The 57,671-nt window shown below is 46.4% G+C and carries 41 protein-coding genes and 2 pseudogenes (2 of these 43 running past the window's edge); 15 read left to right on the top strand and 28 right to left on the bottom strand.

Annotated features, from left to right (window positions below; genetic code table 11):
• On the bottom strand, positions 1–1,153 hold the 5' portion of the coding sequence (locus tag MUB35_RS08725; RefSeq protein ID WP_148393407.1) for a cache domain-containing sensor histidine kinase. 674 nt of this gene lie to the left of the window's left edge; 1,153 of the gene's 1,827 nt are visible here — the first part of the coding sequence; it begins with the start codon at positions 1,151–1,153; the stop codon falls past the left edge of the window.
• Positions 1,154–1,162: 9 nt separating this feature from the next.
• Positions 1,163–3,991, bottom strand: coding sequence for a tetratricopeptide repeat protein (locus MUB35_RS08720; protein ID WP_033140271.1), 2,829 nt, complete (start codon positions 3,989–3,991; stop codon positions 1,163–1,165).
• 278 nt (positions 3,992–4,269) lie between these two features.
• Here MUB35_RS08720 and hutH point away from each other — a divergent pair, with 278 nt between their 5' ends.
• Genes hutH through MUB35_RS08700 form a run of 4 tightly spaced genes read left to right on the top strand, consistent with a single transcriptional unit; the run spans position 4,270 to position 11,237 of the window.
• Positions 4,270–5,820 carry a histidine ammonia-lyase gene (gene hutH, locus MUB35_RS08715; protein WP_033140238.1) on the top strand — a complete coding sequence of 517 codons (1,551 nt, stop codon included), beginning with the start codon at positions 4,270–4,272 and terminating at the stop codon, positions 5,818–5,820.
• Positions 5,821–5,838: 18 nt separating this feature from the next.
• Positions 5,839–7,185: a YjiH family protein gene (locus tag MUB35_RS08710; protein WP_244806069.1), complete on the top strand. Its 1,347-nt coding sequence runs from the start codon at positions 5,839–5,841 to the stop codon at positions 7,183–7,185.
• A gap of 35 nt (positions 7,186–7,220) precedes the next feature.
• Positions 7,221–9,221 (top strand): oxidoreductase, encoded by a 2,001-nt coding sequence (locus MUB35_RS08705; protein ID WP_033140240.1) that lies wholly within the window; start codon positions 7,221–7,223, stop codon positions 9,219–9,221.
• A gap of 21 nt (positions 9,222–9,242) precedes the next feature.
• On the top strand, positions 9,243–11,237 hold the full coding sequence (locus tag MUB35_RS08700) for a urocanate hydratase (protein ID WP_033140241.1): 1,995 nt from the start codon (positions 9,243–9,245) through the stop codon (positions 11,235–11,237).
• 136 nt (positions 11,238–11,373) lie between these two features.
• Here the strand turns inward: MUB35_RS08700 and MUB35_RS08695 are convergent, their stop codons facing one another.
• The 15 genes and pseudogenes from MUB35_RS08695 to MUB35_RS08625 form a co-directional block, all read right to left on the bottom strand.
• Positions 11,374–11,628, bottom strand: a complete 255-nt coding sequence (locus MUB35_RS08695; protein WP_033140272.1) for a TfoX/Sxy family protein — start codon at positions 11,626–11,628, stop codon at positions 11,374–11,376.
• A 37-nt stretch (positions 11,629–11,665) separates the two neighbouring features.
• Entirely contained in the window at positions 11,666–12,025 is a 360-nt protein-coding gene (locus MUB35_RS08690) for an inorganic pyrophosphatase (RefSeq protein WP_197064089.1), read from the bottom strand.
• On the bottom strand, positions 12,022–12,555 hold the full coding sequence (locus MUB35_RS08685) for a histidine phosphatase family protein (RefSeq protein WP_033140242.1): 534 nt from the start codon (positions 12,553–12,555) through the stop codon (positions 12,022–12,024). Before MUB35_RS08685 ends, MUB35_RS08690 begins: the two co-directional genes overlap by 4 nt.
• A gap of 70 nt (positions 12,556–12,625) precedes the next feature.
• Positions 12,626–13,372, bottom strand: a complete 747-nt coding sequence (locus tag MUB35_RS08680; RefSeq protein ID WP_033140243.1) for a DUF5714 domain-containing protein — start codon at positions 13,370–13,372, stop codon at positions 12,626–12,628.
• A 369-nt stretch (positions 13,373–13,741) separates the two neighbouring features.
• Complete coding sequence (locus MUB35_RS08675) at positions 13,742–16,180, bottom strand: beta-mannosidase (RefSeq protein WP_244806068.1); 2,439 nt, start codon at positions 16,178–16,180, stop codon at positions 13,742–13,744.
• On the bottom strand, positions 16,089–18,668 hold the full coding sequence (locus MUB35_RS08670) for a beta-mannosidase (RefSeq protein ID WP_244806067.1): 2,580 nt from the start codon (positions 18,666–18,668) through the stop codon (positions 16,089–16,091). Before MUB35_RS08670 ends, MUB35_RS08675 begins: the two co-directional genes overlap by 92 nt.
• An 18-nt stretch (positions 18,669–18,686) precedes the next feature.
• Positions 18,687–19,628, bottom strand: a complete 942-nt coding sequence (locus MUB35_RS08665) for an aldo/keto reductase (protein ID WP_244806066.1) — start codon at positions 19,626–19,628, stop codon at positions 18,687–18,689.
• Between the two features lie 91 nt (positions 19,629–19,719).
• Positions 19,720–22,164 (bottom strand): glycoside hydrolase family 2 protein, encoded by a 2,445-nt coding sequence (locus MUB35_RS08660; RefSeq protein ID WP_244806065.1) that lies wholly within the window; start codon positions 22,162–22,164, stop codon positions 19,720–19,722.
• 8 nt (positions 22,165–22,172) lie between these two features.
• The gene (locus tag MUB35_RS08655; protein ID WP_103732817.1) at positions 22,173–22,997 is read right to left on the bottom strand and encodes a carbohydrate ABC transporter permease; all 825 of its coding nucleotides are present in this window, start codon (positions 22,995–22,997) and stop codon (positions 22,173–22,175) included.
• A gap of 4 nt (positions 22,998–23,001) precedes the next feature.
• Positions 23,002–23,889, bottom strand: coding sequence for a carbohydrate ABC transporter permease (locus MUB35_RS08650; protein WP_054351021.1), 888 nt, complete (start codon positions 23,887–23,889; stop codon positions 23,002–23,004).
• Between the two features lie 72 nt (positions 23,890–23,961).
• Positions 23,962–25,284, bottom strand: coding sequence for an ABC transporter substrate-binding protein (locus MUB35_RS08645; RefSeq protein ID WP_244806064.1), 1,323 nt, complete (start codon positions 25,282–25,284; stop codon positions 23,962–23,964).
• Positions 25,285–25,545: 261 nt separating this feature from the next.
• A complete protein-coding gene (locus MUB35_RS08640; RefSeq protein WP_244806063.1) occupies positions 25,546–27,240 on the bottom strand; it encodes a sensor histidine kinase in 1,695 nt (564 codons plus the stop codon).
• Between the two features lie 31 nt (positions 27,241–27,271).
• Complete coding sequence (locus MUB35_RS08635; protein WP_244806062.1) at positions 27,272–28,765, bottom strand: response regulator transcription factor; 1,494 nt, start codon at positions 28,763–28,765, stop codon at positions 27,272–27,274.
• 239 nt (positions 28,766–29,004) lie between these two features.
• On the bottom strand, positions 29,005–29,568 hold the full coding sequence (locus tag MUB35_RS08630; protein ID WP_225305268.1) for a biotin transporter BioY: 564 nt from the start codon (positions 29,566–29,568) through the stop codon (positions 29,005–29,007).
• 735 nt (positions 29,569–30,303) lie between these two features.
• A pseudogene (locus MUB35_RS08625) lies at positions 30,304–30,694 on the bottom strand (flavodoxin family protein); the annotation flags it as partial.
• Between the two features lie 213 nt (positions 30,695–30,907).
• On the opposite strand from MUB35_RS08625, the gene MUB35_RS08620 reads away from it, so the two are divergent.
• From MUB35_RS08620 to MUB35_RS08590, 7 genes are all read left to right on the top strand, one after another.
• Positions 30,908–31,333, top strand: coding sequence for a MerR family transcriptional regulator (locus MUB35_RS08620; protein ID WP_244806061.1), 426 nt, complete (start codon positions 30,908–30,910; stop codon positions 31,331–31,333).
• Positions 31,330–33,195, top strand: coding sequence for a sensor histidine kinase (locus MUB35_RS08615; protein WP_033140245.1), 1,866 nt, complete (start codon positions 31,330–31,332; stop codon positions 33,193–33,195). The genes MUB35_RS08620 and MUB35_RS08615 overlap by 4 nt, the downstream gene beginning before the upstream one ends.
• Complete coding sequence (locus MUB35_RS08610; protein WP_148393412.1) at positions 33,188–34,768, top strand: response regulator transcription factor; 1,581 nt, start codon at positions 33,188–33,190, stop codon at positions 34,766–34,768. Before MUB35_RS08615 ends, MUB35_RS08610 begins: the two co-directional genes overlap by 8 nt.
• Before the next feature lie 102 nt (positions 34,769–34,870).
• On the top strand, positions 34,871–36,232 hold the full coding sequence (locus MUB35_RS08605) for an ABC transporter substrate-binding protein (protein WP_103732990.1): 1,362 nt from the start codon (positions 34,871–34,873) through the stop codon (positions 36,230–36,232).
• A gap of 68 nt (positions 36,233–36,300) precedes the next feature.
• Positions 36,301–37,203, top strand: coding sequence for a carbohydrate ABC transporter permease (locus MUB35_RS08600; RefSeq protein ID WP_054351007.1), 903 nt, complete (start codon positions 36,301–36,303; stop codon positions 37,201–37,203).
• Entirely contained in the window at positions 37,200–38,048 is an 849-nt protein-coding gene (locus MUB35_RS08595) for a carbohydrate ABC transporter permease (RefSeq protein ID WP_033140248.1), read from the top strand. The genes MUB35_RS08600 and MUB35_RS08595 overlap by 4 nt, the downstream gene beginning before the upstream one ends.
• Before the next feature lie 28 nt (positions 38,049–38,076).
• Entirely contained in the window at positions 38,077–38,862 is a 786-nt protein-coding gene (locus MUB35_RS08590) for a creatininase family protein (protein ID WP_148393414.1), read from the top strand.
• Positions 38,863–39,110: 248 nt separating this feature from the next.
• Here the strand turns inward: MUB35_RS08590 and bglX are convergent, their stop codons facing one another.
• The 5 genes from bglX to MUB35_RS08565 all read right to left on the bottom strand — a co-directional run bounded on the left by bglX (position 39,111) and on the right by MUB35_RS08565 (position 46,712).
• Positions 39,111–41,336, bottom strand: a complete 2,226-nt coding sequence (gene bglX / locus MUB35_RS08585; protein ID WP_244806060.1) for a beta-glucosidase BglX — start codon at positions 41,334–41,336, stop codon at positions 39,111–39,113.
• Positions 41,337–41,343: 7 nt separating this feature from the next.
• A complete protein-coding gene (locus tag MUB35_RS08580; protein WP_244806059.1) occupies positions 41,344–43,224 on the bottom strand; it encodes a beta-N-acetylhexosaminidase in 1,881 nt (626 codons plus the stop codon).
• Positions 43,225–43,269: 45 nt separating this feature from the next.
• Positions 43,270–44,163, bottom strand: a complete 894-nt coding sequence (locus MUB35_RS08575; RefSeq protein ID WP_118593820.1) for a carbohydrate ABC transporter permease — start codon at positions 44,161–44,163, stop codon at positions 43,270–43,272.
• Between the two features lie 15 nt (positions 44,164–44,178).
• A complete protein-coding gene (locus tag MUB35_RS08570; protein WP_033140252.1) occupies positions 44,179–45,135 on the bottom strand; it encodes an ABC transporter permease in 957 nt (318 codons plus the stop codon).
• Positions 45,136–45,209: 74 nt separating this feature from the next.
• Complete coding sequence (locus MUB35_RS08565) at positions 45,210–46,712, bottom strand: ABC transporter substrate-binding protein (RefSeq protein ID WP_244806058.1); 1,503 nt, start codon at positions 46,710–46,712, stop codon at positions 45,210–45,212.
• Between the two features lie 258 nt (positions 46,713–46,970).
• Between MUB35_RS08565 and MUB35_RS08560 the strand changes: the two genes are divergently transcribed.
• The 4 genes and pseudogenes from MUB35_RS08560 to MUB35_RS08545 all read left to right on the top strand — a co-directional run.
• Positions 46,971–48,737, top strand: a complete 1,767-nt coding sequence (locus tag MUB35_RS08560) for a sensor histidine kinase (RefSeq protein ID WP_244806057.1) — start codon at positions 46,971–46,973, stop codon at positions 48,735–48,737.
• Complete coding sequence (locus MUB35_RS08555; RefSeq protein ID WP_244806056.1) at positions 48,718–50,319, top strand: response regulator transcription factor; 1,602 nt, start codon at positions 48,718–48,720, stop codon at positions 50,317–50,319. Before MUB35_RS08560 ends, MUB35_RS08555 begins: the two co-directional genes overlap by 20 nt.
• Positions 50,320–50,394: 75 nt before the next feature.
• Positions 50,395–50,664 carry a FeoA family protein gene (locus tag MUB35_RS08550; RefSeq protein ID WP_187370670.1) on the top strand — a complete coding sequence of 90 codons (270 nt, stop codon included), beginning with the start codon at positions 50,395–50,397 and terminating at the stop codon, positions 50,662–50,664.
• A gap of 75 nt (positions 50,665–50,739) precedes the next feature.
• A pseudogene (locus MUB35_RS08545) lies at positions 50,740–51,756 on the top strand (FeoB small GTPase domain-containing protein); the annotation flags it as partial.
• A gap of 7 nt (positions 51,757–51,763) precedes the next feature.
• Here the strand turns inward: MUB35_RS08545 and MUB35_RS08540 are convergent.
• The 6 genes from MUB35_RS08540 to MUB35_RS08515 form a co-directional block, all read right to left on the bottom strand.
• Positions 51,764–53,365: a recombinase family protein gene (locus tag MUB35_RS08540; protein WP_442863161.1), complete on the bottom strand. Its 1,602-nt coding sequence runs from the start codon at positions 53,363–53,365 to the stop codon at positions 51,764–51,766.
• 433 nt (positions 53,366–53,798) lie between these two features.
• On the bottom strand, positions 53,799–54,212 hold the full coding sequence (gene cdd, locus MUB35_RS08535; RefSeq protein ID WP_033140257.1) for a cytidine deaminase: 414 nt from the start codon (positions 54,210–54,212) through the stop codon (positions 53,799–53,801).
• Positions 54,213–54,244: 32 nt separating this feature from the next.
• Positions 54,245–54,898 carry a deoxyribose-phosphate aldolase gene (gene deoC, locus MUB35_RS08530; RefSeq protein WP_148393422.1) on the bottom strand — a complete coding sequence of 218 codons (654 nt, stop codon included), beginning with the start codon at positions 54,896–54,898 and terminating at the stop codon, positions 54,245–54,247.
• Positions 54,899–54,945: 47 nt separating this feature from the next.
• Positions 54,946–56,157, bottom strand: a complete 1,212-nt coding sequence (locus MUB35_RS08525) for a phosphopentomutase (protein WP_244806053.1) — start codon at positions 56,155–56,157, stop codon at positions 54,946–54,948.
• Between the two features lie 23 nt (positions 56,158–56,180).
• Entirely contained in the window at positions 56,181–57,278 is a 1,098-nt protein-coding gene (locus tag MUB35_RS08520; protein WP_244806052.1) for a BMP family ABC transporter substrate-binding protein, read from the bottom strand.
• A gap of 14 nt (positions 57,279–57,292) precedes the next feature.
• A protein-coding gene (locus tag MUB35_RS08515) for an ABC transporter permease (RefSeq protein WP_054350992.1) crosses the window boundary here: on the bottom strand, positions 57,293–57,671 show its end. 575 nt of this gene lie beyond the right edge of the window; 379 of the gene's 954 nt are visible here — the last part of the coding sequence; the start codon falls outside the window, past its right edge — the gene reads right to left on this strand; its stop codon occupies positions 57,293–57,295.

Raw genomic sequence — 57,671 nt, 5'->3', positions numbered from 1 at the left:
GATTTATCTGTGCCTGCAAGGCTTTGAATTCCATTTCTTTATTTAAAACACGGCTGTGTGCAATCTCTTCCAGCAGTTTTTCCACCTTTTGGATCGTAGAATTGAACACCTGATTCATCTCTCCGAATTCGTCTTTCCTCTCCTCCTCCAGGCGGACTTTGAAATCGCCCTTTGAGAACTTTTTCAGTGCCCCCACTGTACTGGTGATCGGACGGACAAGAAAGTAAGACATAATGACTGACAGGGCCAGACTCAGAAGAATACCCAGTACTGCCGCCACCGCGGTTCCTGTCTGCAGAGGCATAAGGGATTTACTAATTTCTTTGTCAGGAAGGATTCCTATGGTTTTCCATCCTGTATACTCTGAGACCTGGTATATCACCTGATAGGGCGCACCCTCAATTTCATAACGGAAGGAATCATCCCATTTTACAAATAAGTCATCCGCTTTGTCTGTAAGCTCTGATTTTTCCCCCAGGATGATCTTGTTGTTGTCATCCAAAAGAATGATTTTACCCGAAGACGCGAAATCCACATTGTGCTGGATACGCTCCAGAGCGGAAAGACGGATGGATGTGCGCAGGATTCCCAGAGACTGCATGGAGAGAATATCTTTGATCTCCTTCACCACCTGCAGATTCCCGCTGGTACCGATATCATTAACACATACAATAGCACCCATGCGTTCCCGGGCCGTCTGCTTTAATTCCTCTGTGTTCGGCAGATCCGGTGCCTGATAAAGAATCGAACAGAAATATTCTTTTCCGTTTTCTCCGTATATTTCCATATCTTCCATATGGATACTGTTGAACATCTGGACCATCAGACGTTTTAATTTTCTGGTTCCGCTGTAATATCCTTCCTCGTCCTCCCCCGGTTTTCCGTATATCAGCTCTTCCTGTACCGTTGGGTTAAATGCCAGATAGTCCAGCTTATTGTAAACCAATTTCATGAAGGAATCGTAATTCTCTGAAATCTGCTTAATGGTCTCCTCTGTCTGCATCACAGTCTTATTCAGGATAATATCTGATGCGATATAATATGTAATCCCTCCAGAGATCAGAGAGATCAGCAGTGTGACCAACAGACAGGAAAGAAACATTTTGTTGAAGATCTTCATGTTTTTCATTCTTTTTTTGATATGCGGTATCATGTTACTGTCTCACCTCAATACTCTTGCCGCCTTCAGCCTTGCCCTGGTATCCTCCAGCATTTTCAGTTCCTCCGCTGTCATATCTTTCTGTGAAAAGATTTCAGCCATACGGAAATGTTCCAGCGCCTTGTCCTCCTCTTTTCTGGACAGGGCGATGACGGACATGCAGCATTCCCCCACCGAACGAAGCCAATAGGTACCGAACTCATCGTAGATTCTGGCGCTCTTCTGAAAATACCGCTCTGCCTCCCCATAGTTCCCCTGCAGATATAAAATATATCCGTAATCCTCATAAAACAGATCCAGGCTCTTTGTCACGCGTTTTTCCTGGCAGAGACAGATGGCTTTCTCCATGATTTTACCGGCCTTCTCATACTCCCCACGCCGCCTGTAGATCAGCGCCAGATAGTCATAGGCGCCTGCCACATTAAAATAATTGGCCCGTTTCATCTTCGGGCTTTCAAATAACTGGATGGAGGAGAGCAGCAGATTTTCTGCCTTGTCATACTCTTCTTTCAGGATATTGCAGTATCCCTCCAGCCTCAGCAGTACCCCTCTCTCCCTGGCATAAGCCTTCAGGTTCTCTGTGGATTTTGCCTCCTTCAGATACTTTTCCATCCACTTGACACTGCCCTCCTTCAGGCCAAAGCAGATCAATTCCACGTATCCCTTGAGAAGCATATCCGTCCGTTCCAGCTCCCTGGCGCGCCTTATCATCTCCTGGATATACACGATCCCCTGCTTACGCTTGCCGTCACGTGTGAGCGAACGCCCTGCCAGGAAATCAAGGACCATATGCAGCTCCTCATAATCCCTGAAATCCACCTCATCCTCCATGGCTTCCAGGCGCTGGGTATACTCGTCCATATCCTGATAAATGCGTTCCCTGTCCAGCCTTAAACTCTTTCTCGTATCTTCATCATTGACCACCGTAGGGAAAAATTCATCGTAATAGTCCAGCACATACTGCAGATTCATAATATCATAATACAGCTTCTCATACTCGCAGTCTGTAAAACTGTAATGATACCGCAGTTCGGACAGATAAAAATATACCCCTCTGTTCTTCTGGTATATCTTTTCATAATACCGGATCGCCAGCTTGTGAAGTTCCAGCCGCTTAAACTGGGAGGTGCGTTCATATATCATGTCCCGCACCATTTTTTCCCGTATTTTCAGCATCCTGTGCTTTCCCGCGCCGGTCTCGGAAAGGAGCCTTCTTCGCATGAGAAAATCCAGGATCTTCATCACCTTCACGGAGTTTTCTTCCAGCATACTGCTAAGCTGCTGTACATCGGTTCCGTGCTCCATCACAGACAAATACTCCAGATACTCGTATTCCTCCTGCCTGAATCCGGAAAACAGCCTCTCCAGTGTCCTCTCCGTCTCCGGCAGAAACTGAAAATTCTCTTCTGCCCCTACACGGATATTTTCTGCCACATCCTTCAGAAACCTCAGGTTTCCGCCTGTATATTCATAGATGCTGTGGGAGGAGAGTTTTTCCGGAAACTTTTCTCCCAGGGCATCCACCAGATATGCTCTGCTTTCCTCCTCCGTCAGATGGCGGAGTCTCACCACCCTCACCCGTGACACAGATTCCAGGCGTGCCAGAAGCTGCGGCTGTGCCTGAAAATTTGGGCAGTATTCCATTAATATAAAGAAGTCTCTTCTGTAACGCTCAAAAAAACAGGAGATAAGCAGATTGAGACTCTGTTCATCTACGGATTCCATGTTCCTCAGCAGCAGAATATAATTGCCGTCCTTTCTCCTGACCGCCTTCATCATGATCTCCATCCGGTTCCTGTAACAGATATCACTGTTTCCCCCGAAGAATTCCATATTCTCCTGGGGAAGAGCAATACGGCATCTGTCACAGATCTGCTCCATCACTTTCTCCAAAGCCAGATATCTGACCTGCTGGTCTGAAACCTGGAACTCCACGGAGATCACCCTTGCGTTCTCCATACTCTCAATAAACGTTTTTAAGACCATGGATTTCCCCATGCCTACACTTCCGCAGAGAATGCAGATATCCGCCTCCTCCCTGCGGCTGTATCTGAGATACTCCTTGGAGAGCTCTGCCACAGCCTGCAGATGGCCGCCGTAGAGAGAGCCGTCCCCTTCCTCCCTGCGCCGTTTGCGCATGAGCAGGATTTTTTCATACTGGTCCTTTGTACGTGGCTCCGGCTCCACTCCCACATCCTTCTTCAGATTCTCCGCAAACCCGGTATAGACCAGTACCGCCTTGTTATAATCCCTGCGCGCCGCATAAATCTGCATCAGCGCACAGCAGGCCCTCTCCTGATAAGGGTCCAGGAGCAGTATTTTCCTTGCATATCCCTCCGCCGCAGTGTAATCCTCTCTCTCCATGCATTTTTTCATGGCAGGAAGAAAACGGTCCACAAACAGCTTCTCATACACATTCTGAATACTGCTCACCCACTTTTCAAACCCGACACAATTTTTCAGATGAAACTTATCTAAAAAGCAGCAGTTCTCCATCTGCAGCAGATATTTTTCACCATTGTCCATGAGAAATACATCGGTATCCCTGACAATCTCTATCTCCGGGTCCAGCTTGATATACTCTTTCCCCATGGTCACAAGAACACCGTCCCCCAACAGTGTCCGCAGCTTATACAGGCTGTTCCGCAGATTTCGCCTGGCTCCCTCCTCACTTTGCTCCTCCCAGAACAGGGCTGCCAGCTCATCCCTGGAACAGCTCTCATTAAAAAGAAGATATAATAGCAATGCCTGAATCTTTTTCTGCGGGATCACCACCCGGACCCCGTCCCTGATGATCTCCGGTTTTCCCAGAAAATGAACCGTAATTTTCATTTTTCCTGTTTTCCCCTTTGCTGATATATAGTTTATGTCACTGGAACATATCTGAAATATCTGCCTTACATTATATCTGAATTTTCGCATTCCGTAAAGAATTCATTGAATCGTCATCCTGAACATCTCCTCCTTTTTCACTTTTTCCTGTTAAAACTTTAATTTGCATGACATGTCAAGTCAGAAAGTGACGATAAACTGACATCTGTTATCTATAATAAAAGAAAAGCGTGTGAAGTTTATAGAAAAACCACATATAAAAAAGAGGAGGATTTTTTATGCAAACAGTAGTAATAACAGGGGAAACACTGACGCTGGACGAATTGGTGGCAGTCTGCCGTTTTGACGCTTTCGTGGAACTGGACAAGGAGGCAGTGGAACGCATCCGTGCATCCAGAAAAATCATTGATGACTTTGTAGAACGCGAAGAAGTCGTTTATGGCGTTACCACAGGATTCGGCAAATTCAGCGATGTTGTCATTTCCAAAGAGGACTGTGTACAGCTTCAGAAAAACGTGATCATGACCCATGCAGTGGGAGCCGGAGAGGCATTCCCGGCAGAAGTAGTCCGCGGCATCATTCTGCTCCGTCTGAACAATCTGGCAAAAGGCTTCTCCGGTGCCCGTCTCGAGACAGTGGAAACCCTGGTTGCCATGCTGAACAAACATCTGCACCCCGTCATTCCGCAGAAAGGCTCTCTGGGTGCCAGCGGCGATCTGGCTCCGCTCTCCCACATGGTGCTTCCCATGATGGGCATGGGGCTTGCTGAATATGAGGGACACATTTATCCGGGCAGAGAGGCCATGGAAAAAGCAGGAATCCCGGTCATCAACCTTCATGAAAAAGAAGGCATTGCGCTGATCAACGGAACACAGGTCATGACCGCTGTGGGAGCCCTCACAGTATATGATGCCATCCGCCTGATCAAATACGGAGATATCGCGGCAGCCCTCTCCTTTGAAGCACTGAACGGTATCACAACAGCACTGAAACCACAGGTCCATCTCACCCGCCCGCACAAAGGCCAGATCGACACCGCCCGCATTTTAAATGAACTGCTGGAAGGCAGTCAGATGACGACAGAGCAGGGCGAGCTTCGCGTACAGGACCCATACACCCTGCGCTGTCTGCCCCAGATTCACGGTGCATCTAAAAATGCCCTGAATTACATTATTGACCAGATAGAAGTGGAAATGAACTCGGTAACAGACAACCCGATCATCTTCCCGGAGACCCAGGAGGTCATTTCCGGCGGAAACTTCCACGGACAGCCCATGGCTCTCACCTTTGATTTCCTCGGTATCGCTGTCGCTGAACTTGCAGATGTGGCAGAACGCCGTATTGAGCGTCTTGTAAATCCGGCCCTCAACTACGGACTTCCCGCATTCCTGGTAGAGGGCGGCGGACTGAATTCCGGTTATATGATCGTGCAGTATTGTGCTGCTGCCCTGGTATCTGAGAATAAAATACTGGCTCATCCGGCCTGCGTGGACAGCATTCCTTCTTCCGCCAACCAGGAAGACCATGTATCCATGGGCACCATCTCCGCAAGAACAGCCCGGGATATTGCCGAAAATGTACGTCGTGTACTGGCTATGGAAATTCTCTGTGCCTGCCAGGCAATTGATTTAAGAAGCCAGTCAGATGCCGGTAAAAAGGGTGCGCTTGGAAAAGGAACAAAAGCAGCCTATGACATGGTCCGCAGCAGAATCCCATTCTATGACAAAGACCGTGAGCTCTACCCTGAAATCAATACCTGTGAAGAACTGCTTGCTGATGACAGCCTGCTCCAGGCAGTGGAAAACGCCTGCGGCCCCATCGTCTTTTAAAGAATATAGGAGTTAAATATGGAAAATAAAAAAGAATACAGCTCAAGCATTAAAGTACGTTTCTTTATCTGCAGTATTATTGGTGTTTTTCTTTTCTTTGTTACCATTCCTTACAATGGCAACAAAAAAGTGCCCATGGTACATATCATGGACATCATTCAGACTGCACTTGGTCCAAAAGTCCAGTATATTTTTGTTATGATTTCCTGCCTTGTTGTACTGGCAGCCAGCATCTATGTAAAATACGGAAAAAATGTACCCGGCATCCTGAAAAGTACTTATCAGAAAGATAATCTTTTCTCCTACTTTACTTATGTCACTGCAGCTATTTTCAGTGTCATGGCTATCTTCCAGATTGGGCCTGCTCCTATTATAGACCCGGAGATCGGGGAGACCTCTCTGAGCATTGCCGCTGATTCGTTCTTTGCCATCATGGTAGCCGGAACCCTGGTTGCTTTTATCACAGAATTCGGTTTTCTGGAATTTCTGGGAAAACTGCTCGAGCCGATCATGCGCCGTGTCTATAAGGTACCCGGCAAATCGGCTGTGGATGCTATTTCTTCCTTTGTGGCAGCTCCCGCGGCAGGCGTTATGATCACCAATGACCTGTATCAGAAGAAAGTATATACAGCCAGAGAAGCCAGCTCCATCACCACCAACTTCAGTATTGCCAGTCTGGGCGGTTTTGCCTTCCTGTCATCCATTGCAGGAATAGAAAATCTCTACAGCGAGGTTGTACTGGCGGCTTTTATCTGTGTATTTGTACTGGCAGCAATTATGATCCGTATTCCTCCGCTGTCCAGAAAACCGGATACCTATATTGACGGAACCGTACAGACAGAGACCCAGAGAAAACCGGAACACTACAGTGGCCAGACATTTCCCACCGCATACCAGGATGCTCTGGAAAAAGCATCGGGAACAAAATTCACTGTATTTTTAGAACAGCTGAAATCTTCTTTTATGTTTGGTATCAAGGTAAATGCTTTTATTGTATCCCTTTCCGTTATCTGCCTTCTGATTTTTAACTATACACCTATTGCCAAATGGATCGCCATTCCCATGGCACCGATTTTAAGTCTCTTAGGACTTCCGGATGCACAGCAGATTGCTGCTTCCTCCATTGTGGGAATCTTTGCGTTGTCCATACCGGCAACCCTGATCAAAGGCAAAGCTGTGGCTGCGGCCAGTGCGTTTTTCGTTGTTGTGCTGTCCACATCACAGATCATATTCTTTACGGAGAGTGCCAACGCCATGCTGGAATCTGATATTCCCGTAGGCTTCGGAGACCTTGTTAAAATTTTCTTCATCCGCACCATCATTCTGATTCCAATGGTAGCGCTGATGGCAAAAATACTGGTGTGACAAACTGGTAAATCTATATTCGGAGTGTGAAAATCATGAAAGAAAACCATAAAATTTTATTTGAGCCTTACCAATTGGCAGGCTGTACCCTGAAAAACAGATATGTGATGGCAGCCATGGGCACCGGCGGTATGGTAACCGCTGAGAATACATTTAACGAACGCGGAATTGAATACTATGTGGCAAGGGCCAAAGGCGGTGTGGGCCTCATCATCACAGGTACCATTTACGCGGAAAACGATATTGAAAAAGCAGTGGACGGAACCATGCCGTGCCCCACGGACAACCCTTCCACATTTATCATGAACACAGCGGAAATGTGTGAGCGTGTCCACGCTTACGGCTCCAAAATTTTCACTCAGCTCACTGCCGGCTTCGGCCGTGTGCTGAAACCTCACCTGCTCTGCGGACAGCCCCCCATCGCCCCCTCCCCGATCAGCAGTTACTGGGATGAGAACCTTATGTGCAGGGAACTGACCGTGGATGAGATCCATACCATCGTAGAACGATGCGGCGATACGGCAAAAATCTGCCAGCAGGCAGGCTTTGACGGTATTGAAATCCATGCCGTCCATGAGGGATATCTTCTGGATCAGTTTGCCATTCCGTTCTTTAACAAACGGACGGATGAATACGGCGGATGCCTGGAGAACCGTCTCCGGTTTGCCTGTGAAGTAGTACAGAATATCAAGAAAAAATGTGGTGAGAAATTCCCGGTCATCCTTCGCTACTGTTTAAAATCCTACATAAAAGGCGTGCGCCAGGGGGGCCTTCCCGGCGAAGAATTTGAAGAACTCGGCCGTGATATCCCGGAAGGTATCGAAGCTGCCAAGATTCTGGTCAAAGCAGGCTACGATGCACTGGATGTGGATGCCGGAGCCTATGATTCCTGGTACTGGTCGCATCCGCCTATGTATTTTGAAAAGGGAATGAACCTTCCCTTCGGCGAAATTCTGAAAAAAGAAATGGATGTCCCCATCCTCATTGCCGGACGCATGGAAAATCCGGACCTGGCTTCCGAAGCCCTGCGGGATGGCAAAACCGACCTGATCGCCCTGGGCAGAAGTCTTCTGGCTGACCCTGACACGGTAAATAAAATCCGAAGCGGCAGATTCGAGTTTGTCCGCCCCTGTCTCGGATGCCATGAGGGCTGTATGAATCGGCTTATCACCGCCAAACCTGTTTCCTGCGCAGTGAACCCTTCCTGCGGAAGAGAGACATACTATGATCTGAAGCCCGCATGTGTACAGAAAAAGATTCTCATCATCGGCGCCGGCGTGGCAGGTATGGAGGCAGCAAGAGTCCTGAAACTCAGAGGACATTCCCCTGTCATCCTGGAAAAAAGCAGCCGGCCGGGCGGCTCCCTTCATCTGGCAGGTGCACCTTCATTCAAGCACGATGACTTAAAGCTGATTGACTGGTATCAGAGAACCCTGGAGGAAATGGGTGTGGAGATTCATTACAATACTGCTGTTACGGCAGAAACCCTGAAATCCTATCCCCATGACGCCGTGATCGTTGCCACCGGTTCCACGCCGCGGACCCTCCGTCTGCCGGGAAATCACGATATGTACCCTGCAGAGCGCATCTTCTCCGGCGAGATCAAACCGGGCAGCCATACCGTCATCATCGGCGGCGGTCTTGTAGGATGCGAACTGGCCCTTGACCTGGCTGAAAACGGAAAACAGGTGACGATACTGGAAGCCCTGCCTGAGATTTTATCTGCAGGGGCACCGGTTCCCCATATGAATAAGATCATGCTGAAGGATCTGCTGCACTTCCACCATGTACAGCAGATTGCAGGCGCAGGCGTCAAATGCATCGAAGGAAACACGGTGACCTACACAAAAGACGGTGAAGAGCACAAATTAGACGCTGACACATTTGTCTGTGCCATCGGATATACCTCCAACAATTCACTTTACGAGCAGTTAAGCCTGGAAGAAAATGAGATTTATCTGCTGGGTGACGCACGGAGAGTACGCAATATTATGTATGCAGTCTGGGATGCCTACGAGCTGGCACGCAGTCTGTAAAGGCAGGGAAGGATATACAATATGGACACTATTTTATATGCATGGGAGGGGCCTCTCCCCTCCCCCGGTACCTTCGACCCGGCAGTACGCCGGGCACCGAAGCGGGAGGTTGCACTGAGTGAGGCAGACGTAAAGCTTGCCCTCAAAAACGCTCTGCGTTATATTCCCCCCGAATACCACCGGGAGATCATTCCTGAATTTTACCAGGAACTTATGGAACACGGCCGGATCTACGGCTACCGTTTCCGTCCCCACGGAGCTATCTATGGAAAACCCGTGGACGAATACAAAGGGAAATGCCTGGCCGGAAAGGCCATTCAGGTCATGATCGACAATAACCTGAATTTTGATGTGGCACTTTATCCCTACGAACTGGTCACATACGGAGAAACCGGACAGGTATGCCAGAACTGGATGCAGTACAGGCTCATAAAAAAATACCTGGAACAAATCACAGAAGAACAGACTCTTGTAGTCAGCTCCGGTCATCCCGTAGGACTTTTCAAATCAGCCCGCTCCTGCCCCAGGGTCATTCTTGCCAATGGTCTCATGGTAGGTAAATATAATAATCTGGAACAGTGGAATCGCTGCGCTGCCCTTGGAGTCACCAATTATGGTCAGTTTACCGCCGGAGGCTGGTTTTATATCGGCTCCCAGGGAATTGTGCACGGTACGTATTCTACCTTCCTGGCAGCAGCCAGGCAGATCCTTCACAAAAGCAATGAGGAAGTCCTCCGCGGAAACCTGCTGGTTTCAGCAGGCCTTGGAGGCATGAGCGGGGCGCAGGGTAAAGCCATTGAGCTTTGCCAGGGCGTGGGCATCATCGCAGAGGTGGACGTCTCTAAAATAGAGCTGCGTATGCGCCTGGGATGGATAAAATCCATGGCACGTACCCCCGAAGAAGCCTTTGCACTTGCAAAAGAATATCAGGAAAAAAAGGAACCGGTCTCCATTGCCTTCCATGGAAATATTGTAGATCTGCTGGAATACGCAGTGGAAACAGACCAGAAAATCGACCTGCTCACAGACCAGACATCCTGCCATGTGGCATTTGACGGCGGGTACTGTCCACAGGGTCTTACCTTTGAAGAGCGGACAAAAATGCTTGCCGAAAACAAACCTTTATTTGAAGAAAAAGTAAAGAAAACACTGTTCCGGCATCACGAACTGATCGAAATCCTGCGTTCCAGAGGTACCTATTTCTTCGACTACGGAAACAGTCTGACTACTACAATGTATGACATTGGAATCAGGGAAGTGTGCCGGAACGGAGTAAATGATCTGGATGGATTCATCTACAAATCCTTTGTGGAAGAATTCATGGGGCCGACCCTCTTCGATTATGGTTACGGACCCTTCCGCTGGGTTGTATTAAGCGGAAAACCGGAAGATCTTGCACTTACAGACCAGACCGCAATGGACTGTATTGACAAAGACCGCCGGTTCCAGGACTATGACAACTATCTGTGGATCAAACACGCAGGTGAAAACAATCTGGTCATCGGTACTCAGGCCCGAATCCTTTATCAGGACGGCGAGACAAGGAAAAAGATCGCGCTTGCCTTCAACCGTCTGGTACGGGAAGGCAAAACCGGGCCTATCATGATGGGCCGGGATCACATGGATACCGGAGGTGTGGATGCACCCTCAAGAGAAACCTCCAACATCCATGACGGCAGCAACATAACCGCAGACATGTCCGCACTTGTCTACGGCGGTGACGCTGCCATGGGAATGACCATGATGACCATGCACAACGGCGGCGGAACCGGCATCGGCAATTCTCAGAGCTGCGGCTACGGCCTGCTCCTGGACGGTTCTCCTGAGGTGGATGAGATCATCTGCCGTGCAGTGAACTATGATGTCATGTGTGGTGTCGCAAGGCGTGCCTGGGCAGGTAATCCCCACGCACTGGAAACTGTCTCTCTCTATCAGGAACCGGGAAATACACTCACCCTTCCTTTTAGCTGCGATGATCAGGAACTTTCAGAAATGATTAACGGCTTAAGTAAGTAAACAATTGTCTCATGCACCCTCTAAAGCATAAGGACATAAAACAGCCGCACAGTATGATTCTTCCGTATACTGTGCGGCTGTATTTCTTTCCTGAACCGGCATGTGGATTTTACGGGCGGCAGGATTGGTTTATCGGTTATTTACAGTGATGATAGAATTCTTTCAATTCGGCTTTTACTTCCGGTGAAAGCTGGCTCTTTTTCACTCCCTGTACTGCCCCTTCCAGGCCATACAGACGGTGGATGCAGGCAGAATCATCGATGGCTTTGATCTTTAACCATGCCTGCCTGCTTCCTATTTCTTTTAACTGGTCATAAGTAGTGATTCCGACCTGATTGAGTTGTTCTTCTACCACCGGGCCGATATTCAGAAGCTTTGATAGTTCTCCCATCTTATCCCTTCTTTCGTTGTTTGTGTTTGATACTCTTTTATTCATGCGTATCCTGCATCAGAATCTCATGATCAAAGTATTGTTCCTGAAAATGCACTGCCTTTTCTATCTCATCAATGCTGAATTTCATATTCTCAGGAGCTGCCACCCACTTATCCTCCACATCGTTTTTCCGGTGGATCACAGCGATGATAACACCCTCCGCGCATTCGACAGGTTCATGGATGCCCATAAAATAGACGTCCTGTTCCTCCTGGTCAGCAGCCAGGATTCCTTCGATATATCCATAATTAATGGGATAATACAGGTCTTTGTGTTCCGGATGATAGCTGCCCAGAGGCCTGTCTATGATCACTTTGACATGCATGCCCAATACCCTGTTCAAACTGTCTTTCATCTGTATTCGTATACCTCCAGAGCTCCGTTTTTCTGCGTATAATTGAAATACTCCTCGTTTGTCATATCCACAAAATAAGATCTGATGACCCGGCAGACTCCGCCATGGCTGACCAGTAAAACATTTTTACCTGCCTCTTTTTCTCTGATCTCATCCAACAGCCCATACACACGAACGGCAGTCTGCATCATGGATTCCCCGCTGGGATAACGGAACGCAAAATTTTTCTTATTCCTCAGAAAATCCTCATTTTTTCTATCCACGCCCTCGTAAATGCCATAGTCCTGTTCCATCAGTCTGTTGTCTGTGAAATAGGGGATTCCCATTCGCTCTGAAATTATTCTGCTGGTTTCCACCGCGCGGCGCAGGGGTGAGGAATAGATCATATGGATGCGGCACCCGGATACATTTTCGGCCAATGCTTCAGCCTGCTTATATCCTTCCGGGGTTAAATCCACATCTGTTCTGCCGCAGACTTTATGGAGGGCATTCCATTCTGTCTGTCCGTGTCTTGCTGTGTATATAATCATATGTTTCACCTCATTTTGGAATCTATCCACTGTACCCGATGAAAGCCCCTTTATCTGGCTGCAGCCGTAATCATTCTGTTTTCTTTTTATGGTTTACCGCATTAAACGGGCATCTTTTCCCGATACACTGATGGTTTTTACTTGTAAACGTGCATATGATCTCATCCGGCAGTTCCATCTGAATCTTTTTGCCTTCTGCGTTTGGTAAATGCTCCTCTGCAAACCGCACGGCCTCTTTCATGGCAAGGAAAGCATTCCTCTTGCAGCATCTGGGGCCGTCAATGGCTCCGATTTGTGCCAGCGCCCTGGATGTCATCTGATTGGAAAGACCCCAGCTTTTTCCGCTTAAAGGTGTGGCACCTGTGACGAGACTGACAAAGATCCCGGTGCTGACTGCTGCACCGCAGCATCCCCAAAAGCCGCATGTACCTCCCGGCACCTGACTGCCGCGTTTTTTCATCTCTTCTATTACCGTATCCAATTCGATGTCACCGCCTGCATTTTTATAAGCTGCCAGCAGAGCAGCTCCCACCAGCACATGATTTTCCGGACCATGCATATGGATAAATGGGGTTTCCATCATCTGAACCGCAATTTCATACGGATTCTTTGATTTACTATGCAGACAGATCTCTTTTACGGCTTCAATCCCTTTTTTAGAATGGCAGGTGTCACATACATAGTGGCCGTCCGCACAGGCCGCATTACTCATAAATTTTTTATGGCAGTATATGCACTCCATTTCCACGCTTTCTTCATGATAAATTAACTCTTTGCCGCATACAAGACAGGCATTTTGACTCTTTGAATGTGCCATACTCTTCCTCCGCTTTTTTGTTTTGAGGTAAATTTTTCCGGTGTCCGGACACAGATATCACACTGAAACATTTACGCGCCCCGGATACTGACATTTGAATCAGCACAGTCTGTTACAGAGGGGCCTTCAAAATTTACCAATACCTCTTGTTATCTGTTTTTTATTATATCAGAGATAAGATATTATTTATATATCAAAATATATTTATAATCCTGGTTTTCCACATAAATCCTTATTTTCAACCACGTTCTAAGCCGGACTTACGCGCCGGAGCACAGTCGCCTGCGGGCATCCTCCTGCCAAAAGTGCACATCAAAAAGCTGATGCCCATCTCCTCCGGAAACGAACATCAGCTTTATGCCTCTCATGTCACTTCTTTAAATACTGTACGGTAATCCCTTTCTTCCAATAATATGGCTTGATCTGTACTGCCCCTCTCTCATGTTTTCCATAGACCGCAATCCTCTTCTCCACTCCGGGAAGCAGGTCAAAGTAATTATCCTCAAAAATCCAGCCGAATTCTTCTCCGTCCTCTCCTCCCCGCAGTTCCACGCATCTTGCAAAGGTATCCGTTTTCAGTACAAGTATCCCCGCCTCTGAGATACAGGATAATTTTCCGCTTCCCGGGAAGGTGATCCGTCTTTCCATCTCCACAAGATCCATGGATTCCGCCATGACATTGCCCCTATCATCTTCCGCAAATGCCGCAAGAACACAATCCTTTTTAAACTGTCCGAAAGCATCCAGATCACCGATTAAAACGGATTCATCCGGACAGCAGGAAAACGGTATTTCCAGTTCATCCTCCACCTGATTCTTTCCGGGACTGAAAAGCTGTACTCTCACGATTCCTTCCTTTTTCTCAGGCGTATCGTTGACGGCCCACAAAGTAATATGATTTCCTATGGAAAAAGAAATCTGAAACGGCTCATACGCTCTTTTCAGCGCATAGTAGGCCCGCATAGGCTCATTGAAATAGTCCACGACCCCATACGAAATGATATTGCTGTTGTTATTAAATTTCCACAGAAGATGTCCTTTTGTCTTGCGTGTCTTATCTGCATCCGCTTCCGATCTACCTCTTCGGAACCGCTCCACTTCTCTTCTGATATACTCACTGTGAGCCATGCCGATCCGGTAAATAAGCTCCTCTGCATTTTCCGCGTCATAGTAATGTTCCACAGGCCCTAATTTGACTGCTCCGTCATTTGTATTATGAAGGTTCCAGGTGTCCGGCCAGGCCAGCGGTTTTCTTTTAGTACTTACATTCTGATATCCTGCTGGCCACAGCTCCTCAGGCTTCATCATCTTTTTCATGGTCTTCAGTTCAGGCGCCGATACTCTGCAGTTTTCACTTAAGAATACAGGATAGTCTCTTCCCGGAACAAACCACAGATGGGTGTATCCATGCGTATCTCCGCCCTTCGGGTCATTGGAGAAATCACCTCCAAAGGGAGAGGTTCTGTGATAATATCTTCCGAGGTCCAATTTCCGGCAGACATTCGGAAACACTTCACAAAATATTTTTTCACCGAAACAGTATTCTCCCTTATACTGCATATCCCGGGACCAGTACATCTCATTTCCTCCGCACCAGAGCAAAATAGAGGGATGATGCTTCAGTCTTTTCACCAGAGTCTCTGCCTCCTGTCTGCACATGGAAAGCATCTCCTCTTCCTCACTGTACATATGAAATCCCAGATAAAAATCCTGCCACAGCAATATCCCTCTCCTGTCGCACGCATTATAAAAATCATCATCCAGGATCTCACTCTCTCCCCAGATGCGAAGACAGTTAAAATTCCCCATTTCAGCCAGATCCAGCAGTCCATACAGCTTTTCCTTCACTCTGCCGTAACAGCCGGTAAGGGTATCCGCATGCGCAAGATTTGCTCCCCAGAGTTTCAGGGGCCTGCCGTTTACGGAAAAATCCATATCCCCTTTCCTTTCCATTCTTCGGAAGCCGAACTGCCTTTTATAGACATCCAGGACTGTATTTCCTCTTTTCTCTGACACCTCCACATCATAGAGCTCCGCCGCTCCATGGGACCGGGGCTGCCATAATCTGGGATTCGATACGGGGATTTCCAGATATTCTGTATGCTCTGTCTCTGTTCCCTCACAAATCATATTTCCCTGCATATCTGTTATCCTGTACTCCAGCACCCTTTCAGCCTCCGGGTGGAAATAAGTAAAGTCAATCCTAACCTTTCCCTCATCCAGACCTGCGTTTACGCTGACATCCATAACCGCTTCCTGTATGCCGTCATAGCCCACTCTCTCCAAATAAATATTTCCGTAGACTCCCATCCGGATCAGATCCGGTTTCGGTCCCGAAAATTCATGGTATCCGGAGCGGAATACCCTGGCTTTACAAAACTCCGGTACCCTGTCTTTATATTTTTTCGGAAGGGTTATCTTTTGAAGCTCCTGCCGCGGCGGCTTCACTTTCAATTCAAGCAGATTTCTTTTCTGCATGCCGGCAATGCCATGCAGCACCAGAGGCATATATGCACTTTTATTTTCCCCTGCCAGTTCGCCGTTCAGATAGATCTCCACAAATGTATCAAGTCCCTGAAAACAGAGATTCCATTCTCCTGAATCATCCTCTACCTCAAACTCGGTTCTGTAACACCATTCCGCCTCTCCAATCCACCGGTTCTCGTTGATCCCGGTAATATTGGGATTTGGAATCTGCTGATGGTCCAACAAAATATCATGGACCTGGCACGGCATTTTTTCTATGTCCAGTTCCCTGTTGTCCGGTCCCAGCAGTTTCCAGCCTTTCTGCAGTAAAATTCGTTCCATCCGTTTTATCCTCTCTGTTATATCTTATCTTTTCACAGCCCCCATACTGCGCCTTCACACAAATGGTTCCATATTCTTTATTTCCCAGTATCTTTACCGTCTTCCTCTGCCCCGGCAGCATATCGAAATAATTGTCTGAAAACAGCCAGCCGAATGGATCGCCGTCCTGCTCCCCGGTTATCTGCACACAGCGCGCAAATCTGTCCGCAGTGATCACCAGTTCATCTCCGCGCATTTCCAGTTTCAAACCGGCATTTGGAAATTTCAGATGTCTTTCTATATCCACATAATCAATACATACCGAAACCTCGTTTCCCTTTTCATCACAGAGAACCGCGAACAGAGCACAGTCCTTCGAGAAAAACCGAAAGTCAGCCAAATCATCAAGAAGCACTGCATCCCCCTGCGGCACAGAGATTTTCTTCTCCTTTACCTTCTGTATCTGCCCGCTCACAATATGAAAAAGCCCATATCGTACAGATCCTGCAGCCTCTTCCCCGGAGTCATTGACGCACCACAGACGGATGCTTTCCTCCTTCTGAAAGCACAAAAGAACTGGTGAAAACACACGCTTTAGGGAGTAATAAGGAATATATCCCTCCTGAAAAAAGTCTATGGCCGCACAGTAGACCTTCGGCCACGTGTCCACCAGTTTGCAGGCAAAATATCCCTTGGAACGGCCGGAATACACCTCAGGTTCTCTGCTGCCGATTCTCACCTGCTCGCCGTACCGCCTGATTTCCTTTCCGTAAGCCGCACCAAAACGGTATATAAGATCATCCGCATTTTCCGCATCGTAAAATTCCCAATAGTCACCCGTTTTTCGCTGCCCCTGGGCTGAAATATGGCTCCGCTCCAACCAGGTATCCGGCATACTATTGCTGCTGCCGTCCAAAACCAGTCCTGTAAATCCCTTCGGCCAGATGTCCCCATGGATCATTTTTTCCAGACTGTGTTTCACCGGAGGCGCGGTTCTGATATGCTCGCTGATAAAATTCGGATAGGATTTATAAGGATATTCCCACACACAATCATAGGTATGCAGATCGCCTGCCCTGGGGTCATTGGCCCACTCTCCGCCATAGGGTGAATTGGGATGATAATATCTGTCTTTGTCAAGGCGTTGTGCAATCTCCGGGAAATCTTCCAGAAAAATCTCTTTCCCATAGGGACAGCACCCCTGAAATTCAGCTCCCATTAAGGTTTCATTTCCCCCGCACCACAGAAGCAGGGAAGGATGATGTCTGAGCCTCCTTACAAGGAACTCTGCTTCCTTTTTGCAGAGTTCTCTTATCTTCTGACTGTCAGGATAGGCTCCATGTCCGAGAAAAAACTCCTGCCAGACAAGGATGCCGCGTCTGTCACATTCATCATAAAATGCATCCGGCAGTGGAATGCCTTCGCCCCATATACGAAGCGTGTTCATATTGGCATTCTCCACCATCTCAAAGAGACGCTGTTCCCGCTCCGGCTGATAACAATGCGTGTAGCCCTGCAGAGGGTCCAGGCTTCCGCCAAACAGTCTCACCTTTTTCCCATTGATTCGGTATGCAAAAGGCACGTCCATCTCCACGCTGCGAAACCCAGCCCTTTTCAAAAGGCGGTCGCAGACCTTCCCGTTCTTCCACAGTTCTATACATATATCCGCCAGGTTTTGTCTCCCGAATCCCCTCGGCCACCACAGAGGCGGGTCCTCCACCTCTATCTCTTCCCGGATGCTCCAGCCGTACCCGTTGACCTCAGGCCCGAAACTCTGCATTTTGCACCTGCCCGGTGTTCCGTTTCCGTCCTCCGAAGGGAAGTTCCAGTGTACTGTCAGATGATCCGGTCTGCCGGTGCCCCTCATTTCTATGGAGAGCACACCACGCCCGTCCGCCTCCACTCTGGCCTGTATGAAATCCTCCTTGATCTCTTCTTCCTCATAATATACAAGAGATACCGGTGCATATACGCCTACGGGTGTGAAATAGGGCACTGCCCCCTGGTAGCTGCTTCCCTTTTCCATTTTTTCCGGCGGAAAATCATGTATCGGTTTTCTGACTGTTTTGCAGCGCAGAACAGATCCGTTCCACTTTTCCTTCCATTCCTGTTCTCTCATATAAGAGATGGGACTTATAAAATGCAGATAAAGGGTATTGTTCTCTTCCAGAAAATCCGAGACTTCAAACTCTGCGGGGAGATAAAAATCCTCACTTCTGCCCAATTTTCTGCCATTCAGCCAGATGTCCGCCACGGTGTCCAGTCCCCCGAAAAACAGCCTGCATTTTCTGCCTTTCTCACCGGCAAAACAGCATCGGTATATCCAGTCTGATTCCCCGATAAAAAGTGCTTTTTCACACCATCCCAGCCTGAATTCTTCCGACAAAAGACCATGGTCATATAAAATATCCTGTACCTGGGCAGGCATATTTCTCACGGGTAACCACTCCCTATCTTCCCCAGCTTTTTTCAGACTCCATCCGTCTTTCAGCTCTACATTTGTTTTCATAGAACACTCCGTATCCGGTCAGAATACAAATCCTTCTGTTCCTTTTAGTTTTTCCATAACACTGCCGTCAAGAACGATTCCGCTGGCAGACACATTTTTTCTGACCTGGGACGCGTTTTTGGCGCCGGGTATGACACAAGTGATCCCGGGATAATTCAGGTTGTAGGCAAGGGCAAGCTGTGCCATGTTTTGTACCGGTTCTTTAACACAGGAGCGGATGATCTCCATATCTTTTTCCACTGCGGCAAAGCGTTTTTCTGTCCAGAAACCCGCTCTGTTATCTCCCTGTGAGAATTTTGTATCTGCCGGGTATTTTCCTGTGAGAATGCCGCTTGCCAGAGGCTGACTGGTGAGGACGGGAATATCCCTTTCTTCGGCGATTCTTACTACTTCCAGATTGGATTTATTGAGAATATTAAAGGGACATTCGAGGGCCTCAATGACGCCATCTTTATCTGCCTCAAAGGCATGGAGCGTATCCGCTGCTCCCCACATGGCAAGTCCGCAGAACCTGGCCTTTCCGGAACGTTTCAGCTCTTTCATGGTATCCAGCACCTGCTCCCTGTCCTGCCATCCCGCATCCGGGACATGGAGAAGATAGACATCCACATAGTCCGTCTGCAGTCTTTTCAGGCTCTCGTCAAGGCTCATTTTCAGGTATTCTCTGGTGAAATTTTTACTTCTTTCCGGTACGCGGAAGTTAGTCCCCCCTTTTGTCACGATCACCGCTTTGTCACGTTTTCCGATCAAAAATCTGCCTATCAGTTCCTCACTGTGCCCATTCCCATAGGAATCACAGGTGTCGTATAAATTCACACCTTCCTCCCATGCACAGGCAAGGGCCTCCATGGAAAGAGCATCATCGCATCCCTCTCCCCAGCCGGAGCCTCCGATCGCCCATGCTCCGAATCCGATTTCTGATACCTTAAGTTCTGTTTTTCCGAATCTTCTGTATTTCATACTATTTTCCTCCTCACTGTTCCCGGCTCCTATCTGCCGGTACCCATACCTATTGCAGTATCCGGCCTAAATTTCAGCATCCGGCCTAAATTCAGATGTTCAGTTTTGCATATGTTTTATCATATACCGCTCTGGCTTTGATCGTTCCGCTTCTGTGACTGTTTCCATATCCCACTCTCTTGATCTCACCGGGGAAAAGGTCAAAATAATTGTCCCTGAAATCCCACCAATAAGCGTCTCCGTCTTCCTCTCCGCTAAGTTCCACACAGCGGGCAAACTGCCTGGCCCTAAGGCAGATTTCATCTTTTTCTTTCCACATTTCTATCCCGGACTGCGGAAAAACAAGATGTCTTTCTATATCCGCAAATGCGTGATTTTCTGCTGCAGTCTGTCCCTTATGGTCACAAAAAACGACTCTGATGATCTTGTCGCGTGTGAACTGTCCAAAGGAATCCAGTTTTCCCGCCAGGACACTTTCCCCTGCATCACATTTCACCGGAAAATCTTCTCTCTTCGCAAAACAGTTTCCCTGCAGATCAAAAAGTTCCGCCCGAATACGCCCCTCCACCGGCATTCCCGTATCATTGACAAGCCATACATACAGATGATCCGATACCTCCACCTGTACACAGAGCGGTTCATATGCCCGTTTCAAATAATAATACGGCATTTTCTGTTCCAGATAAAAATCCAGCATGGAGCTGTAAATGTGTGGAAACGTGGTATTCCATTTCCATATAAAATGCCCTCTGCAGTTTCTTTCCCCTGCCGCATTGTCCGCCTTTTTTCCTCTTCTGTACCGCTCTGCCGTATCTTTGATGTACTGTCCTGCTGCTGCCCCATACTGATAAACCATTTCCTCCGCGCATTCCGGGTCATAGAATTCCTCAATGGCGGGAATCTTCTTCCAGGACTCCGCTGACGTGATCTTCTCATAGGCTTCCGGCCACGGCAGGCTGCCGTGTCTCTGCCTTTCCGGCTTTGGAAGCGTATCCGTCTTCAGATACCGTTTCAGTGTCTTCACACCAGGAAAGGAAACCCTCAGATTTTCACTGGCAAAGAGAGGATAGTCACTTCCCGGCACATACCAGGAATTGGTATAACTGTGCGTATCTCCCTTCCCCGGTTCATTAGAATAGCTTCCAAAAAACGGTGAATTTACATGATAATACCGGTCCGGGTCCAGTCTGAGGCACAGCCTTTTCAAATCATATTCAAAGAAATCTGCCGCCAGGTAAGGCCTTGACGGTGCGGCGAAATCCCGGCTCAGATAGCACTCATTCCCTCCGCACCAGAGCAGAATGGAGGGATGATGCTTTCTGCTCCTTATCATATATTCTGCTTCCTGCAGTATCTTTTCCTTCACCTCATCCACATCCGGGTACTGGGTGTGTCCGCAGAAAAATTCCTGCCACAAAAGAATGCCGTTCTCATCTGCAAAGTCGTAGAGAAATTCCCCAAAAGGCACCCCTTCCCCCCAGATGCGGAGTGTATTTACATGGGCATCCTTTGCAAGCGTTAAAAGCCGTCTGATCCTGTCTGTATCCTCACAGAGCGTGTATCCCTGATCCGGTGTCAGATTAGCGCCCCATAACTTCACCGTTCTGTCGTTGATCCGGAAATCCAGCATTCCCTGTACCGTGACCTTCCTGAAGCCAATGGATTTTTGACACGTATCCAGGACCTGCCCGTCTCTTATGAGTTCCGCCCGAACCTGATACAGATTCTGCCTGCCGTAACCTGCGGGCCACCACAGATGCACATTTTCCAGCACAGCTTCAAAACAGCATCCGGCACTCTTTTCCTGCTCCCATATCATCTCCCTGCCATACAGGATCTTCACCTGCATACGTTCATCCGAGCCGGCCTTCTTTTCCCCGGACAGCATGGGATGGGTCTGTACTTTTGCAGTATCAAGGGTTTCATTCAGAGAATATTCCACATCCATCCCATCTATCTGCAGTCTGTCCGGTATTTCAAACAGAATGACCTTTCCAAACACCCCCACCTTATAAAAATCCGGATCATTTCCCAAATAGGTTGTAAAGTCATGAAAGGTTTTTCTAAGAAACCGGCAGGAATCCACCATTTTCTCTGCCAAGACACTGCTGTATTTTTCCTCCGCCTTTTTCAGGGCTTCCTTCACTGGACTGAAGATAATTTCCAGTGTATTTTTTCCCGGCTGTACAAGAGAAGAGATATCCAGTCTGCACGGCAGATAGCAGTCATTATGTCTTCCCGCCGATTCCCCGTTTACCCTGATCTCGGCAAAAGTATCCAGCCCTTCCAGAAATAAAAGGTATTCTCCGCGGTCAGCCCCCCAGGATAAAAGTTCAAATTCCGTCCGGTATATCCATGTCTTATCGTTGACCCATCTGCAGTCTGTTGTCTTTCCCCACCGGTAGGAATCCCCTATCCTTCCATGATGGTATAAAATATCATGAACCTGTATGGGCATGGCGGGAATCTCCATTTGTTCCGCGCTTCCCTGTTCCTCCAGATACCAGTTTTCTGCCAGTATTCTTTCTCTTTTCATAAATTTCATCACCCCTTTACGCTGCCTGCCACCAGTCCGCGTATCAGATATTTTGACCCGAAGGAAAACAGGATCAGAATAGGAATGGTGCCCATGGACAGTGCCAGGATCCTGGCTGCATAATCGGTTCTGTACTCACTGCTGATAAGGGCAATGGACAGAGGAATGGTATAATATTTCTGATCACTGATCATAACAAGAGGTGTCATGTAGTTGTTCCAGGACCATAAGAAGAACAGAAGGAAGATCGTGATAAGGGCCGGCCGGATAATAGGCATGATCAGCCGGAAAAAGATGCCGAATTCCCTGCATCCGTCCACCCTGCCGCTCTCGATGATCTCATCCGGCACTGAACTTTCTATAAACTGGCGCATCCAGAATACACCGAAGGCATTGGCCATACCGGATACGATCAGCGGAAACAGGGTGTTGTTCATCCCAATCCATCTCATCTCCATAACAAAGCCCACAAGGCCGAGCTGCTGGGGAATCGCCAGGGTTGCCACGATCATGGCAAAAAGCGGCTTCTTGCCCCTGAAATCATATTTTGCAAATGCATAGCCGGCCAGAGCGCTGACCAGCAGACCGCCGATGGTATTGCAGCATGCCACGATCAGGCTGTTTGCATAATAGAGCAGAAAGTTCTGACGCATGACTGCATGAAAATTCTCCACGAAATATTTTCCGAAGAATAATTTGACACCTGTATATAAATCCTCGCTGTAGTGTGTGCCCATGACGATCATCATATAGAAAGGAAGCAGGGCACAGACTGACAGGACCAGCATAAACAGATATAATGGTATTTTCCCTATCCAGACTGTTTTTTTCATACTCTCAATCCTCCTTTTTCTTTCCATTGACAACACGGAAAAGCACAAGTGACGCAGCCGCGATCACCAAAAACAGACAATATGCCAGAGCAGAACCGTATCCGAATTCAAAGTTCTTAAAGGAGCTGTCATAGAATTTCATCACAACTGTCATCACGGAACGATCCGGCCCTCCTGTGGGCTGTCCTGCGGAGTTAAACAGAAGCTGCGGCTCGTCAAACAGCTTGAATCCGTTGATCACACTGGTGATGATCACGAACACAAATATAGGTTTCAAAAGCGGTATGGTGATCTTCGTAAATCTGGCCCACCAGGACGCACCGTCAATCTTAGCTGCCTCATATAATTCATCCGGAATGGTGGAGAGTCCTGACAGAAACATGATCATCTTATATCCGTAATTCTTCCAGATCAGCATAAAGATCACCACTGCCCGGGCTGTCCATGCATGTCCCAGCCAGTAAACAGACTCTGCGCCGAACAGGTTTAAAAATGCGTTGACCACTCCGCTTTTCCAGTCAAACATCAACTGAAAGATAATACCCACTGCAACAGGCGTGGTTATGTATGGCAGAAAATTAATAAGCTGCAGCCCGTTTTGTGTCTTCTTGAAAAAATCTTTTAGAAAGGTTGCCGTCAGAAGTCCCAGCGTGATCTGGATTGGCGTGCTGATTCCCAGCAGGATCAGCGTATTCCAAAGTGATTTGTAAAAATATTTATCCTGTGTAAACACCCGCACATAATTCTTCAGACCCACAAAGGTCATTTCTCCGATTCCGTCCCAGCTTGTAAAACTGACACCAAGTGAAAACAAAATAGGGAAAAGGCCAAAGGCAATATAAAGCAGAAAATACGGCAGGATCATGGCATACGGTGCACTTTTTTTCGTCATGTATTTTTCCCCCTTTATGAGAAAAGGACCTGCTTTTCAGGCCCTTTCCCTCGTCTGTCCTAATCTGTCGTATTACTTTTCCAAATCCGGCTGCTTTGTGAGCAGTTCGTCTGTCATGGACGCGATCAGTTCGTCTGCTGTTATACTTCCGTCCACGGAGGCATTGATAGTTTTCAGGGCAAGGTTATAGGCGTCATTAATATCCTGGTCGTACTTGCTGGGTTCCCTTACTCCCTTGATGTTTGGCATTACTTCCTGTGCAATTGCCTGGAGCACATCCTGACCGGCAAAGTATTCATCCTCTCTGCTGTAGAAATCATCCTGTTCGTATACCGGTTTGAAAGGAGAGAAATTACCCTTGCAGTCTCTCTGAAGAGTCGCGCCCTTCTCGGAGCCAAACATGAATTTCACATACTCTGCCGCTGCCTCCTTATTCTTTGCAGCTTTTGGCACACCCATAACGGTTCCGCCCCACGGGAACGGACCTCCCGGAGGAAGCATGAAGCCCCAGCGCCCCTTACCGTCTTTGTCATTGGGTTTGATGGTAAATTCAACGGACCAGTTGGCGCAGGGATAGAAAATGTCACTGTCGCCCGCATAGGAAGCCCCTTCCTCCGCGGAACTGAAATCCAGTACATCCACGATTCCGGCCTGCTTCATCTCGATGAGTTTTTCAAAGATCGGTTTCATGGATGTTTCCAGATTGATCTTATCCCCGTCTACAAAAGGATCTGTGGACTGTCCCATAAGCATCTGTCCCGCTGCACCGATGCTGGAAAGCATGAATACTTTGCCTCCTGATTTTTCCTTCACTTCTTTTCCTTTTTCGATAAAGGAATCCCAGTCGGAGAGCATGGCTTCCAGTTCTGCAGGGTCATCGGTTCCCAGATATTCCTTTGCCAGTTCCCGTTTGTATGCCATGCCGGCCACAGACGGACACTCCGGACCAACATACTGTCCGCTCTCAGCAGTTTCCAGGGGAAGCAGATAATCCAGGACCTGGCTGGTGTCAAAATTATAAGGGTCTTTTGTTATGTCTTCCCAGATATCCAGGGACAACAGTTTGCCTCTGTAAGTGGCTTCCAGCCACGCCACATCCGGCATTTCCCCGCCGCTGGCCAGTGTGGTCTGCAGCTTCTGTGTCATGTCCTTACTCTCCACAGCAACCATATTGACCTTGATTCCGGTGGCCTCTGTAAATCCGGCGTTCATATTTTTCCCATTGTCGCTTGTGTCCCAGCACCAGATGGTAATCTCCCGGTCCCCTTCTTCACTTTTGCCTTCCTCTTTTGCTTTGTCCTCCCCGCCTTTTTCACTTTCTGAAGATGCACAGCCTGCAAGTGATGTGACTGCCAGCATGGACGCCATGAAAATCGTGATAATCTTTTTCTTCATTTCCTTTTCCTCCTTTATTTTTCACGCATCTTTTTTACATCTTCAGTATAGCTGTATATTTGTCACATAAAAATATGGGGATTCTTGGATTTTTTATACTTTTTTCACCTGTTTTTTTGTCGTCTTCGGCATTTCCCCCGCTTATCATCTATTTTTTGTCATTTTTTATATGTTTTTTATAAATTTTATATAACTGCCTTTCAAACAGGCTCTGGAGTGTGTTTGAAAATTGGAATGTCAGAATGAATTTCCAAACACGCTTTAGTCTCCCGATTTTTTGAAAGCAAAGGAGATAACGGTTCCTCCGCCGGGTCGCCTCTCCATTTTCAGAGGATGAACCTCCTTATAGATCAGCTTCAGCCTGCCGTTCACATTAAACATGCCGATATGTCCCCCGGTACGCTCCTCTTCCAGGCGCTGTCTGATGCGTTCCCTCTCCTCTGCCGTACATCCTACCCCGTCATCCTCCACGGTCACTTTTATCCAGTTATCTTTACCGGTTATCACAATTTTAAGCAGTGACGCCGTATTGCTCGGGATGATGCCGTGGAACACGCTGTTTTCCACCAGAGGATAGAGAATCATCCGCGGAATCTGTTCCTGCAGCAGTGATTCGTCAATCTCCCATTGAATATCCGGAATATTTTTATAGCAGATCTGCAGAACCTCAACATAGCGGCAGATATACTCCTTCTCCTCCGAAACCGCTGCCATTGCCTGCAGATCCGTGCGCAGAAGGGAGCGAAGAAGCAGAATAAAAGCTCTGGTCAGGCGGATGATCTCCTGGTAATCCTGTTTTCTGGCAAGGCAGATAACCGCATTTAAGGTGTTATAGATAAAATGTGGATTTAACTGATAAGACAGCATTTTAAGCTGAGAATCATATTGCTTTTTTTCACTCAGAAGGAGTTTTTCCGTGTGGTCGTTAATGCTTTTGACCATAGAATTGAAGACATTGGCCGCCTGCTCACATTCGTCCCCTGTGTGGATCTCAATGCGCTCTTCACGGCTTCCGCCGGCCACACTCTGCATTCCCCGCACAAGAGTATCAAGAGGCGTAATGATCCTCTGTACCAGACCTGCCACCAGGCTAAGCATCACAAGAAGACAGATCACTATGATAATGATCACAATATTATTCATCTGCCGCATAGTACCGGAGATATCCCCTTTTGCCACCTGATAACAGATATACCACCCATGGCTGCCTATGCTGTCTTTATAGTAATCCTTCTCCGAAAGGACTCCCTCCATGCCGGAATCCACATTGCTGTAGATAACTCTGCCGCTTTGGTTGTGAAGCTCCATCCCTATCTCATTTTCATCAAAAACAAGGGGAGAAATGATCCTTTCCGTATCTGCCAGAATAAACAGCTTTCCTCTTTTCACCCCGATCTTTGTCTTATCAAAAATGTCGTTTACATAGGCAATGGTATTCTTTTCGCCGTAAGATCTGTAATAATTCACCATATGCGGCACCAGAAATTCCCCGCTTATATCATCCCGCTGCATCTGTTCATAGGGAGCCTCAGACATAAGCTGTTCGTACTGGTTTATGGTCTCCATCACAACGCCGTCACTGTCTACGGCAAAAATATCCAGAATGATATTGTCCCTGAGAAGCTGGTATTCCTTCAGCTTTTTCTCCAGTGTCTGAATGACCGAATAGTATCCGTAACTGCCCTCCCGGCGCTGTGACTTTTGGTAAAAAGACTCCTGCACAGTCTCGTCAAAGGTAATATTTCTTGCATACATGCTGATCTCTTCCAGTGAGTTTGAGACCTGTTCTACCATCTTTAAGATCATGGTCCTGTTCTTCTCAACCAGGGAGTTTTCTATCAGCGGCTTCAGATACAGATATACGGCACCGCTGCAGAGAACAACGCATATCATGATAGCGCTCAATACCATGAGCAGCAGTCTTTTATATATTTTTGATTTCTTTTGATAAAGCATATGATCTTCCCCTTTGTACAATAGATTCCCCCTAATAATCCTTGGGATTTTTACCGGTTTCCTTTTTAAATACCTTGCTGAAATACTGGACGGTCTGGTAGCCCACCATTTCACTGACCTCATATATCTTATATTCTCCTGTTCTCAGCAGCCGTATTGCCTGATTCATTCTCACCTTTGTCAGATAGGCGGAAAATGTGGAACCCGTCTCTTTCTTAAAAAGCTGGGACAGATATATGGCATTCATGCCCAGATCCCCTGCCACGTCATTCAGGCTGATGTCACGGCTGTAATTCTGTTCCATGAACGCTTTGATATAGCGGACTTTTCCGGAATATCTGCTGTCTGAACTGCTTTCCAGCATTTCCATGATACCCTCATACTCCTTCATAAAGCTGTAGATATCCATCTTCTGAAAGTCCCTTTTAAATCTATCCAGACGCTCTTCTATTTCCGGCTGTTCCAGAGCTGCGCACCGGTGCATCAGAAAATAGAGCAGCTTCTCGGATACTTTGCGCCATATGTATAGATTTTCTGTCTTTACCACACTGCGGCACAGGACATTTTCCAAAAAGCCTGGCATATTTTCGTAGGAATCTTTTTCTATATTTTCTTCGACACACCTCAGCGCATCCTTTATCTCAGCCGAAAATTCCTCCTTTTCATCCTTTGCTGCCCTGTCCAGAATGCAGACGCCCCTGTGAAAAACGCGGCCTTTCATAATCCTTTCCGCTTCCTCCTTCGCCGGCAGGATATCCTTATTTTTTCTTATCATGCCGCCTATGGATGCTGTCATGGAAAGCCCCATCTGTGAAGAAAAAAGACTCTGTACCTTTGTGATAAACTCCCTGATTTCACTGTCCAGATGCATTTTGGAAATGCAGGAACGGACCCGGTAAAAGATCAGGATGCCTCCTCCTGAATTCTTCATCACCCTGATCTTGGAGCCGGGAATCTCTGTTTCGATCAGCTCCCGTATGCCCTCTTCATCCGGATGCATCAGGGGTTTTCCAATCTGCTCCAGCAAGATCAGAACACTTTTTCCTATCCATTCCAGTATGGTCTCATCACTTTTACATATCTCATTTTCACCTGCCAGAATCGCCTCCAGATATTGTTTCATTCTGACCTTATGTACATTTTCTTTTGTTTTCAGTGCCTCAATACAGCCGTTCAGTTCACGCAGCAGTACCTCTTCATCAATTTCGTATTTCAGTATGAAGGTTCTGACGCCCATCTGGAGCGCCCGCTTCGCAAGCTCAAATTCTTCATAGGCTGTAAGCAGTATAACCTCCGCCTCTATATTTTCCTTCTTCATCTGCGCCACCAGGTCAAGGCCTGTCATGATCGGCATTTTGATATCTGTGATAACAATATCCGGGCGATACCGTTTTGCGTATTCCAATCCTATCTTTCCGTTCCTTGCGTCGGGAAGCAGTTCAAAACCGTATCGTTCCCAATCAATCAGACTGATCAAATCTTCTCTTGTCAGATCCATGTCCTCGACTATCAATACCTTATACATTTTCTCCCTCCGCCCATAATATTATTGTTTATTATAACTCATTTTCAGAATATTCCCCTTATATATTTTAAGTGTTTTTTACAGTTATTTAAGATTATCCTGCGCATCATGCACCTTTCCCCGGGAAGGGACGGCAGCGCCCGGATCTTTTTGTTGTATAGGGAGCCACGGATTCCTTTCCGAACTGCAAAAAAAAGACAGTGTCCACATCACACTGTCTTTTCTCTGTATCTGTTATTTTACGCTGCTCTTCTCACAGCCTTCCGAAGAACCGGTCCCACAGCCAGCGCAGCCGCAATCTTGATCAGATCACCGGGCACATAGGGAATCACCCCGGCTGCCAGGCCCGCGCCAAAGGACAGATTGGCCTGAACGCAGAGCCATGCAGTCCCGAACAGGTAAGCCACCACGGTTCCCAGAACCATTCCTGCTGCCTGCAGCACTCTTTTTCCCTGAAATCTGTCCACAAAAAATCCGGCAATCAGCGCCATGAAAATAAATCCCACCAGGTATCCGCCCGTCGGGCCTGCCATTTTGCCAAATCCTCCGGCAAATCCGGAAAACACCGGAAGTCCTACCATTCCAATGAGCAGGTACACCAGATAGCTGACGGTTGCTGAATAAGTGCCAAGCACAAAAATGCTGAAATAGATGGCCAGATTGGTAAAGCTGATCGGCACCGGGCTGAACGGCAGCGGTATGGCCAGGGGGCCTAAAATGCAGGTTACCGCTGTCATCAGTGCAATGATCGTCATCTGTCTGGTACTCATTTTCTTGTTTTTACTGGGCATTGCTGTTTCCATATACTTTTCCTCCGAGGTTGCAAAACTTATTTCGACTTTTCCGCCTGTTGTTCGACGGCATAAATCTTTCCTGATTTTATAGAAAAGCTTTTCTCAAACATTTTTTACGGTTTTACCGCTTGTTTTGTGGCTGTGCTTTTCTTTACATAAAGAAGTATAATCAATCAGCCTCAAATTGTCAACTTATATTTTAATTTAAGTTAACATTATAAAATCTACATTATTTCATTCACCAAAAATTCTGCTATATAAAAAACCGTCTTGCAAAGGGTAAAATGGTGCCCGAGCGAACAATCAGAGTTATGAGCAACAGCATGAAGTAATGAAACGAAATGAGCTATTAATTTGAATAGTGTTTGGCATCCCTTTTGTTATTATTGGGATCAGGAATATTAAAGGTAAAAAAATTGACAAATCCCGGGGTGTCGGCTGATTTCATGTAGGTTTGCGGGGTGTTCCTATGAAACAACCTGCCGCCTTTTGACGACGGAAATCGCTATCCTGGCAATAAATAATATCAGCGGTAAAATACTCCATCGGCGCAGAAAAAGAGCTGCGCAGATATTACTATCATATAAGCACAACTCCCTTAATTATAGTACACCTGTCACATTGTATGGATTGCCCTCAGCCAAATTCCCGCCTATATCACACTGCTAAAGCCGATTGTCACTCGGGTTCCGTCATATCATAAACCGTATTTCTATAAACATCCGATTCAGATAATAATCCTTTTTAACGGATAAAGTTTGTATGCTGCATAGCTTCCTTTTCCGGCATCCCCAGCCGCTCTTTCCCAAGTGCAATGGATTTTATAAGAAATGACATATTATTTGCCAGTGTCCGCATTCCCTGCAACCCTTCTGGCCGCCACAACACTTACTCTCACTTTCATTGTCTTATCAAAGGGCGTGCTGAAGAATAACCGGTCCAGAGATGACACCAGCGTGCCATTGGCGGACGCATAATATACCGGACTGCCAATAATAAGTCCATCACAGGCCTCAAACTTAGGCGCAATCTCGTTGACATAATCATCAAACACACATTTGGCCTTCTCGGCACATGCCCGGCAGGCTGTACATCCCCGAATCCCTTTGTTTCCTACATGGATGATTTCACATTCACTATTATGTCCTCCTTTTTTCTTATGCAATCTCCACTTTTGATTTTAATTCTTTTGACTTTGCAGGCAGACCACACACTTTCATAAAATTGCACCATTGTTTTTTGTTACCCATTGCTGTACACTATGATTGTATCAACCGATTATAACTATCGGTCAAGAGATTTTTGTAAATTTCTATTTTTATTTATGTATGAAACGGGGGATTGGAAAATGTATACTATGATGCAGGTCTGTAAAGAAGCCAATATGACTTATCAGACCTTAAAATATTACTGTAATAAAGGATTAGTTCCTAATGTAAAACGAGATAAAAACAACCGCAGGATTTTTGATGAACGAGATTTGAAATGGAGCAAAAACCTGATTTGTCTGAAAAAATGTGATATGAACATTCAGGAAATGAAAGAATATCTGGATTTATGTATGCAGGGCGAGTCTACGATTCATCAAAGGAAAGAAATGCTTACTAAAAAACGGAACGCTCTTTTAGCTTCCATTGAAGAATTGAAAGACCATGTTGAATATATTGACTGGAAGCAGGCGTTTTATGATGACGTTCTTTCTGGCAAACGTCCTTATGTCAGCAACTTAATACCTGTAGAGAAAGCACTGAGGGGAGAGCTAATAGACCAATGAAACACTGGAAAAATTTTTTCAAGTTTTACATCTTAAAATTACGAACTGTTAATATTTTTAAAAGGCTATTTGTTATGTTTATTTTTGTAACTTTGCTCCCCATAACACTATATGGGATTCTGCTCTATAATAAAAGCAGTGAGATTATTCAGGATAAAGTCAATCTTTCAATCAGTGAAGCATTAACACAAATAAGTACAAGTATAAATGAAAAAATAGAAAAAGTAAGAAATGACAGCATAGAAATAAGTTATCTTGAAGAAATCCAAGATGTACTTATCAATTACAATGATTATAATGAGCGAATGAAAAACAAAGTAAAAATAGCTGTTACCGATAAAATGAGCAAAAAATATGTCTTTGACAATATTGTATCCGAAATAACACTTTACACATTAACAGGAGCAAAACTCAATGTCTATGGAAATAACACGTTTACTGTAAATTTAAAATCTGATTATTTTAATGAATTTTTAGACATATGCCACTCGTACAACGGTGCATGTGTCTGGAAAGCCATTAATCATAATTACGAAAAAAGAATTGCTTCCGGTGTAAATAATGATAGAAATTATATACTTTTAGGTAAAGCCATCAAAAAGAAATCTGACGGTAAGATTATCGGATATATGATAATGGCTATAGAAGAAGATAAAATCCGAAATATATACGAAAAAATTTCCAGTACCATGAACATGCAGGTATTCATCATAGACAATAATGACATTGTTATTTCATCTGCCGATCTTAATACTCCCGTCGGAGAAATATATCCAAATAATAATGTACTGAAAGAAATTCAGGATTCCCACAACATTACTGGTAATAATTACCACTTCGCCGAATTAAATACAATGATATATAATTTTCCTATAGAGCAAGCGGAATGGAAAATGGCAGCACTTATTCCACTCACCTATCTTCAATCTGATCTAAAGATTATATTGAAAAATTTTCTTTTGGTAGGGTTTATAGGAATCATATTTGGTATCATTTTTACCTTAGCATTCTCTATTACCATAATCTCGCCAATCAACAAAATGATAACAGGAATTAAATCATTTGAAAAAGGAGACTTTTCATTAAAATTAGTGGAGGATGGAAATGATGAACTTACGATCCTAACAAGGCAATTTAACAAAATGGCCGAAGAAATAACTCAATTGTTGGATAATATAAAAATGAATGAGCGTCAAAAGAGGAAGCTGGAAATCCAGGCTTTACAAGCTCAGATCAACCCTCATTTTTTAGCAAATACTTTGAACACTGTCTCTTTTATAGCCAAGTTAAAAAAGGAAACATCCATAGAAACTATTATAAACGCAATTATTGAATTGCTCAGAGACAGCATGAAAAATGACGACAGCCTCCACACAGTACAAGAAGAAATCTCTTTGATCAAAAACTATATAATTATCCAGGACTATCGTTTAATGGGAAAATTTGATGTGGAATTCCAAATATCCCCACAGATTTTGGATTTTCAAATGCCGCGCTTTATCCTCCAGCCAATCGTAGAAAATGCCATTATCCACGGTATTGAACCTTCTTGCAGAAGAGGGCTCATCACCATAGCAGGCAAATGCAAAAATGACCAACTGATATTCTCTATAACAGACAACGGTGTTGGCATGAAAATAGAAGAATTAGCGCTGGACTCCAAAAATAATACTGTGGAAAAGAATTCAAGATTCAGCGGATTAGGTGTCAGCAATGTAAACAATAGGATAAAACTTATGATGGGTGACCAATATGGTTTAAAAGTTTTAAGTGAAAAAGGAAGTTATACAACTATCTTAATTAATCTGCCTGTTATCACAAAAAATCCTATATCCGAATCCAGGGAGGAACACCATGTATAAAATTATGTTAGTAGATGATGACCCCATAGTATTAGTACAATTAAAGAAAATGATACAATGGGAAACATTAAATTGTGAAATGGTTGCCGAAGCATCTGATGGCAAACAGGCAATAGATGCTTTCAATATGTATAAACCTGATATTATACTCACTGATATCAGTATGCCAAGATCTAACGGCATAGACTTGATCAATTATATAAGCAATGGATTTAAAGAGACAAAAATCATAGTATTAAGCGCATACGATGATTTTGAATACGTACGCAGCAGTCTGAAAAACGGTGCAGTTGATTATCTATTAAAATACCAGATAACCGAAAATAGTATCAATGATATTATCAAAAAAACCATATGGCAAATAAATACAGAAAATAAGGACAAAGATGGATTTTCCATCTCGAAAGAACGTGAGCACTTAATCTACGAACTTGTCAGTAAAGAAATGCCAGATACAGATTACTTAGAAAAACTGATTCAAAAAACTGCCCTTGGCTGGGTGAAAGGCGAATTAATTCTTGCTATATGTGGTATTGACCTTTATTTTGAAGATTCCTCAAAAGTATCAATAGACGACACGACTATACGAATGTTAATAGATGAAACCATAAAATATTATCACAACTTCTTTCTGGTATCCTTAGATAAAGGTATTATTCTTTTGGTATTTCAGGCAAAGGGCAATTCTACAGATGAAGTTGTTGACCTTGCAAAACAAATACGCACTGTACTTAAAAGGTTTTGCAATCTGGACTTATCCTTTGTAATATCAGATTTTCTTTCCGGTCACAAAATGATCAAACCAAAAAGTGACTATATAAAGAACTTATTGCTTCAGGAATATTTTAAAGGAAATAAAAATTTTCTTTCTCAAAATACATCAATCACTGAGAAGAATATATTACGTTTCAGCCCAAAACAAAAACAGCAATTGACAGAATTAATTTTTCTGGGTCAGAACGATATCAATGACTATATTTCCAGACTATTTACCGACATCAAAAGCTCAGGAATAATGAAGCATCAATTGCAGGTATTTTATGTTGAGTTCATTAGTTATATCATTAAAAAAGTGAACGAATATCAACTTGACAATGCATTAGTTTTCGCAGAAACGAATCCTTATGATGTATTTGATAAATTTAACACACTTGAGGATATGGAAAATTCCCTTATAGAAACCCTGTTTTCCCTCCAACGTCTGGCAAAGGAAAAACGCCAGGTATTAAAACAGAGCTCCTTATGTAAAAAAATATCTGATTATATAATAGAAAACTATCAGCATAAAATCAGCCTGCAAAGTATTGCAGAAAAATTTGCGGTCAGCCCCTCTTATCTGAGCCGCATATTTAAAAAAACCCAGGGTGTAAATATTATAAACTTTATAAACCAGATACGGATGGAACATGCCAAGGAAAAAATCCTGCAAGGTAATACATCACTTCAGGAAATCGCCCTGGACGTCGGCATACATAACTACAACTATTTTTATTTACTATTCAAAGAAACCTATGGGTATACACCTTCTGAATATATTAAAATAGTTGAACAAAATAATGAGAATAGAGGATAAATTTGTTAATGGTAAATCAATAGCTGCTTGTGTATGATATATCTATCAAAAAGATTAATGACGTCATTAAATTCAAGAAAACACACAAGAAGGAGAAGATTTATGAAAAAGCAGGTTATTTCTTTGTTGCTTTGCGGCACATTAGCCTTTTCTGCACTATCTGGCTGCGGTTCAGAATCCAAAGATGCCTCATCAACAGAAAGCGAACAAAATAAAGATGATAAGCAGACTAAGGATACCAAGGATTCCACCGATAATGTAACTACACTTACATTTTGGACTTATGTGGAACAGCATACGGAATTTATGCAGGATGCGGTAAAAACATGGAACCAAAATCATCCGGATGAATTAGTTGAATTACAGACTGAAACTTATCCAACTGAAGATATGCACAGTAAACTGCTGATCACTTTGCAGTCCGGAGATGGAGCTCCCGATCTGGTTGATGTTAATGTTGCAAGATTCAGTGATTTTGTTCAGGGTGATTCCGAAGTTTTTGTACCACTGAACGATATTATTGAACCTGAAAAGGAAAATTTTCTTGAACCGGTATTGGATATTTATAATTATGACGGAAATTATTACGGTATTGAGTATCATGTAGGTGCCCCTATCATGTTCTATAATACGGAGATTTTGGATCAGGCAGGAGTAAAAGCTGAAGATATTATTACATGGGATGACCTGCACGAGGCAGGAAAAAAAGTCCTTGCTGCTACTGGAAAACCAATTATAACCTTTGAAGTAAATGACTCCTGGAGTTACTATATCATGACTGGCGAAAAAGGTGGAGATTATTTTGACAAAGACGGTACCTGTATTATAAATAGTAAAGAGAATGCAGAGGTACTTGATTTTATGCTGAGTATGCTTGAAGATGGTACCGCTGTAACTACTCCTGGCGGTGGTTTCCATACTGAAGAATATTATGGTTTCATGGCCCAGGAAGGAGCCGCATCTATGCTGGAATGCCTGTGGTATATGGGACGCTTCACAGACTATATGCCGGAATTAAAAGGAAAAATCCAAGTGGCAGCACCGCCTGTATGGGATGAAAACAGCCAATATCCGGTTTTTGGCGGAACCGCGACAAGTATCACAACACAGTGCAAAGTACCAGATTTGGCAAAACGCTTTTTGGCTGAAGCTAAAATAAGTAAAGAAGGTGCCGCGAAAATATGGAATGTTCTTGGATTTGATCCTCTCAGATGGGATATTTGGGATACTGATGTAATGAAAGAGACCAATAAATATACTGACTATTTTGGCAAAGATATCTTTGACGTTGTCATCAGCATGAAAGATAAATTCCATACATCCAATATCACTGCATCTCCTAAATATTCTCTGGCCAACTCACTTATTTCCAGTGACATCCTGTTTAGAGTTTTAGGTGAGAAAAGTGCAACTCCTGAGGAAGCATTAAACAGTGCTGCGGATGAGATAAAAAATGCTCAGTAACTAATAATCATGGGCTGCCGAAATTGTCCTGCGGCAGCCCAATCTTTTTGACCGGGAGGGTTATTTATATGAAACGAAAAAAAATAATAACTCAGAAAACCGCACCTTATATTTTTTGTGCACCATTCATTTGCTCTTTTTTAGTTTTTATGCTGTATCCCATGATCAATATGATATATACAAGTTTTTTCAAACTGGAGGGTATTAATACATATAATTTTTCCGGGTTGGATAACTACAAAAGGCTTGCCTCTGATACTCATATTAGTGCTGCTATTTTTAATAGCCTGGGGTTTACGGTTGGTATCATTATCGTAAATATTGTACTGGCTTTATTATTGGCCGTACTTTTAAATCATAAATTTACTCCTCTTAAAAATATCTTCCGTTCCGCAATCTATATCCCGGCATTGACATCCATTATAGTGGCGGGCATTTTTTTTCGTCTGTTTTTTGCAAGCAATTCTGACACCCCGTTGAATACACTTATGCAGTTTATCGGAATGAGCCCCAAAGAATGGCTATATGATACTAAAATAACCGGTATTGTTGCTCTTGTATTTACTTCCACCTGGCGATATCTGGGAACCAATGTTTTATATTTTTTATCCGCTTTGCAAACGATATCACCTGAATTATATGATGCCGCCCACGTGGATGGTGCCTCTGCCTGGCAGCGTTTTCGCCACGTCACCCTGCCCGGTGTAAAACCCATTCTCATTTTTGTAATAACCATACTTACATATGGTGGATTAAGAATGTTTGGAGAGAGTTATGTTTTATGGCCAAACAGCAAAACTCCCGGAGACATCGGATTGACCATTGTACTTTATATATACAGGACTGCCTTTGGACATTTTGATATGGGTTATGCTTCCGCAATGTCTGTAGTTTTGTTTATCTGCCTGATGGTATTAAACTTTATTTATATTAAAACCTTGGGTATAGGCAGGAAGGAGGAAAAGAGATGATAGATAAAAAGAAAAAACAATTATATCAGATATTTGTAACTTTTATGCTCTGTATCATAGCTGCCATATCTCTGATTCCTTTTATATATTTGATCATTACTTCTTGTGTGAATGATATGAGCCTTGTTTTTAAAAACGGTATTGCTCTAAAAATAACATCAGATATGCTGGACATAGGCAACTACAAATTACTCTTTACTGATAACAATGGCATGTTTTTCAGTTGGTTTAAAAATAGTGGTATCATAACTATTTTATTCACAGTGCTCTCTATCGGTTTTTCCTCCATGGTGGGATATGGTGTTTCCATGTACAAATTTAAGGGAAAACAATTATTAGTAGTTCTTATCCTCAGTACGATGATGATTCCCGTAGAGACACTTATGATCCCGTTATACAACGAAATAAAAAGCTTTAACCTGTTAAATACACATTTAGGAGTTGTCCTTCCTTTTGCAGTCTCAGCATTTACAATTTATTTTTTTATGCAATATGCCCAATCACTGTCTCCGGAATTTATGGATGCAGCACGGATTGACGGGTGCGGAGAAATAAGAATATTTTTAACAGTAATGGTCCCATTAATGAAACCTGCCTTTGCCTCCATGACTATTTTGCAGGCCACAAATGCATGGAACGACTTTCTCTGGCCCCTTATTGTAATGTCCAAAAACGAAAATTTCACTTTGACAGTAGGACTTCAAACCTATCTGTCACCATATGGAAATAATTATAACCTGTTGTTTGCCGGAGCAGTTTTATCTGTCATACCTGTTATGATCATCTTTTTTGCCTGCCAAAAATTGTTTATGGAGGGTATGATCGCGGGTGGCATCAAAGGATGATCTGTATAAATAATAAAGGAGATAATTTATGGAAAAAAGATTTCATATGCTCAGGCCTGAGCAAATCATAGAGCAAAGAGATAAATGTCCGGTGGCATATATTCCGCTTGGTACCTTAGAATGGCATGGCTTACATAATCCAATAGGCGCTGACGGACTGCAGGCCGAAGAATTAGCTTTGAGGTGTGCTGATCAAGGTGGTGTTGTTTTCCCAACTGTTTATTATGGAGAGAGCAGGGTAAATTCTTTACTTGAAACAGACCCCAAATATCAGGCTGGTATTTGTGAAAGACTGTCATTAAACAAAAACCAATTTGATGCAGACCGCTTTCCCTACAGTGGAATCGCACAGATTGAACATTATCAACATCATTTGATTCATATTATATCAGAAGCTGCATCTTATGGTTTTGATCTGGTAGTCTTTGTTATTGGTCATTATCCATTAATAGAGTCTGCACGCAGTGCAATTATCTTATACAATCAATGGGCTTACGATAAAGAATGGAAGCGTATAACAGGGTTGGCTGCCGCAGATTATCTTTTACTTAAAGACGAATATACTTCTCCAGGTGACCATGCAGGGGGATGGGAAACTTCTCATCTCTTAGCCTCTCATCCTGAGACAGTAAATCTAAAAGCTGCAGCAAATGAATTACAGTATGGAATCATGAGCACACGAAATCCTTTGCATGCTACAGCTCAATTTGGCAATGAAATTTACGATGCTGCGGTAAAAAAAATAACAGAGCATGTTTTTTTATGCCTCAATAACCCTAAACCATATATGGGACATGGCATACCCTTAATTTAACCTGGATTATTCATTTAGCAGCTTTTAGCGGCACGTAATGCTGCATTGTTACAGCATTTTCATTATTTAAAATCCGCTGAACAGACGCATCCCATTCCCGGATGACAGACTACCCCCTGCTCCCTGAGCCGCAGAAGGTACTTCAAAATTCCTCCCTCCTTATGCTGCTTCCAGTCAGCCGGTAACAAGTTAATAGAAAAAAGCTGCGCAGATATCTAAGCGCAGCTCTTTTCATACATTGTAATTTTCTATTTTACAAGCCTGAACCCAGCCCGGTTCTCTGTCCTGCTGTCCGTTCCCGCAAATACCAGAAATTCCCCCGCTTCGCTGGCAAATCCATTCTGTTCCGTATGAAACCTGAGCATAGGCTCTTCTACCACAAAGATAATTTCCCGCTCCTCTCCCGGTTCCAGGGTAACTTTTTCAAACCCTTTCAGCTCTTTTACAGGCCGGACCACGCTGGCCGCCATATCCCGGATGTAGAACTGTACAGTCTCTGTTCCCTTCCGTTCTCCGATATTTTTAAGCATTACTCCGGCATGGATGGTATCCCCTTCTCTCATCTCTGTTTTATCAAGCTTTACCTGAGACAGAGAAAACCGTGTATAGCCAAGGCCATAGCCGAAAGGATAGAGTGGTTCGTTTGGAATATCAAGGTATTTGGAGCGGAAACGCTCCTGTATTCCCTTCCGGTCCGGTCTTCCTGTGGAAAACTCATTGTAGTGGACAGGCACCTGGCCCACACAGTACGGAAAACTCATGGGCAGTCTGCCGGAGGGGTTTTCTTTTCCCGTCAGCACGTCCACGATAGCGCTGCCTCCCTCCGTCCCGGGGCGCCACACCACCAGCACGGCTCTGGCCTTTTGGCTGATTTCCCTTATATCCAGGGGGCGGCCGCAGAACAGCACCACCACAATATTTTTATTCACCCTGTGTACTGCCCTGAAAAGCTCCATCTGCACCTCCGGCACTGTGATCTGGGCACGGCTGGCTGCCTCACCGCTCTGCAGATAATGCTCTCCCAGCGGCATAATGACAAGATCTGCCTCTTTTGCCGCCTCCACAGCCTCTTTTCGCATCTGTTCCTCTTCCTCACGCGTCTTGATCCCGCATTCATCCCCCGTAAATCCGGTCAGCCTGGCTTCACTCTCTTTACTGTCAGACCCAAGTACAGGAGCGCCTTTTAAATATACCGTATGGCTGCCATCAAAGACCTTCCCCGCTGCCTCTTTGATACTTACGCAGTCCTTGTCATCTCCTGTAAAAGACCAGCTGCTCTTTATCTGTTTACTGTCCGTATAGGGACCGATAAATGCCGTTCTTCTGCCCATATCCAGAGGCAGAACGCCGTCATTTTCCAAAAGGACAAAAGATTTCACAGCCGCTTCTCTTGCCAGTGCCCTGTGTTCCGGACACAGGAAAATTTCTTTTTCCTTCTCTGTATCAGCGTCTTTGTATGGATTTTCAAATAATCCCAGTTTATTTTTCAGTTCCAAGATCCGCATGACGCATTGGTCGATCCAGGCTTCCTGTACAACGCCCTCCTCAGTGAGCTTCCTCAGATTGGCAGCGTATACATTTGTCATCATATCAATATCCACCCCGGCCTCAAGAGCCTTTACCGCTGCCTCCCGGCTGTCTTCGGAACAGCCGTGGGCAATGGTTTCCAAAATGGCGGAAAAATCTGAGATCAGCACACCGTCAAATCCCATCTCCTCCCTCAGGATATCACGCATGAGCCATCTGTTGGTGCTGGCCGGAATGCCGTTCACTGTGTTGAAAGAGGTCATGACCATGGCAGCTTTGGCATCAATTCCGGCCTGGTAAGCGGGAAGATAATACTCCCGGAGCGTGTTTTCAGACAGCTCCACCGTGTGATATTCCCTCCCCGCCTGAGGTGCCCCGTAGGCCGCAAAATGTTTGACACAGGCAGCTACTTTATAAGGCTCCTTTAAGTCATCCCCCTGAAAGCCTTCCACCATGGCTCTTGCAAAAAGACTGTTCAGCCAGGTATCCTCCCCTGTGGACTCCATAACACGCCCCCATCTGGCATCCCGAACCAGATCCACCATAGGTGCAAAGGTCACATGAAGGCCTGATACAGCCGCCTCCTTCGCCGCTGCTGCCGCACATCTTTTGGAAAGCTCCGGTTCAAAGGAAGCTCCCTGTCCCAGCGAAATGGGAAATATGGTCTTCATGCCGTGTATAATGTCCATCATAAAGAGCAGCGGAATGTGGTGCGGATGATTCTCCATATAGCGCTTCTGTATTTTGATCAGTTTTTCCGCCCTGCAGGTTCCCAGTATGGAGCCTGCCATACGGACATCCTCCCCGGTCACCCCAAGCTGTACTGCCGGACCTGTGAGAACGCTGTCTGCGTCCTGATAAAAGTCTCCGGTAAGCTGAAGCATCTGATCGATCTTCTCCTGCAGTGACATGGTGTCCAGCAGTTTTTTTAATTCTTCCTGTTTCATTTTCCCGCTACTCCTCTTCTTCCTGTTTTCTCTCCCTGAGCTGTTCCAGAAGTGTGGTAAATCCCAGCAGACTGTCCTCCTGTCCCTTTATCTTATTCCGCCTCTGCCACAGATTCCTGTGTCTTTCGCAGAGGTCCTCAATCTCTTTTTCCAGTCCGCTGCCGTCCTCCAGTCCGTAACACAGTGCTCTGGTTCTGGTAGCAGCCCGCACCATGGCAAGCCCGTTTATCATCTCCTCTTTCAGAAGAGTACCATCCGGACAGGCAGGGTCTGCTTTCCGGGCCTGTACAGCCAGTTCATCCAGATACTCCAGAATTGCCTCTTCCTCCATCCCGCTGCGCCCTGCATATGCCTCCTCACAGGGAAGATATACACACGGTTCTACGAAAAAACGCATGGAATCCACCATATTTTTAATAGACGCTTCAAATCGGTCTCTGCTCACACATCCAGTCTGCAGTGTCATAAACGCCAGGGTTCTGCATGGGAATAAAAACTCTTCTTTTTGGCTGTATCTTCCGGCCTCCAGACACAGCCGCCCGAAAATGCCCGTCTCATCCCTGAACACATACCGGTTAAGAGCCTCTGCCAATTCCTCCTCCGTCACAAGTTCTCTGTTCCAGGCCCCTGCAGCCCCATACAGAATGCCCGGCAGGGAAAACAGGGAATACTGGAGATGCCCGAAATCACCCCAGTCTGTGACCATCAGCCCTCTGGCATGAAAATCATAGGCAGCAGACACCGCGTTCTCCGTACATTGCATCATGTTATCCGTGATTCCCGTAAAACTACACCAGCTGTTTGTACCCGGGCAGAGGTAAAATTCAACGCCTGCCCTCTGCAGCCTTTCTGCCCGTCTGCGTACCGGGTGTTCCTTCTCATATCCCCAGTCGAGAACGATTATGTCTTTCGGAAGCTGCGCTGCGGCATCCTCCTCTTTGCTCAGGACATCTCCCCACATCATCATGTTATGGCCACGGGCCTTAACCTTTTCACTGAGCTTTTTTACATAGTCCAGATAAATGCTTACAACACCCTCTTTTTCGGCTTTGTCTTTATTTTTTCCATACCCCAGGTCAAAGGTCTCATCCAAATCCGCATGAAACATTCGGGAATGAAAACATGGCAGCAGATCATCCAGCATCTGTTCGATCAGCTTCAGAGATTCCGGGTTTGTGGGGTCCATTGTTGCAGGGGGAAGCGTGGTTCCCTTTATCTGAAGCCCACCCGGATTTTCCGCCAGATGTCCGAAGGCCTCTGTCTCCAGCCAGGCATTCATATGCCCCAGGCAGTTCTGATTGGGAACCAGTTCTATAAACCGCTCTGCGCAGTAGGCATCCAGTTCCCTGATCTCTGCCGGTGTCAGGTAATCCTTTGCCCTCTTTTCCCACACCTCCGAAAAGGATGGATAAGCAAAAGAAAAGCCCTCCACATAGAGCTGAAACTGGTTTATCTTAAGGCCGGCCAGCAGGTCGATCATTGCTTTCAGACTCTCCACTTTCGGTACTTTCCCCCGGGAAATGTCTATCATCACGGCCCTGTCCCTGAGGCCGGGGAAGTCTTCTATACGGCAGCAGGCTATTTTCCCTTCAGAAAAAAGTACAAGCTGGTGCAGCGTCATCACAGCATAAAATGCCCCTGCTGGGGAACCCCAGGATATCTCAATCCCCTCCTCCGTGATTTCCAGGACATACTGCTCTTTCTGCAGTTCCTTTTTTTCCGTAAACTGTATCGTATCCTCAGTACCTGTTACTTCCGGCCAGATCACAGCCAGCGGCGCTTCCAGTCCACTGGGCATACGCTCCTTAGACACTGCCGCCTTTTTTACAAAATATCCGGCCCTCTGCAGGTAAACCTGAGGCTTTGGAATAAGACATGGTTTCTCCATCTGTTTTTCTCCTTTATTCGTAAGTTCAATATAATGGTATTTTTTCTAACCCTTCACAGCGCCCATAGCGATTCCCTTGGCAAAATATTTCTGCAGGAACGGATATAGGATGAGGATCGGCACCATGGCAATAAAAGCAATGGCCATTCTGACGCTGGTACTTGGCAGAGGCCCCATGGACATGGCTGTTGTGACTGTGGAATTGCCGCTCTGCAGAAATTGGATATCACTGATCATTTTGTTTAACAGATTCTGGATGCCCCACAGATCCGGGTCTGATATATAGTAAAGACCATTTGTCCAGTCATTCCAGTATCCAAGGCCTGCGAACAGCCCCACAGTCACCAGGATCGGTTTTCCCAGAGGGAGCACGATTTTTGTAAACACCGTAAAATGACCTGCCCCATCCACCTCCGCGGCTTCATAGAGAGCCTCGGGGATATTGTTGGAAAAATATGTCCGGATCAGCAGTACATTTACGGCACTCATCAAGAATCCCGGAACGATCATGGCGAAAATAGTATTTTTTATATGAAAGGTACCTGAATACATCATGTAAGTGGGCACCAGACCGCCGTTAAACAACATGGTAAAAAAGACAAAGAAGGAAAAAAAGTTTCTCCCCGGCAGTTTTTTCAGGGACAGGGGATATGCCAGCATGGAAGACAAGATCAAATGCAGTGCGGTTCCCACTATGGTAACGCCGATGGTAATGGCATAAGCCCTGAAAATTTTATTGCTGTTGACAAAGATATATTTGTATGCTGCCAGGCTTAATTCCTTCGGAAACAGGGTGTATCCGTCCCTGACCAGTGTGCCTTCCTCTGTTATGGATGATATAAATAACAGGAGAAACGGTAAAATGATAACAACTACAAGAATAATGAGAAATATATTTGCAAGGGTCTGATAAACCCTGTCATGTCTGCTGATATGCATCCTTTCACTCCTCCTTTAAAACAGCGCGTCTTCTTTGCTGATCTTCCGCACGAACAGATTGGCAGCCAGTACAACCACAAAGCCGATCAGCGACTGGTAAAATCCGGCGGCAGCGGCCATAGGAATATTTCCCGAATTCAGCAAAGCACGGTAAACATAGGTATCCAGTGTATTGGTCGTGGAATATATCAGGCCCGAATTCTGGGGCACCTGATAAAACAGGCTGAAATCCGAATAGAAGATACGCCCGATATTCAGCATGGTCAGGGTGATGACACTGCTCTTGATCCCCGGGAGCGTAACATTTCTGATCTGCTGCCAGCGTCCGGCACCGTCCAGTTTGGCTGCCTCATAGAGGGACGGGTCTATACCGTTAATAGACGCAATATAGATCAGACAGTTATATCCCATGCCCTTCCAGAAATTCACCAGGACCAGAATGAACGGCCAATACTTAGCCGAAGCATACCACTGCACAGGTTCCATGCCCAGCGCTGGCAGCAGACTTTTGTTCAGAAGACCGTTCTCATTGGACAAAATGGCAAACACAATGTAAGAAACGATCACATAGGACATTAAAAATGGCAGCAAAATAGAACTTTGATACAGGCGCTTTAACCTGCGCGAGGCAATATCACAGATAAGGATCGCGATCAATATTCCGGCTGCTGTGTTGATGATGATAAATGCCAGATTGTACAATATGGTGTTCCTGGTGATGACCCAGGCATCCTTTGTCACAAACAGATATTCAAAATTTTTAAGCAGCGGATCTGCCCAGTCACTGTGCCAGATCCCGTCCGCGAAATTCACATTCTTAAATGCAGCCACCAGGCCCGCCATGGGTATGTAATTGTTGATAAACAGATACAAAAGTCCCGGCAGCATCATCAGATAAAGAGGTACCCAGCGTTTCCATTTTCTGAAACGGCTCTGCCCCGCCGGGCGTCCGTAAACAGCAGTATTTGACATAAAAAACTCCTCCTGTGGTAAAAAAGGGGCACCGCCATTACCAAGCGGCGCCCGTGATATGTTTTCTGATACGATTACTGTTTAGCCAGCCAGTCGTCAAGCTGCTGCTGTTTGGATTCCATGACCTTATCAAGACCGGCTGCTTTCAGGTCAGCCAAAAACTGCGGAAGTACCTCGTCCGGATTCACGGAACCTGTGTTCAGAGCATCAATATACTGGCCTTTCACATTGTCCAGGGCAGCAAGTTCATTGGCAAGGGCGGTGCCGTCGTAGGTAAACCCATAAGCACAGGATTTTCTTGCCTCCTCATTCAGTTTCATGACCTGCTCTCCCACATCCAGAGGAAGTCCTTCCCATACATCAGAAATGTACTGGTTCGGAAGCATAAATCCGAAATAAGCGTTGTAGGGATCACTGGATTTGTCCATTCCATCCGGGAAGGTGACATGTCTGTCCTCTGTGAGCTTGTAGTGTTCTCCCTCGATACCCCAGTTCAGAAGGTTTGCCGCTTCCGGATTTCCATAGATATAATCCAGCATTTGGAACGCTTTTTCCGGCTGCTCGGAGTTGCGTGCCACTGCCCAGTAAAAACCTGCCGTAAAGCTGCTGGTGGTAAAGGCATCGTACAGCGGAATCACCGCCATCTCTGTCTTATAGGCAACAGAGGCCTCATTGGCTATTGCCGGCTGATAGGTGGAAACCAGGCTGAAGGCCTTGCCATTGCTCATCTGCACCTCAATGGAATCTGTGGTGGTGGCAGCGTCCTTTCCGATCCATCCCTTCTGTGCCCAGCGGTACTGACGGTCCAGGAACGCTTTATACGCATCACTTGCATACCAGTTTTCCACCACCGGTTTTTCGCCGTAGTTGAGCAGTACCCCGTACCCGTCTCCCAGCGGGTCACACTGATACCAGTCGGAGTCGAATTTCTGTCCCTTGCTCATAGCCAGCATGGCTGCCCCCGGATGATTCTTGGCAACCACCTCATATACTCCTTCCAGGTCATCCACACTCTTAATATCCTCTTCCTGAAAACCGGCCTCCTCCAGCCAGTCTTTTCTCACCATAATGGACGCCTGGCGGTACCAGTCACAGACATTTGGAATGCCGTACACGAATCCGTTGATATTTGCCACTTTTGCGTTGTCACCCATATTTTCCTTAATATTGGTGCCGTATTTGTCTATCATCTCACTTAAGTCGTAGACGGCCTGGGTGGAGACAAAATTGGCTGCCTGATACGCCTGTCCTACCATCAGGTCCAGCTTTTCCCCTCCTGACAGCATAAGGCGCTGCTGCTCATTGGCATTGGCCCAGGGAACCAGCATTATATCCAGCTTCATGTTCAGGTCCTTCATGGTCAGCTTATTGATAGCCTCCTCCACCTTCTGTTCATCGTCCTGTGTGTTTCCGATGAACATCATAGTCACTGTGTAAGGCTCCTCCCCGCCATCCTGTTTGCTGCTGGCGGATTCTGTTTTGCTTTTCTCTCCCGTATCCGCAGAGCTGCCGCATCCGGCCAGCATGGAAACTGCCAGCACGGAAGTCATGAGTCCTGCAATCCATTTCGTTTTCATCTTCATTCTCCTTTTCGTATTTCCAGGTCTCTGCCTGTTTTGTGGTTTCATTTTACTTCCGGCCCAAACCACTTTCAATCACAATACCGACATCCTGTTATCACAAAAACGTGCTCCTTTGCAAAGCCCCGAAATACGTCGTTTTTCTTATACTTCCCCATCGTTTTCGTAATTGAATTTGCATTTTCAAACGTGTATAATTAAACATTACTATAAATCCTGATAAAATCACAGACTAAAATCCGGGAAAGGACAAATATGAAAAAGGAACACAGGAAAAAAACACATTCCGCCTTCGGACGGCACAAACTTCTGCTCTGTATGGTGGTGGCTGCCACAGCTCTGGAACTCAGTGTCAGTGTGTGGGCCATCCATATGGTACGAAAACAAACGGCCCAGAACGCCAGTGTTATGGTCCAGAACCGTATGGAACAGGTGGAGAATAATTTTTTCATATTGAACCAGCATTTAAAACAGACCCTGGTGACCCAGGGGCAGGGCACAGCCCTTTCGCAGGCTCAAAGCGAAGATCCCCTTACCAGGATACAGGCGCGGCAGACGCTGATCGACAGCCTTATTTATATATCGGGAAATTCCGGAAATGACTACTCACTTTTCTATTATTTTCCCAAAAGCAGGGAATTTTTAACTGCCGTACACTCCCGCTACATTGCCTATCCCCAGAGAGAAGGGCTGCAGGACGCCGTGATCCAACTTCTCGACTCCGGCTATCACCCCAGCAGCGTGTCGGACCAGTGGACCCTGCTTCCGGTGGGGGATACCTATTATGCCATCCGTCTTTATCAGTACCAGGATGTGTGGAACGGAAGCTGTATTCCGGCGGAGGCCCTCATCAAACCTCTGGTGGGCATCTATCCCAAAAGTGTCAGCTTCCCTGTACTCTTCACAGAAAACGGAAAACTTGCCGCCGGTGCCGGGAATCTTTCCCGTGAAGGACTCTCACCGGAAAAAGCCCTTGCAGGCCGCGGACCTTTCTGGCATAAAGGCCAGCGGTGGCTGGTGGTGGATTCCTCTGTATCGGACACCGGTTTTCAATTGAAGCTGTTCATCAAGGATTATGGGCAGTTCGAGAAGGCTGTGCTGTTCCAGACCGGGGTTCTGGTGATCATCGTTATCCTGTTAAGCGCTGTCATACTGGCCATGTCCTACACCCAGAAAAAGATACTGCGCCCTCTCCGCCTGTTTACGGAAAGGCTGAAATCCTATGATCCGGATAAGCCGGTACTCATAGAGATGAGTTCGGAACTGGAGGAATTGTCCGCAGCCAGCAGGCAGTTCAACAACCTCACAAAAGAAATCAACCGTCTGCGTATCCGTGCCTATGAGCAGGAGCTGGAACGGCAGAAAATACAGATGGACTACATGCAGATGCAGATCAAACCGCATTTTTTCCTGAACAGCCTGAATCTGATCCATTCCATGGCCAGCCACGGAAACTGTCAGGACGTAGCCCGGCTAAGCGAGATCACAGCCAGTTATCTGCGGTACATTTTCCAGAGTGATGTTTCCTGTGTGGAGCTTGGACAGGAACTGAATCATCTGCGTGACTATCTGTCCATTATGGAGATCCGCTACCCGGACCATTTCCAATATGAGATTTTCGCTGAGGAGGAGGCCTTGCTGCAGGCAGTACCGCCCCTTCTTCTCCAGACTTTTGTGGAGAATTCCGTCAAGCACGGAATCACGGCGGATACCAAAATGGAACTGAGCATCTCCGCTTTGATCGAATGCACGGAAACATCCGGGCAGAGGGAAATGCTGACCATCTTTATCACGGACAACGGTCCCGGATATCCCCAAACATGTCTGGATGTATGGGCTCAGGGAAAAGACCTGGCAAGAAGCGGCGGCTCTCATATCGGAATCGCCAATGCTTCCAAACGTCTTAAGTTGTTTTACCATGAAAATGCTGTGATGAAATTATACAACAGTCCGCTGGGAGGCGCAGTGACAGAACTGCACCTCCCCTGTAAGGAGGAGCAAAATGAATTTACTGCTGGTTGATGATGATGTGCTGATGCTCCAGGATCTAAAGGAAATCCTGGACTGGAACGCGCTTGGGTTCCAGAAAGTCTATACCGCCGAAAACACCGCCTCAGCCCTGAAAATGATCGCCCAGGTTCCTGTGCACGTCATTATATGCGACATTGAAATGCCCGGAAGCAGCGGGCTTGATTTCATGGAGACACTGCAGAACTCGGAAAGCGGCATCCCCTGTATTCTTCTGACAAGCTATGCCGGTTTTGAGTATGCCCGGCGTGCCATAGACTTAAATGTGGTGGAATATCTGCTGAAGCCCGTCTCCGCGGAACCGCTGCAAAGCGCGGTGGAAAAAGCTGTACAGAGGTTAAAGCTGTCCCGCCAGATGAGCACGGCAAAGAAATACAGCCAGTATTGGCTGGATGAGGAAAAAAATACGGCGGAATATTTCTGGAACAAAACTGCCCGTGGTTTTCTGGCTGAGGTCTATTCCCTGCCCCGGAAACTGGGATACGGGGAAACTCAGCTTTTCATTCCTGTTCTGATCGAAGCCTTTCAGGATGACAGACGAAGCCAGATTGATGACCCCATGTGGGAGTATGCTGTCAAAAATGTAGGTTATGAAATATTGGAACAGGAGCACCTGCTGCCCCGGTGCGTCATTTCCCTGACTCCCGGCCGCTGGCTGGCTGTGGTCAGCATCGTAAGCGGACCGGAGACAGACCTCTCCCCCCTGGAAGAGCGTCTGGATGTTCTGCAGGATACCGCAGGAAAATTCATGCATATGGAACTCAGTATCAGTATGGGCAATGCCGTGTCCTATAGAGATATTTACCGGGAAGTGTCGGAACTTGAAAAGCTGCTGGACAGCACCATGAACCGGAGAGGCAGAATTTTGTACAAAGATCAAACTCTCCCCCGCGGCACCACCTGCACCCAGTCCGAGATCAGGCTCTGGGAGACTCTGCTGCAGTCCGCGGACAAGGAAGCCCTGAAAAAAAGCCTGTATACCTTTCTGCAGTCCAAAGCCTCGCTTCTCACACCGGAAAATATGCAGGAAATCCGTCAGGATTTTGCCCAGATGGTGTACAGCTTTTTAAAACAGAAAGAGATCCAGGCCCACCGGCTTTTCGGTGATGCCGAAAGTGACCGCCTCTATCAAAACGCAGTCCGGAGCATTGACCATATGTACGCTTACTGCAGTTACCTGATTGACCGCGCCCTCTGTTATGCCACTATCACTGACAATTCCAAAAGCGCTGTGGAAATCATACAGAACTTTTTAGATACCCACTATGCAGAGGATATCCAGAGAAATGATCTGTCTGATATTGTGTTTGTCAGCCCTGATCATCTGTCCCGACTGTTCAAAAAAGAAACGGGCCTGTCCCTTATGCAGTATGTAACGAAAAAACGTATAACGGCTGCGTGCAGCCTTCTGGCGGAAAGCCGTATGCCCATCAACCGGGTGGCGCTTCAGGTTGGCTATGGTAATTTTGCTTATTTTTCCAAGATTTTCAGGGAGATCACCGGAATGACTCCCATGAACTACAGGAAACAGTCCCAGGCAGCAGACAGCACCGGCAAAGATTCTCCTCCCTTTTGAACTTCTTTCTCCCCTCTGCATACTATACAATAGATTCTCCCGTCCGGGATTTTCCGGTCGGTAATGGAGGAAAAAATGTCTCTTACTCCGCTTTTTACCCTGTCTCTGGATGAGACAGGGATTGTCAAATCCATTCTGACGGACAATGCCAGTCCGGCGCAGCAGCAGACCATCAAACGCCTTATGGATTTAGGTCTGATTGAAAACACTAAAGTTACCTGTGTTGGAGTGAGTGCCTTTGGAAGCCCCAAGGCTTTTCTTATCCGGGGCGCTGTCCTGGCTCTCAGAAAAGAAGAGGCTTCACTGATTCTTGTTAAAAAAATCCGGGACAGAAGTGTGCTTTGATATTCTTCTGCCCTATGAATTAAGAGGTGAATAGTTCTGAAGAAAGAAAAGAAAAAGGAGGTTCCCCTCCGTAATATAGCATTGATCGGCAATCCCAACGTAGGCAAAAGCACTGTATTCAACGCGCTGACCGGTATGCATCAGCATACAGGGAACTGGTGCGGTAAGACAGTGGAATGCGCCGCAGGAAACAGGAACTATCGGGGACGGGAATACCGTTTTGTAGATTTGCCGGGCTGTTATTCCCTCTCCTGCCGCTCCAGCGAGGAGGAGATTTCCCGTGATTATATCCTGCAGAGCCATCCTGATGTGGTGGTGGCTGTCTGCGATGCCACCTGTCTGGAAAGAAATCTCAATCTGGTTCTCCAGATCTGTGCTGTCACCTCCCATGTGCTCCTGTGTGTAAATCTCATGGACGAGGCCAGAAAAAAGCATATCCGCATAGACTTTCTGCGGCTCCAAAAAGAACTGAAGATTCCTGTTATCGGCATAACGGCCAGGAGCCGGAAAGGCCTGGAACGCATATTCGGTGGGATTGAAGATGCCCTTTCCAACACAGAGGCCGTTTCTCCGGTTCCCGACATTTACCGCGGAAACGCGGAGATGTGCTGCGCTTCCGCGGAATACTGCGGCACCTATGTCCAGCAGGCCGCGGCGATCTGCAGGGCCTGTGTCACTTTGGAAAATCCGGATTATGCCAGAAGGGACAGGAAACTGGACCGGATTTTCACCAGCAGATGCACGGGGGTTCCCATTATGCTCCTGTTCCTGCTCTGCATTTTCTGGATCACCATTGTGGGGGCAAATGTCCCCTCTGACCTGCTGAATCAAGGGCTGTTCTGGCTGGAACCGCGTTTTTACCACGGCCTTCTCATGCTGGGAGTTCCTGAAATCCTTTGTCAGGTTTTGATCTACGGGGTATATCGGGTCGCAGCCTGGGTGGTAAGCGTGATGCTCCCTCCCATGGCTATTTTCTTCCCGCTTTTTACTCTGCTTGAGGACTATGGGTATCTTCCCCGTGTGGCCTTTAATCTGGACCACTGTTTCCAGAAGTGCTGTGCCTGCGGTAAGCAGGCGCTCACCATGTGGATGGTTGATATCAGGATATGTCCCTGCCAAACCTGAAATAAATCCTCACAGTCTGTTCCTTTCTACGCCCCTGTTCCGTTTCCCGGAAAATTCCCTGTCCGATCTCAATATGGTCGATAAAATGAAAAAGCAGCTCCCTGGATAATTCCTCCGGCTCCGTAAAGCCGTGCAGCATCTTTCTCAGCTGTTCCATGGCATCCTCCTTTTTTTCTGTGCTTGTATCTCTCCTCAAAACCTCCATCTTAAAAGAAACCTCACGGTTCTCGCTCTCATATCTCCTCAGCAGTTTCTTCATCCGCTCATCACTGAGCAGTCCCTCCACATGGTCCTCATAGAGTTTTTCGATCAGTCTGTCCAGCTCATGCAGGCGCTTTTTTAGGGCGGAAAGCTCTTGTATCCTGTCTGTCTGGATATTTTGTTTTTCCAGGTACTTCCGGGCATGCTCCAGAATTTCACGCTCCTCCTGTTCGGATATCCGGACAGACTTTTGGATAGCGGTTAATACGATACGGCAGAGCGTATCATAATCCATAAAATGATTGGTACACCCTTTTGTCCCATAGAGTTTATACGCGCCGCAGGCGAGATTCCCGGAGGCGTCTTTTTTTCTTGTTCCCACAATGGACATATTCCTGCCGCAGTCTGCGCATTTGGCAATCCCGGAAAATATATTCGTAAACTCCCCTTTCCCGGCGCAGGTGCGCTGTCTGCTTCTGCGTCCCGCCATGGAAAATACCTCCCGGCTGACCAACGGCTCATGTGTGTGTTTTACTACGTACCAGTCTTCTTTTGGATTTTTAACGGAAGTCCGGCTTTTAAAAGATATTTTTGTAGTTTTTCCCTGAGCCATATGCCCCAGATATACCACATTGCGCAGCATTTTCGTGATGGTCGATGATGTCCAGCCTCTCCGCTTTTCAAACTCCTCCTCTTCTGCCGGCCTCTGATTCCGGCGGTATTCCAGAGGGGTAGGCACCATCCGCCGGTTCAGTTCCCGCGCAATGTCAATCGGCAGGATACCCTCCGAAGCCTTAAGAAATATTTCCCTTACGATCTTTGCCGCTTCCCTATCTATGACCAAATGATGTTTGTCCGCAGGGTCCCGCATATAGCCGTAAGGAGCGAATGCACCGACAAAAGCCCCCTCCTGCATGTGAGTGGTAAAGGATGAACGTATTTTTTTGCTGATGTCCCTGGCGTACATCTCATTGATAATGTTTTTAAACGGAGCGATATCCGTACAGGGGCTGTCGGAATCGTATCCGTCATTGATGGCAATATACCGCACCTTTTTCGTCGGAAAATAAATTTCTGTATACTGTCCTGTCTGAATATAATCGCGCCCCAGACGCGACAAATCCTTGGTGATCACCATATTGACCCTGCCGCTTTCTATATCCTGTATCATACGCCGGAAATCGGGGCGTTCAAAGGTGGTGCCCGAAATGCCGTCATCCACATACTCATCATAGACAGGATAATGATTCTCGGCTGCGTAAGCCCTGAGCATTTTTCTCTGCGTAGTGATACTGGCACTCTCGCCCTTTCCTTCATCATCTTTTGAAAGGCGCATATAGAGAGCCGCAAAATACTTTCTGTTTTCAGGCAGCATATGATTTCTCAAGCTATTCCCCCTTCAGAGCAAATCTTCCGGCGGCAGGTATCAACTGTCGGCAGCTCCTATTTTCTCAGTCAGTATCTCCAGCAACAGCTCCTTCAGTGCGGGTCCGTCGGAAAATCTTACTTCCACAACAATACCTGTGGTTTTCTCATCCATATCCTATCCCTTCTCACATTTTACATAGAAAACTATGCATAGGTTCTTCATAGATAATTTATGATGCTCTGCTTGTACGGTATGATATCTGCTGAACCTCAAAAACAGGATTTCTTTCCGAAAGATTCTAAAAAGGGCTGCGTACTACCGGCTAACCGATAATACACAACCCCTTTCATAAAAAATCAGCTCTTATTCAACAGAAGCCTTCAGACAGTTGTCACTGACAAGATATGCTGCCACACCACACTGATCGACTCCTGCTTTGTCACGCCAGATTCGCCGGTCCGAATCCCAAAGGCAGCAGCTCCTTTAATGTATAGATATCATAATGTTCCGTATCTGTGGCCAGGATTATCTGGAAACTCTCCGGATCACAGAATTCCATCATCACCTGCCGGCATACACCGCAGGGAGCCGCGTACTCTGTAAGGACACCATTTTTCCCGCCCACAATACAGATGGCATCAAACTCGCGCTCGCCTTCGCTGACCGCTTTGAAAAATGCCGTTCTCTCCGCGCAGTTGGTGGGGGTATAAGATGCATTTTCAATATTGCAGCCCTTATATATTTTCCCCTCCGGTGTATGGAGTGCTGCCCCCACTTTAAAATTAGAATACGGCGTGTATGCGTTCTCCATTGCCTTAACCGCCTGTTTGATCAGTTCTTTTACTGGAATCATAATCTCACCCCGTTTCAGTCTATTTCCCGTTGTCACTGCTGTGCCTTTGCAGCCTTTACCAGACGGCTGGTGCCAAGGCGGTCCGCCCCCAGTTTTACAAAGGCTTCCCCGTCGGCAAAGGAGGAGATTCCTCCTGCTGCTTTTACTTTCTTGTCGCTTCCCGTGTGTTCTCTCATAAGCTTCACATCGTCAATTGTTGCCCCATGGGTGGAAAAGCCCGTGGAAGTCTTGATGTACTCCGCGTCTGACTCTGTGACTGTTCTGCACATGCGGATCTTCTCCTCCTCTGTGAGCAGGCATGTCTCAATGATGACCTTCAGAAGTTTTCCGCCGCAGGCTTTCTTAACCGCCTGGATCTCTTCCTTAACCAGATCATATCGGCCCTCTTTCACCCATCCCAGGTTGATGACCATGTCAATTTCCTCTGCTCCGTTCTTCACAGCGTCCGCAGTCTCAAAAATTTTCACTGCAGTGGTATTGTACCCATTGGGAAAGCCGATAACTGTGCATACCGGCATTTTGTCTCCCAGGTACTCTGCTGCCTGTTTCACATAAGACGGCGGTATGCAGACAGATGCCGTCTGATAAGCCACCGCGTCATCGCATATAACCTTTATTTCCTCCCAGGTAGCTGTCTGCGCCAGCAGTGTATGGTCAACTTTACTTAATATTTCTTTCTGTTCCATTCTGATATCCTCCTCATAATTTTTCACTGTCATGATATTCTTCTATTCTATTCCGATACTGTCAGTTTGTCCAGACAGGAAATCCCTATAGTACCATCCGGCATTGTTACATGAAAATTATCTGCTATGGTGGCCCCGATCCTTGCAAAGTCACTGCTCTCCTCCAGCTCTCCCCCGCACTGAAATGCAGGTGAATACGCCAGAAACGGAACCTTCTCCCGTGTGTGGTCCGTCCCGGAATATGTGGGGTCATTGCCGTGGTCTGCTGTCAGGATCAGCAGGTCTTCTTTTTCCAGACTGCCAAGCAGTACGCTCAGCTTTTCGTCAAACTGTTCCAGCTCACGGGCATATCCCTCCGCGTCCCTTCTGTGTCCCCACAGGGCGTCAAAATCCACCAGATTCACAAAGCAGAGTCCGTGAAATTCTTTCCCCGCCGCCTCTATGGTCTGTTCCATCCCGTGAAGGGAGCTTTTTGATTTGTATGCCCGGGTAATCCCCTCTCCGTCGAAGATATCCTTGATCTTCCCGATAGAGATCACATCACAGGATGCCTCTTTCAGCGCATCCAGAACCGTTTTCTGAAAAGGCTTCACCGCATAATCGTGACGATTTGCCGTGCGTTTGAACTCCCCTTTTTTTCTGCCTACATAGGGGCGGGCGATCACTCTGCCCACCATCCATTCCTCCCGCATGGTCAGCTCCCTGGCAATCTCGCAGTAGTGGTACAGGTTCTCAAGACCCATGGTCTCCTCATTTCCGCAGATCTGCAGGACGGAATCCGCGGAGGTATAGACAATGAGGTGACCCTCATTCACTTCTTCCTCCCCCAGCTCCTCCAGGATCTCCGTGCCGCTGGCGCTTTTATTTCCGATGATTTTTCTTCCGGTGCGCTTTTCCAGCTCACGAATCAGTTCTTCCGGAAAACCATGCTCTGTAAAAGTCTGGAAGGGTTTGGTAGTGCGAAGCCCCATCATCTCCCAGTGTCCGGTCATGGTATCCTTTCCGCTGCCGGCCTCTCTCATGGCCGAATAATAGGCAAGAGGAGACGGCGTACTGTCAACCCCGTTAAGGGGAAGGATATTCCCTATCCCCATTTTCTCCAGGATGGGAATCCGAAGAGGCTGCCCTTTCCTGTATCTGTAATCCGCTATATGGCCCAGGGTATTGGCACCTGCGTCTCCGAACTGCACCGCATCCGGCATAGCCCCTACACCCAGGGAATCCAGCACAACCACAAAGATACGTTTGAATTTCTCCATAATCTGTCTCCTTTATTCTGCTCTTAAATCAGTTTCACATTCACATATTCAGCTTCTATTTCTGACGCGTCGGCGATTCCCTCATCCTTTAAAATGGTGATCTCATTATCCGCTATCTTTTCGTATATGGCGTCATACTGCTCCTGTGTAAATACCGTAAATCTGGAAGTTTCCATGGGAAGCTGCACGCCATCCTCTGAGGCATCCAGCGTAATGCTCTCTCCGCCTTTAAATTCCCCGTTATAAAAATCCGTCAGATAGTCATAGACTGCTTTGCTCAGATTTTTCATGGCAGAGGTCATGACAGTCTCCGACTCTGCGCTCTGGTCCACGTCCACGCCAATCACCTTTTTCCCTGCGTTTTCCGCTGCTTTCATGACGGAGTTGCCCACAGGGCCGCCGCAGGAGAAGATCACCTCTGTACCCTCATTGTACCAGGATGCCGCTTTAGCCATGTTCTCCGGGGATGCCTCAAAATTTCCCACATAGGTGTACTTCATATCAATACTGCCCGGAGCCATGCCTTTTTCTTTTGCCGCGTAGTCCGCGCCCTGAATAAATCCATAGCCATAACGGATAACCGCCGGAACTGCAATCCCGCCCATAAATCCCAGTTTTGTGCAGCCTTCATAGACCGCCGCATAACCTGCCAGAAAACCCGCCTGCTCCTCCGCAAAATAGATGGACGCAGTATTCTCCCCGATATCCGGTTCTGCAGAATCTGCGGAATGAGGCGTCCCGTCCAAAATTATGAACTTCACCTCCGGGTGCTTCTGCTGCATGGTGTGGACGGGAATCTCATACAGATACCCCGGACACACCACCACCTTGGCGCCGCCTTTTGCCGCCAGATTGATGGAGGTGGTAAATGCCTCATCTGATTTCTCAGTGGGCTGATAATACTTATGGGTAATGCCGAATTCCTCCGAATATTTTGCAAGTCCTTCCCATGATCCCTGGTTGAAAGAACGGTCATCAATGCTTCCCACGTCTGTACTCAGGGCCAGCTCCGCGCCTTTTCCGCTGCTGACCTTTGCCGCCTGCTTTGCGCCCAGCCCGCATCCTGTCAGGGATGTACAAAGCGCTGCCGCCAGAAACAGACTTATCACTTTTTTCATCATTCTCTTATACCCTCCTATCTGCTTCCTTTGTCATATGGAATGCCTTCCGCCTTCGGAGCTTTTGATTTGCCGGAAGAAAAGGCAAGTACGATCAGTGTGACCACATACGGCAGCATTTTATAGATCTCATTGGGTATGGGCAGGTCCTTGATGACCGGAATCCCTGAGTACGCGCTGGCAAGTGTCTTCAAAATACCGAAGAAAAACGCCGCACCCAGAATCCCCTTAGTCCTCCACTGACCAAAGATCAGCACTGCCAGTGCCAGGAAACCGTATCCTGCCACGCTTGCATTAAAATTAGTGGAAGTCGGTATCACGAAGATCAGTCCGCCCACACCTGCAAGGACACCGGAGATCAAAACCCCCGCATATCTGATCTTATACACATTGATT

Source organism: Blautia sp. NSJ-175, assembly GCF_022867815.1.
In the GTDB taxonomy this organism is placed as follows: Bacteria; Bacillota; Clostridia; order Lachnospirales; family Lachnospiraceae; genus Blautia; species Blautia celeris.
Note: the sequence above shows the minus strand (reverse complement) of the source record. Positions and strands in the feature narration are given on the sequence as shown.

Coding starts and splice junctions, on each gene's coding strand:
- MUB35_RS08560 (WP_244806057.1), top strand. CDS start 46,971: ATGAAAAAGGAACACAGGAAAAAAACACATTCCGCCTTCGGACGGCAC.
- MUB35_RS08665 (WP_244806066.1), bottom strand. CDS start 19,628: ATGAAATACAGAAGATTCGGAAAAACAGAACTTAAGGTATCAGAAATC.
- MUB35_RS08595 (WP_033140248.1), top strand. CDS start 37,200: ATGATAGATAAAAAGAAAAAACAATTATATCAGATATTTGTAACTTTT.
- MUB35_RS08690 (WP_197064089.1), bottom strand. CDS start 12,025: ATGAAAGACAGTTTGAACAGGGTATTGGGCATGCATGTCAAAGTGATC.
- MUB35_RS08555 (WP_244806056.1), top strand. CDS start 48,718: ATGAATTTACTGCTGGTTGATGATGATGTGCTGATGCTCCAGGATCTA.
- MUB35_RS08650 (WP_054351021.1), bottom strand. CDS start 23,889: ATGACGAAAAAAAGTGCACCGTATGCCATGATCCTGCCGTATTTTCTG.
- MUB35_RS08695 (WP_033140272.1), bottom strand. CDS start 11,628: ATGGGAGAACTATCAAAGCTTCTGAATATCGGCCCGGTGGTAGAAGAA.
- MUB35_RS08640 (WP_244806063.1), bottom strand. CDS start 27,240: ATGCTTTATCAAAAGAAATCAAAAATATATAAAAGACTGCTGCTCATG.
- MUB35_RS08620 (WP_244806061.1), top strand. CDS start 30,908: ATGTATACTATGATGCAGGTCTGTAAAGAAGCCAATATGACTTATCAG.
- MUB35_RS08525 (WP_244806053.1), bottom strand. CDS start 56,157: ATGGAGAAATTCAAACGTATCTTTGTGGTTGTGCTGGATTCCCTGGGT.
- MUB35_RS08575 (WP_118593820.1), bottom strand. CDS start 44,163: ATGCATATCAGCAGACATGACAGGGTTTATCAGACCCTTGCAAATATA.
- MUB35_RS08605 (WP_103732990.1), top strand. CDS start 34,871: ATGAAAAAGCAGGTTATTTCTTTGTTGCTTTGCGGCACATTAGCCTTT.
- MUB35_RS08660 (WP_244806065.1), bottom strand. CDS start 22,164: ATGAAAAGAGAAAGAATACTGGCAGAAAACTGGTATCTGGAGGAACAG.
- MUB35_RS08630 (WP_225305268.1), bottom strand. CDS start 29,568: ATGGAAACAGCAATGCCCAGTAAAAACAAGAAAATGAGTACCAGACAG.
- hutH (WP_033140238.1), top strand. CDS start 4,270: ATGCAAACAGTAGTAATAACAGGGGAAACACTGACGCTGGACGAATTG.
- MUB35_RS08670 (WP_244806067.1), bottom strand. CDS start 18,668: ATGAAAACAAATGTAGAGCTGAAAGACGGATGGAGTCTGAAAAAAGCT.
- MUB35_RS08570 (WP_033140252.1), bottom strand. CDS start 45,135: ATGTCAAATACTGCTGTTTACGGACGCCCGGCGGGGCAGAGCCGTTTC.
- MUB35_RS08685 (WP_033140242.1), bottom strand. CDS start 12,555: ATGATTATATACACAGCAAGACACGGACAGACAGAATGGAATGCCCTC.
- MUB35_RS08600 (WP_054351007.1), top strand. CDS start 36,301: ATGAAACGAAAAAAAATAATAACTCAGAAAACCGCACCTTATATTTTT.
- MUB35_RS08635 (WP_244806062.1), bottom strand. CDS start 28,765: ATGTATAAGGTATTGATAGTCGAGGACATGGATCTGACAAGAGAAGAT.
- MUB35_RS08550 (WP_187370670.1), top strand. CDS start 50,395: ATGTCTCTTACTCCGCTTTTTACCCTGTCTCTGGATGAGACAGGGATT.
- MUB35_RS08720 (WP_033140271.1), bottom strand. CDS start 3,991: ATGAAAATTACGGTTCATTTTCTGGGAAAACCGGAGATCATCAGGGAC.
- MUB35_RS08610 (WP_148393412.1), top strand. CDS start 33,188: ATGTATAAAATTATGTTAGTAGATGATGACCCCATAGTATTAGTACAA.
- deoC (WP_148393422.1), bottom strand. CDS start 54,898: ATGGAACAGAAAGAAATATTAAGTAAAGTTGACCATACACTGCTGGCG.
- MUB35_RS08700 (WP_033140241.1), top strand. CDS start 9,243: ATGGACACTATTTTATATGCATGGGAGGGGCCTCTCCCCTCCCCCGGT.
- MUB35_RS08540 (WP_442863161.1), bottom strand. CDS start 53,365: ATGCTGCCTGAAAACAGAAAGTATTTTGCGGCTCTCTATATGCGCCTT.
- MUB35_RS08645 (WP_244806064.1), bottom strand. CDS start 25,284: ATGAAGAAAAAGATTATCACGATTTTCATGGCGTCCATGCTGGCAGTC.
- MUB35_RS08590 (WP_148393414.1), top strand. CDS start 38,077: ATGGAAAAAAGATTTCATATGCTCAGGCCTGAGCAAATCATAGAGCAA.
- cdd (WP_033140257.1), bottom strand. CDS start 54,212: ATGATTCCAGTAAAAGAACTGATCAAACAGGCGGTTAAGGCAATGGAG.
- MUB35_RS08615 (WP_033140245.1), top strand. CDS start 31,330: ATGAAACACTGGAAAAATTTTTTCAAGTTTTACATCTTAAAATTACGA.
- MUB35_RS08705 (WP_033140240.1), top strand. CDS start 7,221: ATGAAAGAAAACCATAAAATTTTATTTGAGCCTTACCAATTGGCAGGC.
- MUB35_RS08675 (WP_244806068.1), bottom strand. CDS start 16,180: ATGGAACGAATTTTACTGCAGAAAGGCTGGAAACTGCTGGGACCGGAC.
- MUB35_RS08565 (WP_244806058.1), bottom strand. CDS start 46,712: ATGAAAACGAAATGGATTGCAGGACTCATGACTTCCGTGCTGGCAGTT.
- MUB35_RS08710 (WP_244806069.1), top strand. CDS start 5,839: ATGGAAAATAAAAAAGAATACAGCTCAAGCATTAAAGTACGTTTCTTT.
- bglX (WP_244806060.1), bottom strand. CDS start 41,336: ATGAAACAGGAAGAATTAAAAAAACTGCTGGACACCATGTCACTGCAG.
- MUB35_RS08520 (WP_244806052.1), bottom strand. CDS start 57,278: ATGATGAAAAAAGTGATAAGTCTGTTTCTGGCGGCAGCGCTTTGTACA.
- MUB35_RS08580 (WP_244806059.1), bottom strand. CDS start 43,224: ATGGAGAAACCATGTCTTATTCCAAAGCCTCAGGTTTACCTGCAGAGG.
- MUB35_RS08680 (WP_033140243.1), bottom strand. CDS start 13,372: ATGGCACATTCAAAGAGTCAAAATGCCTGTCTTGTATGCGGCAAAGAG.
- MUB35_RS08655 (WP_103732817.1), bottom strand. CDS start 22,997: ATGAAAAAAACAGTCTGGATAGGGAAAATACCATTATATCTGTTTATG.